Source organism: Salegentibacter haimaensis (genome assembly GCF_054121495.1).
The window spans coordinates 1-57,671 of the sequence record NZ_JBSYGH010000005.1; the positions used below are offsets into that span (position 1 = coordinate 1).

56 protein-coding genes (1 of these 56 running past the window's edge) are annotated in these 57,671 nt (G+C 41.6%); 22 read left to right on the forward strand and 34 right to left on the reverse strand.

From position 1 onward, the window contains the following. The 3 genes from ACW6QP_RS06325 to ACW6QP_RS06335 form a co-directional block, all read left to right on the forward strand. The coding region (locus tag ACW6QP_RS06325) for a SusC/RagA family TonB-linked outer membrane protein (RefSeq protein ID WP_457910014.1) at positions 1-2,836 on the forward strand (2,836 nt) is incomplete at its 5' end. A 12-nt stretch (positions 2,837-2,848) separates the two neighbouring features. Then, positions 2,849-4,252 (forward strand): RagB/SusD family nutrient uptake outer membrane protein, encoded by a 1,404-nt coding sequence (locus ACW6QP_RS06330; protein ID WP_457910015.1) that lies wholly within the window; start codon positions 2,849-2,851, stop codon positions 4,250-4,252. Further along, the gene (locus ACW6QP_RS06335; RefSeq protein WP_457910182.1) at positions 4,252-7,113 is read left to right on the forward strand and encodes a M16 family metallopeptidase; all 2,862 of its coding nucleotides are present in this window, start codon (positions 4,252-4,254) and stop codon (positions 7,111-7,113) included. The genes ACW6QP_RS06330 and ACW6QP_RS06335 overlap by 1 nt, the downstream gene beginning before the upstream one ends. Positions 7,114-7,177: 64 nt before the next feature. On the opposite strand, the gene ACW6QP_RS06340 is transcribed toward ACW6QP_RS06335, so the two are convergent. The 4 genes from ACW6QP_RS06340 to ACW6QP_RS06355 form a co-directional block, all read right to left on the reverse strand. Continuing rightward, positions 7,178-7,465 (reverse strand): DUF6520 family protein, encoded by a 288-nt coding sequence (locus ACW6QP_RS06340; protein WP_457910016.1) that lies wholly within the window; start codon positions 7,463-7,465, stop codon positions 7,178-7,180. A gap of 146 nt (positions 7,466-7,611) precedes the next feature. Beyond that, entirely contained in the window at positions 7,612-8,538 is a 927-nt protein-coding gene (locus ACW6QP_RS06345; protein WP_457910017.1) for a helix-turn-helix transcriptional regulator, read from the reverse strand. Between the two features lie 20 nt (positions 8,539-8,558). Next, positions 8,559-8,930: a DUF7793 family protein gene (locus ACW6QP_RS06350; protein WP_457910018.1), complete on the reverse strand. Its 372-nt coding sequence runs from the start codon at positions 8,928-8,930 to the stop codon at positions 8,559-8,561. Positions 8,931-10,249: 1,319 nt separating this feature from the next. Beyond that, a complete protein-coding gene (locus tag ACW6QP_RS06355) occupies positions 10,250-10,999 on the reverse strand; it encodes a hypothetical protein (RefSeq protein ID WP_457910019.1) in 750 nt (249 codons plus the stop codon). Positions 11,000-11,405: 406 nt separating this feature from the next. Between ACW6QP_RS06355 and ACW6QP_RS06360 the strand changes: the two genes are divergently transcribed. Beyond that, complete coding sequence (locus tag ACW6QP_RS06360; RefSeq protein ID WP_457910020.1) at positions 11,406-11,579, forward strand: hypothetical protein; 174 nt, start codon at positions 11,406-11,408, stop codon at positions 11,577-11,579. Positions 11,580-11,643: 64 nt separating this feature from the next. Beyond that, positions 11,644-11,994 carry a hypothetical protein gene (locus tag ACW6QP_RS06365; RefSeq protein WP_457910021.1) on the forward strand — a complete coding sequence of 117 codons (351 nt, stop codon included), beginning with the start codon at positions 11,644-11,646 and terminating at the stop codon, positions 11,992-11,994. On the opposite strand, the gene ACW6QP_RS06370 is transcribed toward ACW6QP_RS06365, so the two are convergent. Next, positions 11,978-12,838 (reverse strand): ABC transporter permease, encoded by an 861-nt coding sequence (locus tag ACW6QP_RS06370; RefSeq protein WP_457910022.1) that lies wholly within the window; start codon positions 12,836-12,838, stop codon positions 11,978-11,980. The genes ACW6QP_RS06365 and ACW6QP_RS06370 overlap by 17 nt on opposite strands. Before the next feature lie 473 nt (positions 12,839-13,311). Here ACW6QP_RS06370 and ACW6QP_RS06375 point away from each other — a divergent pair, with 473 nt between their 5' ends. Then, positions 13,312-13,650, forward strand: a complete 339-nt coding sequence (locus tag ACW6QP_RS06375; RefSeq protein WP_457910023.1) for a hypothetical protein — start codon at positions 13,312-13,314, stop codon at positions 13,648-13,650. A 17-nt stretch (positions 13,651-13,667) separates the two neighbouring features. Here the strand turns inward: ACW6QP_RS06375 and ACW6QP_RS06380 are convergent, their stop codons facing one another. The 3 genes from ACW6QP_RS06380 to ACW6QP_RS06390 all read right to left on the reverse strand — a co-directional run bounded on the left by ACW6QP_RS06380 (position 13,668) and on the right by ACW6QP_RS06390 (position 17,370). Continuing rightward, complete coding sequence (locus ACW6QP_RS06380) at positions 13,668-14,033, reverse strand: four helix bundle protein (RefSeq protein WP_457910024.1); 366 nt, start codon at positions 14,031-14,033, stop codon at positions 13,668-13,670. A 64-nt stretch (positions 14,034-14,097) separates the two neighbouring features. Continuing rightward, positions 14,098-16,569, reverse strand: a complete 2,472-nt coding sequence (locus ACW6QP_RS06385) for a polysaccharide biosynthesis tyrosine autokinase (RefSeq protein WP_457910025.1) — start codon at positions 16,567-16,569, stop codon at positions 14,098-14,100. Further along, on the reverse strand, positions 16,570-17,370 hold the full coding sequence (locus ACW6QP_RS06390; protein ID WP_457910026.1) for a polysaccharide biosynthesis/export family protein: 801 nt from the start codon (positions 17,368-17,370) through the stop codon (positions 16,570-16,572). 120 nt (positions 17,371-17,490) lie between these two features. On the opposite strand from ACW6QP_RS06390, the gene ACW6QP_RS06395 reads away from it, so the two are divergent. The 4 genes from ACW6QP_RS06395 to ACW6QP_RS06410 all read left to right on the forward strand — a co-directional run bounded on the left by ACW6QP_RS06395 (position 17,491) and on the right by ACW6QP_RS06410 (position 21,674). Then, positions 17,491-19,359: an ABC-F family ATP-binding cassette domain-containing protein gene (locus ACW6QP_RS06395; protein ID WP_457910027.1), complete on the forward strand. Its 1,869-nt coding sequence runs from the start codon at positions 17,491-17,493 to the stop codon at positions 19,357-19,359. 174 nt (positions 19,360-19,533) lie between these two features. Next, positions 19,534-19,896: a four helix bundle protein gene (locus tag ACW6QP_RS06400; protein ID WP_457910028.1), complete on the forward strand. Its 363-nt coding sequence runs from the start codon at positions 19,534-19,536 to the stop codon at positions 19,894-19,896. Between the two features lie 104 nt (positions 19,897-20,000). After that, the gene (locus tag ACW6QP_RS06405) at positions 20,001-20,936 is read left to right on the forward strand and encodes a class I SAM-dependent methyltransferase (protein WP_457910029.1); all 936 of its coding nucleotides are present in this window, start codon (positions 20,001-20,003) and stop codon (positions 20,934-20,936) included. Between the two features lie 42 nt (positions 20,937-20,978). Then, positions 20,979-21,674, forward strand: coding sequence for an ABC transporter ATP-binding protein (locus ACW6QP_RS06410; protein ID WP_457910030.1), 696 nt, complete (start codon positions 20,979-20,981; stop codon positions 21,672-21,674). 68 nt (positions 21,675-21,742) lie between these two features. Here the strand turns inward: ACW6QP_RS06410 and ACW6QP_RS06415 are convergent, their stop codons facing one another. The 6 genes from ACW6QP_RS06415 to dinB form a co-directional block, all read right to left on the reverse strand. After that, positions 21,743-22,156 carry a type II toxin-antitoxin system VapC family toxin gene (locus ACW6QP_RS06415; RefSeq protein WP_457910031.1) on the reverse strand — a complete coding sequence of 138 codons (414 nt, stop codon included), beginning with the start codon at positions 22,154-22,156 and terminating at the stop codon, positions 21,743-21,745. After that, positions 22,153-22,398 carry a DUF6364 family protein gene (locus ACW6QP_RS06420; protein WP_457910032.1) on the reverse strand — a complete coding sequence of 82 codons (246 nt, stop codon included), beginning with the start codon at positions 22,396-22,398 and terminating at the stop codon, positions 22,153-22,155. Before ACW6QP_RS06420 ends, ACW6QP_RS06415 begins: the two co-directional genes overlap by 4 nt. 74 nt (positions 22,399-22,472) lie before the next feature. Then, positions 22,473-22,781 (reverse strand): helix-turn-helix domain-containing protein, encoded by a 309-nt coding sequence (locus ACW6QP_RS06425; protein WP_457910033.1) that lies wholly within the window; start codon positions 22,779-22,781, stop codon positions 22,473-22,475. Next, entirely contained in the window at positions 22,765-23,022 is a 258-nt protein-coding gene (locus tag ACW6QP_RS06430) for a type II toxin-antitoxin system RelE/ParE family toxin (RefSeq protein ID WP_457910183.1), read from the reverse strand. The genes ACW6QP_RS06425 and ACW6QP_RS06430 overlap by 17 nt, the downstream gene beginning before the upstream one ends. Before the next feature lie 268 nt (positions 23,023-23,290). Next, on the reverse strand, positions 23,291-26,260 hold the full coding sequence (locus ACW6QP_RS06435; RefSeq protein ID WP_457910034.1) for a DNA polymerase III subunit alpha: 2,970 nt from the start codon (positions 26,258-26,260) through the stop codon (positions 23,291-23,293). Next, entirely contained in the window at positions 26,260-27,477 is a 1,218-nt protein-coding gene (dinB, locus tag ACW6QP_RS06440; RefSeq protein ID WP_457910035.1) for a DNA polymerase IV, read from the reverse strand. The genes ACW6QP_RS06435 and dinB overlap by 1 nt, the downstream gene beginning before the upstream one ends. A gap of 148 nt (positions 27,478-27,625) precedes the next feature. Between dinB and ACW6QP_RS06445 the strand changes: the two genes are divergently transcribed. The 5 genes from ACW6QP_RS06445 to ACW6QP_RS06465 all read left to right on the forward strand — a co-directional run bounded on the left by ACW6QP_RS06445 (position 27,626) and on the right by ACW6QP_RS06465 (position 32,870). Then, positions 27,626-27,817: a hypothetical protein gene (locus ACW6QP_RS06445; protein ID WP_457910036.1), complete on the forward strand. Its 192-nt coding sequence runs from the start codon at positions 27,626-27,628 to the stop codon at positions 27,815-27,817. 65 nt (positions 27,818-27,882) lie between these two features. After that, the gene (locus ACW6QP_RS06450; protein ID WP_457910037.1) at positions 27,883-28,455 is read left to right on the forward strand and encodes a cob(I)yrinic acid a,c-diamide adenosyltransferase; all 573 of its coding nucleotides are present in this window, start codon (positions 27,883-27,885) and stop codon (positions 28,453-28,455) included. A 141-nt stretch (positions 28,456-28,596) separates the two neighbouring features. Then, a complete protein-coding gene (locus ACW6QP_RS06455) occupies positions 28,597-28,818 on the forward strand; it encodes a DUF2795 domain-containing protein (RefSeq protein WP_008272287.1) in 222 nt (73 codons plus the stop codon). A gap of 87 nt (positions 28,819-28,905) precedes the next feature. Further along, positions 28,906-32,262: a preprotein translocase subunit SecA gene (gene secA, locus ACW6QP_RS06460; RefSeq protein WP_457910038.1), complete on the forward strand. Its 3,357-nt coding sequence runs from the start codon at positions 28,906-28,908 to the stop codon at positions 32,260-32,262. Positions 32,263-32,372: 110 nt separating this feature from the next. Continuing rightward, a complete protein-coding gene (locus ACW6QP_RS06465; protein ID WP_457910039.1) occupies positions 32,373-32,870 on the forward strand; it encodes a DUF4199 domain-containing protein in 498 nt (165 codons plus the stop codon). Here ACW6QP_RS06465 and ACW6QP_RS06470 read toward each other — a convergent pair. Genes ACW6QP_RS06470 through ACW6QP_RS06485 form a run of 4 tightly spaced genes read right to left on the reverse strand, consistent with a single transcriptional unit; the run spans position 32,851 to position 36,107 of the window. Beyond that, positions 32,851-33,546: a peptidoglycan DD-metalloendopeptidase family protein gene (locus tag ACW6QP_RS06470; RefSeq protein ID WP_457910040.1), complete on the reverse strand. Its 696-nt coding sequence runs from the start codon at positions 33,544-33,546 to the stop codon at positions 32,851-32,853. The genes ACW6QP_RS06465 and ACW6QP_RS06470 overlap by 20 nt on opposite strands. Positions 33,547-33,606: 60 nt before the next feature. Beyond that, on the reverse strand, positions 33,607-34,980 hold the full coding sequence (locus tag ACW6QP_RS06475) for a hypothetical protein (protein WP_457910041.1): 1,374 nt from the start codon (positions 34,978-34,980) through the stop codon (positions 33,607-33,609). Further along, positions 34,961-35,578 (reverse strand): hypothetical protein, encoded by a 618-nt coding sequence (locus tag ACW6QP_RS06480; protein WP_457910042.1) that lies wholly within the window; start codon positions 35,576-35,578, stop codon positions 34,961-34,963. Before ACW6QP_RS06480 ends, ACW6QP_RS06475 begins: the two co-directional genes overlap by 20 nt. Further along, positions 35,562-36,107 carry an RNA polymerase sigma factor gene (locus tag ACW6QP_RS06485; RefSeq protein WP_457910043.1) on the reverse strand — a complete coding sequence of 182 codons (546 nt, stop codon included), beginning with the start codon at positions 36,105-36,107 and terminating at the stop codon, positions 35,562-35,564. The genes ACW6QP_RS06480 and ACW6QP_RS06485 overlap by 17 nt, the downstream gene beginning before the upstream one ends. 192 nt (positions 36,108-36,299) lie before the next feature. Here ACW6QP_RS06485 and ACW6QP_RS06490 point away from each other — a divergent pair, with 192 nt between their 5' ends. Continuing rightward, positions 36,300-36,866 carry a DUF2911 domain-containing protein gene (locus ACW6QP_RS06490; protein ID WP_457910044.1) on the forward strand — a complete coding sequence of 189 codons (567 nt, stop codon included), beginning with the start codon at positions 36,300-36,302 and terminating at the stop codon, positions 36,864-36,866. 371 nt (positions 36,867-37,237) lie between these two features. On the opposite strand, the gene ACW6QP_RS06495 is transcribed toward ACW6QP_RS06490, so the two are convergent. Beyond that, positions 37,238-37,669 carry an organic hydroperoxide resistance protein gene (locus tag ACW6QP_RS06495; protein WP_457910045.1) on the reverse strand — a complete coding sequence of 144 codons (432 nt, stop codon included), beginning with the start codon at positions 37,667-37,669 and terminating at the stop codon, positions 37,238-37,240. A gap of 93 nt (positions 37,670-37,762) precedes the next feature. Here ACW6QP_RS06495 and meaB point away from each other — a divergent pair, with 93 nt between their 5' ends. Continuing rightward, positions 37,763-38,848, forward strand: coding sequence for a methylmalonyl Co-A mutase-associated GTPase MeaB (meaB, locus tag ACW6QP_RS06500; RefSeq protein WP_457910046.1), 1,086 nt, complete (start codon positions 37,763-37,765; stop codon positions 38,846-38,848). On the opposite strand, the gene ACW6QP_RS06505 is transcribed toward meaB, so the two are convergent. Then, positions 38,823-39,776 carry an NAD-dependent epimerase/dehydratase family protein gene (locus ACW6QP_RS06505; RefSeq protein WP_457910047.1) on the reverse strand — a complete coding sequence of 318 codons (954 nt, stop codon included), beginning with the start codon at positions 39,774-39,776 and terminating at the stop codon, positions 38,823-38,825. The genes meaB and ACW6QP_RS06505 overlap by 26 nt on opposite strands. Positions 39,777-39,903: 127 nt before the next feature. On the opposite strand from ACW6QP_RS06505, the gene ACW6QP_RS06510 reads away from it, so the two are divergent. From ACW6QP_RS06510 to ACW6QP_RS06520, 3 genes are read left to right on the forward strand one after another with little or no spacing between them, the layout of a single operon-like run. Further along, on the forward strand, positions 39,904-40,617 hold the full coding sequence (locus tag ACW6QP_RS06510) for a glycosyltransferase (protein ID WP_457910048.1): 714 nt from the start codon (positions 39,904-39,906) through the stop codon (positions 40,615-40,617). After that, complete coding sequence (locus ACW6QP_RS06515; RefSeq protein WP_457910049.1) at positions 40,614-41,237, forward strand: lipid-A-disaccharide synthase N-terminal domain-containing protein; 624 nt, start codon at positions 40,614-40,616, stop codon at positions 41,235-41,237. Before ACW6QP_RS06510 ends, ACW6QP_RS06515 begins: the two co-directional genes overlap by 4 nt. After that, the gene (locus ACW6QP_RS06520) at positions 41,230-42,849 is read left to right on the forward strand and encodes an ArnT family glycosyltransferase (protein WP_457910050.1); all 1,620 of its coding nucleotides are present in this window, start codon (positions 41,230-41,232) and stop codon (positions 42,847-42,849) included. Before ACW6QP_RS06515 ends, ACW6QP_RS06520 begins: the two co-directional genes overlap by 8 nt. On the opposite strand, the gene ACW6QP_RS06525 is transcribed toward ACW6QP_RS06520, so the two are convergent. The 4 genes from ACW6QP_RS06525 to ACW6QP_RS06540 all read right to left on the reverse strand — a co-directional run bounded on the left by ACW6QP_RS06525 (position 42,812) and on the right by ACW6QP_RS06540 (position 46,553). Next, the gene (locus tag ACW6QP_RS06525) at positions 42,812-43,402 is read right to left on the reverse strand and encodes a phosphatase PAP2 family protein (RefSeq protein ID WP_457910051.1); all 591 of its coding nucleotides are present in this window, start codon (positions 43,400-43,402) and stop codon (positions 42,812-42,814) included. The two genes, ACW6QP_RS06520 and ACW6QP_RS06525, sit on opposite strands and share 38 nt — an antisense overlap. A 1-nt stretch (position 43,403) precedes the next feature. Further along, positions 43,404-43,634: a hypothetical protein gene (locus ACW6QP_RS06530; protein WP_457910052.1), complete on the reverse strand. Its 231-nt coding sequence runs from the start codon at positions 43,632-43,634 to the stop codon at positions 43,404-43,406. A gap of 15 nt (positions 43,635-43,649) precedes the next feature. Then, positions 43,650-45,011, reverse strand: a complete 1,362-nt coding sequence (locus ACW6QP_RS06535; protein ID WP_457910053.1) for an MATE family efflux transporter — start codon at positions 45,009-45,011, stop codon at positions 43,650-43,652. A 120-nt stretch (positions 45,012-45,131) separates the two neighbouring features. Beyond that, positions 45,132-46,553 carry a M20/M25/M40 family metallo-hydrolase gene (locus ACW6QP_RS06540; RefSeq protein WP_457910054.1) on the reverse strand — a complete coding sequence of 474 codons (1,422 nt, stop codon included), beginning with the start codon at positions 46,551-46,553 and terminating at the stop codon, positions 45,132-45,134. A 176-nt stretch (positions 46,554-46,729) separates the two neighbouring features. Here ACW6QP_RS06540 and ACW6QP_RS06545 point away from each other — a divergent pair, with 176 nt between their 5' ends. After that, positions 46,730-47,326, forward strand: a complete 597-nt coding sequence (locus ACW6QP_RS06545) for a hypothetical protein (RefSeq protein WP_457910055.1) — start codon at positions 46,730-46,732, stop codon at positions 47,324-47,326. A 3-nt stretch (positions 47,327-47,329) separates the two neighbouring features. Here the strand turns inward: ACW6QP_RS06545 and ACW6QP_RS06550 are convergent, their stop codons facing one another. The 10 genes from ACW6QP_RS06550 to ACW6QP_RS06595 all read right to left on the reverse strand — a co-directional run bounded on the left by ACW6QP_RS06550 (position 47,330) and on the right by ACW6QP_RS06595 (position 56,824). Beyond that, positions 47,330-48,496 (reverse strand): sigma-54-dependent transcriptional regulator, encoded by a 1,167-nt coding sequence (locus ACW6QP_RS06550; protein WP_457910056.1) that lies wholly within the window; start codon positions 48,494-48,496, stop codon positions 47,330-47,332. 3 nt (positions 48,497-48,499) lie between these two features. After that, entirely contained in the window at positions 48,500-49,405 is a 906-nt protein-coding gene (locus tag ACW6QP_RS06555; RefSeq protein WP_457910057.1) for a DUF6268 family outer membrane beta-barrel protein, read from the reverse strand. After that, positions 49,402-50,307, reverse strand: coding sequence for a mechanosensitive ion channel family protein (locus tag ACW6QP_RS06560; protein WP_457910058.1), 906 nt, complete (start codon positions 50,305-50,307; stop codon positions 49,402-49,404). The genes ACW6QP_RS06555 and ACW6QP_RS06560 overlap by 4 nt, the downstream gene beginning before the upstream one ends. A gap of 3 nt (positions 50,308-50,310) precedes the next feature. Further along, positions 50,311-51,603, reverse strand: a complete 1,293-nt coding sequence (locus tag ACW6QP_RS06565; protein WP_457910059.1) for an ABC transporter permease — start codon at positions 51,601-51,603, stop codon at positions 50,311-50,313. Beyond that, positions 51,596-52,525, reverse strand: a complete 930-nt coding sequence (locus ACW6QP_RS06570) for an ABC transporter ATP-binding protein (protein ID WP_457910060.1) — start codon at positions 52,523-52,525, stop codon at positions 51,596-51,598. Before ACW6QP_RS06570 ends, ACW6QP_RS06565 begins: the two co-directional genes overlap by 8 nt. A 290-nt stretch (positions 52,526-52,815) precedes the next feature. Beyond that, positions 52,816-53,937: a molecular chaperone DnaJ gene (gene dnaJ, locus ACW6QP_RS06575; protein WP_457910061.1), complete on the reverse strand. Its 1,122-nt coding sequence runs from the start codon at positions 53,935-53,937 to the stop codon at positions 52,816-52,818. Positions 53,938-53,965: 28 nt separating this feature from the next. Continuing rightward, on the reverse strand, positions 53,966-54,544 hold the full coding sequence (locus tag ACW6QP_RS06580) for a nucleotide exchange factor GrpE (protein WP_457910062.1): 579 nt from the start codon (positions 54,542-54,544) through the stop codon (positions 53,966-53,968). A gap of 121 nt (positions 54,545-54,665) precedes the next feature. Then, positions 54,666-55,571 carry a TIGR01777 family oxidoreductase gene (locus ACW6QP_RS06585; RefSeq protein WP_457910063.1) on the reverse strand — a complete coding sequence of 302 codons (906 nt, stop codon included), beginning with the start codon at positions 55,569-55,571 and terminating at the stop codon, positions 54,666-54,668. Between the two features lie 72 nt (positions 55,572-55,643). Next, a complete protein-coding gene (gene mnmD, locus ACW6QP_RS06590; protein WP_457910064.1) occupies positions 55,644-56,318 on the reverse strand; it encodes a tRNA (5-methylaminomethyl-2-thiouridine)(34)-methyltransferase MnmD in 675 nt (224 codons plus the stop codon). 2 nt (positions 56,319-56,320) lie between these two features. After that, entirely contained in the window at positions 56,321-56,824 is a 504-nt protein-coding gene (locus tag ACW6QP_RS06595) for a DUF4920 domain-containing protein (protein WP_457910065.1), read from the reverse strand. A gap of 105 nt (positions 56,825-56,929) precedes the next feature. Between ACW6QP_RS06595 and ACW6QP_RS06600 the strand changes: the two genes are divergently transcribed. Continuing rightward, positions 56,930-57,671, forward strand: partial view of a branched-chain amino acid aminotransferase gene (locus ACW6QP_RS06600; protein WP_457910066.1) — the 5' portion only. 326 nt of this gene lie beyond the right edge of the window; the window shows 742 of its 1,068 coding nt (coding positions 1-742); it begins with the start codon at positions 56,930-56,932; its stop codon lies beyond the right edge, outside the window.

The window sequence follows — 57,671 nt, forward strand, 5'->3', positions numbered from 1 at the left end:
TTTGCCCATTGGCGGCGCCACCGTTGCCATAGAGGCCACAAACCGCGGTACCATCACCGATATGGATGGTAACTTCACCCTTCTTTCCCCACCTAATGCGGTCCTGGTAATTTCTTATTTAGGCTTTACCACTCAAAACATCCCGGTAGAAAACCGTGATGAAATTCACATCATCCTCGAAGAAGATATAGATGCCCTGGGTGCAGTAGAGATTAATGCCGGGTATTACAACACCACCAGGAGAGAAAGCACAGGAAACATCTCCCGCGTAACGGCAGAGGAAATCGAACTCCAGCCTGTGGTAAGTCCCCTACAAGCTTTGCAGGGCAGAATGGCAGGAGTAGAAATTACCAGCGGGGGTATTAACCCCGGTACGGCCTCTACCATAAGAATACGCGGTACTAACAGCCTGCGGGAAGGAGGGAATTTTCCTCTGTATATTATAGATGGTGTTCCTGTAAATTCCACTCCCGTAGAAAGTAGTTCCATAATAAGCACAACAGGAATTGACCCCTTAAATAATATCGATTTAAATAATATTGAAAGTATTGAGGTACTAAAAGATGCAGATGCCACTGCCATCTATGGCTCCAGAGGTGCCAATGGGGTGGTGTTGATTACTACCAAAAATAAACGGGGCGTGGGCTCTCAACTGGAAAGCCGGTTCTATTATGGTGTGGCTACCGTGCCCGAGCGACTGGAATTGCTAAACACACAGCAATATTTAAATGTAAGAAGACGGGCCTTTGAAAATGATGGAGTAGAACCTACAGAGCAAAACGCCTACGATTTGCTTCTGTGGGACCAGGATAGATATACAGACTGGCAGGAATTTCTTATAGGGGGAACTGCAGAAACGACTAATGCAAACCTAACATTTTCCGGAGGCAATGAGACCACTTCCTTTAGATTGGGTGGTTCCTATTTTAAACAGGGCACCATATTTCCGGCAGATTTTGACTATCAAAAAATGACAGGTAACATTAGTTTGAGTCATCGTTCGCAGGATAACAAATTCAATTTAAATTTTACTGGAAATTACGGTATAGATGTTAATAATTTGGTAGGAAACGCAGGCTTTCGTGCGGGCACTTTATTTCTGCCTCCCAACGCCCCTGCAATATTCAATGCCGATGGCACACTGAATTGGGAAGATTGGGTCCCCTCAGGTTTAAGTAATCCACTTCAGGGATATTTCAACCACAGTACGACCAATACCAATAATCTTATTTCTAATCTTGGTTTATCTTATGAATTCCTGCCGGGCTTGCAATTTAAAACCAGTTTGGGTTATACCAACTATGTGACTTCCGAACTTCGTAAACAGCCGCGAAGATCCTATAATCCATCTGAAGCAATTACCAATAGATCTTCCCATAGCAGAACCAACAGAAGCTCCTGGATCATTGAACCACAACTCAATTTTCATAAATCCTGGAATAAACTAAACATTCAATCGCTAATAGGTGCCACCATACAGGAGAATAATAGTTTAAGAGAAAGCTTTCAGGGGCTTGGATACGCATCTGAATCTTTGATAGGAAACATTGGTGCTGCTTCAAGTATTATAGCAGCCAATCGTGAAAATACAGAATATAGATATATAGCCTTATTTTCAAGAATAGGCCTTAACTGGGATAAAAAATATTTCCTGAATCTTACCGGCAGGCGTGATGGCTCCTCGCGCTTTGGACCTAACAACCGCTTCGCAAATTTTGGTGCTATAGGGACTGCCTGGATTTTTAGCGAGGAAAAATTTATTAAAAATAGCCTGCCTTTTTTAAGTTTTGGAAAACTTAGAGGAAGCTACGGTACCACAGGTAATGACCAAATTGGAGACTATGGTTACCTCGATGCCTATGAGGCCACCAGAGGCCCCGGCGGTTTATACCCTACCGCCCTGGCTAATCCAGATTATTCCTGGGAAATTAATAATAAGCTGGAAGGCGCAATCGAACTGGCATTTTTTAAAGATAGGCTTCGGTCTAGTCTCAGCTATTACCAAAACCGCTCTTCTAATCAACTGGTAGGTTACCCCCTGCCCGCTATTACAGGCTTTACTTCAGTCCAGGCAAATTTGCCGGCTACCGTAGAAAATACAGGTTGGGAAGCTGAACTAAGCGCTCAAATTATCACAAACAGGAAGTTTAAGTGGGAAACAGCTTTTAATATAAGTTTTCCAAGAAACGAACTAATAAGTTATCCTGATATTGAGCAATCTTCTTACGCTAACACTTACAGAGTAGGACATCCTTTAAACATTTCATTACTCTATGAATATACCGGATTGGATCCTGAAACCGGCTTTTACACTATTAGAGATGTAAATGAAGATGGATGGTATGATTATAATGATATGATTATAATTCATAATAGAAACAGAGACTTTTTTGGGGGTATAAACAATAATCTGAGTTACGGAAACTTCTCGCTTCAATTTCTGTGGGAATTTGTAAAGCAGAAAGGAGAATTAACTGATATTTCTGGCGGTACAATTATGAATACACTTCAACCGATTTTAAGCTCTCTTAGCGGTGAAGGGGTCTATCAAAGAATTTCTCAAACTTATGATTCTCAATATGCCCATTTTGACGCTTCACTCTCTAATTTTCCTATACGGGATGCATCTTATTTAAGGTTAAAAACATTATCCCTCGCTTATACTATACCTCAAAATCTAACAAAAAAATTAGGAGTTAGCCATACCCGAATATTCGTTCATGGGCAAAATCTTTTCACTATCACGTCCTATGACGGATTTGATGCGGAAAACCCATACTCAGGGGCATTAGGAAATATGAGAACCATGATGGCTGGAATAGAAATTAATTTTTAAAAGCTTTTAAATATGAAACCAAATACTATAAAAAAGATAAAACTGCTAATCATTCCATTCCTGCTTCTCTCCTGTGAAGATTTTGTGGAAATAGAAGCACCAGATAACAAGATGGTGCAGGATGTGGTTTTTAATGATGATGTTACTGCCAAAAGTGCTATGACCGGCATTTATAATCAATTGCATATGGCAGCTTTTTCCAATGGTAACACCAGTAGTGTAACCCTGCTTTCCGGTTTTTCTGGTGATAATATTAGAAATATTAATCCTACCAATGTGGTAAGGATGCAATTTGAACTAAATGAAATATTGCCTGAAAATTCCCATAACCTTTATCTCTGGTCCAGCGCATATAATATGATCTATATGACTAACGCTATGCTGGAAGGCCTTAGTGAATCTACTAATATATCCTTGGAGCTCGCAAAACAATTAGAAGGTGAAACCAGATTTGTAAGAGCCTTCACCTATTTCCATCTGGTAAACCTTTATGGAGATGTTCCGCTTTTACTAACAACCAGTTATCGCGAGAATCAGTTGGCTACAAGAGACCCGCAATCTGAAATTTATGAACAAATAATAGATGATTTAGAAAGCGCTATAGATATATTGGACGCCAATTACATCGATGGAGAGAGGACCCGGGTAAATGAGTTTGCTGCCACTGCTCTATTGGCAAGAGTCTACCTATACCTTCAAGACTGGGAGAAGGCAGAAACCTTAAGCACAAGGGTAATAAATGAAAACTCCACTTATGATTTATTAACCGATCTAAATGAAGTATTTCTAACAAATAGTAAAGAAGCCATCTGGCAAATATCACCTATTGGGGGAGGTGGCATAGTTACGCATACTAATGAAGGCAGCCTCTTTGTTATTGATCCTGTATTATCATTTTTGGCTGCCATACAACTACAGGAGGATTTTGTAGAAAATTTTACCGAAAACGATAAGCGATTTATTGATTGGATTGGATATAACCAGTCGAGAAATGCCCACTTTGTCCATAAATACAAAGTTAGATACAGCAACACTTTCCCTATTACCGAATATTCCATGGTTATGAGACTGGCAGAACAATATTTAATTAGGGCAGAAGCAAGGGCGCAAATGGGAAACCTCCCTGGAAGTATAGAAGATTTAGATGAAATAAGAAAAAGAGCCGGGCTAGATCTTATAGCTGAAACTAACCCTGGTTTAACCCAGCATGAATTGCTGGAACAAATCCTGGAGGAACGAAGATTGGAATTATTTGCAGAATGGGGCCATCGATGGCTGGACCTGAAACGCACCGGCAAGGCAACCGAGGTATTGGGCGAAAATAATTCAAATTGGCAGGATACAGACCTGTTATATCCTATTCCTTCACAGGAACGTATGAAAAATCCTAATCTAAGTCAAAATCCCGGCTATTGATGCTACAAGAAAATCTTATGAAATTCTGGATACTTATTTTTGGGATAATATCTTTTGATGGATTTTGTCAGGAAACAACCGGGATACAAATACAGAAATGGGATTCCATTCCTTTAGACCCTGAGGTACGTTATGGAAAATTAGAAAATGGTTTTACCTATTACCTACGCAAAAATAACGAACCAAATAACACAATAGAGCTAAGGCTTGTACTCAAAGCAGGCCATCTACATGAAGATGAAGACCAGTTAGAATATGCCCATCTTTTGGAACATCTTCTTGCTGCTAAAACCAAGAGTTTTAAAAATATAAATGAATATATAAACCAAATTGGAGGTTATAGTAACGCTAAAACCGGTAGTCGTTATACAATTTATGAAGCCAGAATACCCTCTCATGATCAATTTGTAATAAAAGAAACATTACAGCTTCTTCGTGATTGGGCACAGGCTGTTCATTGGGACTCGGAGGTTATTAATATTCAACGTGGTGCAGTAGAAGGTGAAATGAGAGTATCTGATCCATATCGTAAATGGAAAGGTAATACTCTCATTCAGGAAGCTTTATTTAATTCTGGTTATAAGATTTATAGTGATGAAAAACGTCTTGAAAGTCTTCAAAATTTCAATATTAAGGCATTTAAGCAATATTATAAAGACTGGTATCGACCAGACCTGCAGGCTGCTATTATTGTTGGTGATATTAATATTGACAGTATGGAAAATGAAATTAAACGTAGATTTTCAGATCTTAAAACACCCACTAATCCTAAAAGCTCACTGGAAATATTGGATTCTTATCAAATTGAATTAAACAACTCCAACCGTTTTACAACTGTACCCGACAATACAATTGAAGATTTAGAACTTCAACTTATTCGTCTTAGACCCAATTTCAAAGGTCATCCCAAAACCATGAAAGACTATAAGCAAATGCTCCTACAACAGCTCTATACCATTATGCTGCATGCAAAGGCAAGCCAGGTTAAACGGCAATATAAGCCTCCGTTTTCGGGGTTTTCAAGCGATTATGGAGCAACACATATACCTGACCAACAATTAGATGGCAGCCTTATGAGTATTAATTTTGAAACCGATAGTCTTCAACAATTAAAAAAGCAATTCCAGAGAGGCTTGCTAACCTGGAAACAAATGCACCAGTCGATAGATTCTAAAAGCTTTGAGGAAGCAAAAACATCAATATTGAAAAAATTTAAAGAGGATAATTTAATCCCTTCTAATTTTTTAATTCAAAAATATGTGCAGCACTTCACTTATGGTAAAGCAGCTCCTCATCCGGAGATAGAAAAAAAGTTGGTTTCAAAAATTCTTTCAGAAATTGAAATGAAAGACCTCGAGCTATATATTTCAAAATATGGCAATCTTGATACAAATTCTGTATTTATCTTTTTCAAAGGAACCAGTTTTAATATGCCAAATTATAAGGTATTTAAAGAATGGATGAAGGAAACTGATACCATGGAAGTTGCACCCTTAAAAGAAGAACAGGTAATTAAATCATTAGCAAATGTGGTTCATTATCCCCTCTCAGAAAATAGAGAAAGCTTTGCTGCAAAAGAAAATGAGATTGGAATTACTACCCTGGAACTTCCCAATGGAATTAAGCTAGCCCTTAAACCAACAAGTCCCTCGAATCCTAATTTCTCCCAAAGAGTTTCTTTACTGGCATTTCGTCCTAATTCTGTCCCTTTAGAAGATCGGATGGAATACCTTGCAGCAAAGATGGCACCCGAGGTCGTGCCTTATACTGGGGCTGGACCCTACGATAAATTTGAATTAGACTCTTTCCTCCGGGAAAAAGGGGTTTACCTTAATTTCAAATCTGATAAAGATAATCAGACAATTTACGCAACCTCTAAGGTTAATGAGCTACCTGAGCTTTTTAATTTACTTTATCTGTATCTCAATGAGCCACGATTAGATCCCGAAGCCTTTCTGGAATGGAAAAAATACAAAATGAACCAACTGGAAAGAAAAGTAACGAGTGGCTCAGAGAGTTTTATAATGGATAAAATTTATAGCATATGGTATCCTGAGGTACCTGTACTGGAAAGCCAGGATTTAACAGAATTAAGCTTGGAACAGGTTTTCCAGGCTTGGAAAAAATGGTTTTCAGGGATTGAAGATTTTACGTTTGTAGTTACAGGAGATTTTAATAAAGACACCATAATTCGGTTGCTGGCAAATAATTTCACAGCATTAGCAAATGAAAATCCCAAAAAAATTTCTAAGCCAAATTTTAATTTTCCTCTTAAGAAAATGGAAGAAAAAATGGGATTTAAAAATATAGATCAAGTTTATGCCAGACTTTTTTTTCCGATTAAAGTTCCCAGAAGTATCAAAAACCAGATTGAGCTCCGCCTTTTATCCAAAGCATTGAACCAAAGGATTTATAACAAGTTACGAAATGGCTCATACATTCCCCGGGCCAACGGCGAATGGATAGATATCAAAAATAGCATATTTGCTTTTAGAATTGATTTTGATAGTGCTTTGGGTAATGAAGAAAAAATGCTTTCCTATGCCCTCGAAGAATTTCGAAAACTAAGAGAAGAAGGAGTTGAGAGAGAATGGCTGGAAACCACTATAAAAAATGAACTCCGCACTTATGAAAGCGGTTTTAATAAATTTGGGAATTTTAATTTCTGGCAGGATTTTTTGCAAATTAAACTGGAAGAAAAAGAAGAAGATATGGTTTCTGATATCTTAAATTATGGAACTATGTTAGAACATTTTATAAATCTGGAAGATATAAATTTAGCAGCAAAAAAATATTTGAGTGAAGAGCATCTTCAACAATTCTTAGGATATCCGGAAGAGTATATTAAGCCTATTAAATAAAAAATATCACCTCAGAATCAAGAACTGAGGTGATATTCTACCCTACAACATATGAAAACCAAATTTAGGGATTAATTAAAATAGGCTGAATATTAACACTGGCTGGTTTAGGATTCTCATCATCCATTTCATCATAGAGCTCATAGATTGGCCCTCCTGTTCCTACTTGTACCCGGCAGGCTCCACCGGTTCCTGTACAATTTTGTTCATCTACGGCCACCCAGTTTCCATCAACCAGGTAATAATCAAAAGCCTGCGCTTCCGGTTTTTCTTCGATTCCTGGCGCTGTAAAGGCCACTCCTATGGCAAAAACAATTGCCAGCATTGGTAATAAAAATTTTAAATTTTTCATGACTAAATAATTTACTCATTAAACAAATGCCTGTTTTTCTTACAGGTTAGGCTTCCCCTGCATCATCGCGACAATAATATTTAATGAAGTAAAGTTCAGTAAATAAGCTCAAATAAAATGGTTGCTAAAGCCGTAAAACTATTCTGTTATTGAATTGACCAGCCTTTTTCAATTCTGTATTTCGATGGCGTTTGGCCATATTTAATTCGAAAATTTTTAGAAAAATGTGAATGATCCTTAAACCCGCATTTCTGAGCTATAATGGAAACAGGTAATTCAGTGCTTCTAATTAAAAGAGCTCCTTTTTCGAGTCTCTTCTCCATATGGAACCTGGGTATTGTTGTTCCATACATTTTTTTAAATTCTGCTTTGAGTTTAGTTTTGTTCGTATGATGAATAAGCCCTAATTCTTTAAGAGAAGGCAGTTCGGTATGAAGATTCCGCAAAATATAAAGACGCACTTGTTTTAATAGAATATTAGTTGCGGCACTTCCTCTTTTTTCTGATCTTGAAGTATGGGTAGTATTGCTTTTATTGGCATTCATCTCTTCATCTCTTTTTACAAAATGAAAAGCCGTAATTACATAAGCATATTCCGAATTGATACCCGATAGTTTTTGCATAATACAAGGGGCTCTGTATAATATCTTATTTTCAGCGATAAAGTCTAAAGGAATTAATCGTTGAGAAGCTTTACTCCCATTTAATTCAAGTTCCTCTTTTAAAATGCTTACAGAACTTTTAGATAGTATATCTGAAACAGGTTTATCAAAATTTTCATCATTCCATTTTAGTCTCCTGGATGCTTCAGAAGTACAACTTGTGACACAATAATCTTGATCCAGAAAAATTGAAAATTGAGGTTCCAGATGTTCATTATTTTCCCGGGTTTTGTAACAGAAATCCTGAATTTCTTCCGACATCATATTCAACAATACTGCAATAGTATCCAAATGATCTCTGCGCCCCGAGGGCTCTTGTCGAAACATAAAGTTACCACAGGCAATTTCAATGATTTGTTGGAATATTGAATCGAATCTCATTTTCTCTTCGTTACTAATCGCATTTTCCATAATTCTTCAGTTGTTAATAGTTACTTTTTATAATCTTGCAAAAACAATAATGCCTCTTCCTTATTGGTAAATATGCGAGTTGGATATGAAGGCATATTCGCTTTTACATATAATTGAGTAATAAACCTTGAATGTTCGTCTTCAACAAGAAAGGCAAGAGCGACCGCCATAAATGTCCCTTCTATAGCTAAATAATCTCTGGCTTGTTTTTGAACATTAAAAATTGCTCTTAAATCACAAAATATAGGATATGATCTCTCATTTTGTAGCTGCAATCGCTGACTAACGATCTCTTTAGCCATACACCAATTAATCTCATAAATTTCTTTATAGATGAAATAAAGTATCCCATTAGAAATCCACATTTTCGCATAAGTGCCATCCACAACCATTCCGTAACAATTTGAATATCACTAATATAAAATAAAAATCCAATTCGTCTTTCCAGAACATTCTTCTTGATTTAATATAATACGGCATAAAGTTATTCTCCTGGAGATTAAGGGCATTGGAACGAAAAGCCAAATAACTGTTCTGAAAAGTCCTTTTTATTATAACAGTCAGAATTTTAATCTATAATTGTCTTAGCTTGAAAAGCAAATTTTCAAATCTAGGTCTGCAGACAGACAACAAAGAAACGAGAACCGAGAACCGAGAACCGAGAACAGACAGGCAACCGGCAACAACAAACCCCAAACACTAAATCCTAAACAGAAACCAAGAACAGACAACCGAGAACCGACAACTTAAGTTAAACTTAACCTACAAAATTATGAACCGCCTTTGTATTTACTCGCACGACGTGGCTCTAATCCTGGGAATCAGTCTCAAATCGGCCCAAAAAAAACTACGTGAAATTCGTACTCGCTACTTTAAGAAAAAAGATCAATGCATTAGCATCGACGAATTCTGTGAATTTACCGGCCTCCCTCCTTTCAGGGTTTATCAGGAAATCAATCGATTAGACTCGTATAAATCGGAACCCCAAAACCTAAATCCACATACAAAAACTTTCCTCCCAACCCCCAACTCAAATGATTATCCCTAACTACCTCAATAAATAAAGAAAAGACAACCGGCAACAGAAAAGAGAACAGACAAACGAAAACCGACAACAGAACAGACAACAACAAACCCCAAACCATAAACCACGAACAAACAACCGAAAACCGACAACCCAGAACTGTCAACCAACAACAGGCAACAGGCAACCGGGAACCGGGAACCGGGAACCGTCAACAAACAACAAACAACCACATTTCATCAAACTCACAGCACCTCTACCTTAATCCCCACTCAGATGAGACCCCTCCTGCGTCGGGGTGACAAAATCATTAAAAGTAGCTTCTCGAATATGAGATGAAAAGATCCCCTGCTAAAGACCAAAAACAAGGTCAAAACCAGCAACAAACAACCGACAACAGATAACCGAGAACAGACAACAAACTATAAACAACAAACCACACACAACCGAGAACAGGCAACAGGAAACACGCAACAGGCAACAGGCAACAGGCAACAGGCAACAAACAACAAACAACAGACAACCGAGAACCGACAACCCACAACAAACAACAAACAACAAACAACAAACAATAAACAACCGATAACACGCAAGAGGCAACAGGCAACAGGCAACAGGCAACAAAAAACCCCCACTCCAAAAAAGAAGCAGGGGTTCAAAATAAAGCCCGTTTATATCTTTCGATACCTAAGCAGTAGCCATAATACATAGGGAATTGAATGCACCATTTCTTAAAGAATACTGCACCCCGTTTACTTCCTGGAAAAATTCCACCAGAAGCAGGATAAACACCACTCCCGATCCACCCGGAATCTGGTCTGGCACCAAACTAATATTACTGCTGGCATCATCCAGCGGTAAATTCTCAACATCGCTTAGACTGTTGGAATAGGTTCCTGTTCCAAAATCGGTTTTCACATAAGCACTTTGAAAACTCACGTGTGTAGCTCCCTCGGGACTTATTAAATCCCGATTCGGAATTAAATTCGGAACCCCCACCTCACCGGTTAAAGTATCAACCGAAACCACCGCCTGTAAAATGCTACTCATTTTAGCCTGGATGTTAAAGTTGAAATTATCAAGTAAGGCCAGGGCCAAAGGATCCTGAATACCTACTGCCACACTACGTTTCCCACGGGTGCTGCTGGTATCGTATTTTTGGATCTCACTCATCAGTTTGGTCAATCTGCTGGTAAGCCGGTTATCTTTGGCTCTTTGCATAATATCATTAACCGATTGTCTAAGGAGTTTTCCTGCCTGTGCACTGCTGGCAAACTCACTCATGTTCTCCCGGGTTCTGGCAAAAGCAGGATCTTTCATGATCCGCTTTTTAGAAACTCCGCTCTTGGTCTTTACTAAAGACCCATCCTGTGTTTTGTAGAACGTCATATTATCTAACGTTCCCTGGATCTTTAAGATCCCTTCGTTTTTTCCCATAATTGAAATATTTAGGGGGTTACTAATAAACCAAACCTATAACACTTTGTTTTACAAGTCAATAGAACATATCCCGCTCTTCCCTTTTAAATACCTCCAGGACCATTTTTATCCCTGTAGGTCCTTTAGAGGCCTGTCTTTACCCAAATATATCCTTAAGGAACCTAATTAACCTTCCTTTCCCTTTATACACCCAAACTTCCCTGTTTGTGGCCATTTGGAACCTTTTAGAACCCCATCTTAAATGTTAATCCCTTTAACCACAAGGGCTCATAGGGGGCTTCTCCCTATCTTCTTCCTATCTACTCCCTGTTAGCGCCCTATCTCAAACGCTTTTCATCAAAAAATCCGGGAAACAGCAACTGGGATCCGGCAACAAACATCAAACAACAAACTCCCTATAGGTATGGGGACGAGAACAGAGAACCAGGAACCGGGAACAGTGAACGGGGAACCGCCAACAGAGAACGAAGAACCGGGAACCGGCAACTGGCAACCGAGAACCGAGAACCGGCAACTGGCAACCGAGAACCGAGAACCGAGAACCGGCAACGGAGAACTGGAACCACCTAACACCTAACTCTTAACCTTTAACTTCTACCTACCTGAAATCTCTTCCAGCCCTACAGGCTGGTTACCAGGTGGTGTCAACTTACCAGGGGCCTTGCCCCTGGCTGCATCTTCTAGCCCTTCAGGCTAAACGACCCGGGAACCAGGAACTGGCAACCGAGAACAGAAACCAAACAACAAACAACAGTCAACAGAGAACCAGGAACCGAGAACAGAGAACCGGGAACAGAGAACCGGCAACAGAAAACCGAGAACAGAGAACAGAGAACCGGCAACAGGAAACAGGAAACTGGAAACAGGAAACTGGCAACAGGCAACAGGGAACAGGCTACCGGCAACCGGCAACAGGCAACAGGCAACAGGCAACCGGCAACAGGCAACAGGGAACCGGCAACAGGCATCAGGGAACTAAACCGTATCAATAAAATTCTTTTCAGTTCGGTTAAAAATAATCAATCCGAATAAAAACAGGAAAATCGAGACCCCGAGCGTATAAAGAAATCCGGTCCAACTAAAAACTCCTGTATCAAGAATCATATACCTAAAGCCTTCAATTATTTGGGTAAGCGGATTGTATTTCACCAGCCAGGCCCAGTCGGGCATTTTTTCAGACACCTCACTTAAGGGATAAGGAACAGCTGAAATATACATCAATAAAGTAGTCGCAAAACCTACCAAAACCGTTAAGTCACGATATTTTGTGGTAAGCGCAGAAATTGTCATCCCTGCTCCCAGGCCCAGCAATGCCATCATCAATACATACACCGGAAATAGTAAAATATTAGAATTGGGGCTCACTTCAAAGCCCTGAAACAGGTAATAGAGATAGAAAACGATCAGAATAAGCAACTGAATTCCAAACTTAAACAAATTGGAAATCACCGTTTTTAAAGGCATAATTACCCTGGGAAAATACACCTTTCCGAAAATACCCGCATTTGCTGTAAAGGTATTTGAAGTCCCCGTAAGGCTCTGATTAAAATAATTCCAGGCCGTTATCCCCGTTAGATTGAATAAAAATGACGGCACATTTCCGGTAGGAATACTGGCAATATTATTAAACACCAGAGTAAAAATAACCGAGGTAAACAACGGCTGAATAAAATACCACAACGGCCCCAGGATGGTTTGTTTATATACGGTCACAATATCCCGCTTTACGAACAGGATCAACAAATCCCGGTACCTCCAAATCTCTTTGAAATTAAGATCTATAAGTTTTCGTTTGGGAGTAATTTCGTAAAGCCAGTCCTCGTTGCTTTCGCTCACAGGTATAATTGTTTTTATATTGGAGATAAAAATACAAAGTTCGAAGAATAAGAGCTCCAAAGCCCTGAATATTTTACAAATTAAAACCTCCTCTTTTGTCTACAATCCCCAAAACCCGGCTCAATCTCTCCCAGCCCTTCAGGCTGGCACAAAACGATATTCCCTAACCCGGGGCTCTGCCCCGGGCTGTATCTTTAAGCCCTTCAGGCTTTATGAAAATTAATCCTGAAAGAGTGCTTTATAATACATTTAAAAGCTCCTCCCCTTCTTTTAAGGGGAGGTGGCCAACGGCCGGAGGGGTTTACCGTTTTAAATAAGCCATGCGTCATAGAACCAACCACCCCTTTCTTTAGCTATCGCTAAATTCATTCCCCTCCTTCAAAAGGAGGGGAGCAGATCTAAATGAAAACTAATCCATACAAAGCCAGACCCTGATTTCCATTACAGTCAGACCACGGTTTCAACCGTGGTTGATGAAATCACATCAAAATCGTGCAAATCATAATCATCCGCGTCATCAGCGTTCCATTTTGAAACCCAACACACCGGAAGCCGGCAACAGAGAAAGTGAAAAGGGATCGGAAAACACAAAGCTGGGAACCCGCAACGGGGAACCAGCAACGGGAAACCGGCAACGGGGAACCAGCAACGGGAAACCGGCAACGGGGAACCAGCAACGGGAAACCGGCAACGGGAAACTGGAAACAGGAAACAGGCAACGGGAAACCGGCAACAGGGAACTGAGATCCGAGAACAGGGTTTGTAGACGTAAGCTTTTAGTCGGTAGATTTTTTATAAAGTCTAAGGACTAACATCTAAAAACTAAAGCCTAACTTTTCAAATACTTTTTCAAGCTTGAAATCATTTTAGAAAGTTCAGCTAGCCTCTTCCGATTTTGATAATCTTTTTCCTTACTAATAAAATTCTGTCTCTTTGCAATGCTGGAACATACTACACATTCTTTTACAGATCCGGCAGCAATCTCAAGAAATCTATTAAATTGAGCATTCGTATCACCCGACCCTTCCGCTATATTTAAGGGAATCGAAACAGCTGCTCGTTTAAACTGTGAAGTTAAATTGTATAATTCCGATTTTGGGAAATCGTTGGATACTTCATAAGCGAGATCTACAAAATCTAAAGCTTTTTGATAAACTATTAAATCTTCAAATTTAAAAATAGGGATATCTTCCATGGTGTCTATTTTAAATTCTTCAATTTACTAATGTCTAAAAACTAAAGCCTACCGACTACTAAAACTACTCAAAATTCCGCATCGCCTTGCGCCACCATCTCTTCAGATTTCGCGTGGGGTCGCTTTTTTCCACATAGCCCTTGGAGTAACGATTATACCCGTAACCATAGCCATAACCGTAGCCATAACCATAGCCGTAACCATAACCGTATTTAGCCCGGTGCACAAAATGGTTCAGCACGAAGCTTATATTGCTTATCTCGCCCTTATGGTATTTCTCGTTGATCACCTCCAGCATTCCGCGCTTGGTATAATCCTGCCTGATCAAATACAGGGTCGCATCGGCATATTTCACCAGGTTCAAAGCATCGGCCACCATCCCAATCGGCGGGGTATCCAAAATAATATAGTCATACTTCTGACTCAGCTCCTCCATCAACCTGTCCATCTGTTCGTTCATCAGCAATTCCGACGGGTTCGGCGGTACCGGCCCGGCTGTGATTACATCCAGGTACGGGATCTTACTCTGCTGAATAATCTCTTCGGAAGTAGCCTGGTCTATCAGATAATTCACCACTCCCAAATCGTTGTTCAACTCGAAATCATCGAAAATCTTCGGCTTTCTAAGGTCAACCCCCACCAGGATGGTTTTCTTTTCACTCAGCGCAAAAACCGTTGCCAGGTTCATCGCACAAAACGTCTTTCCTTCCCCTGAAACCGATGAAGTGATCAGCAGGGTTTTAGTGCCCGTCACCCCCTGTTTCTTATACATAAACTGAAGGCTGGACCTGAGCCCTCTGAAGCTTTCAGCAATAGAAGACTTCGGATTCTCATACACCGCAAGGTTACTCTCATTCTTGCTTTTTCCAATGAGCCCCAGTATTGGAATGGGCGATAGCCTGCCCACCTCCTGGGCGTTGTGAATATTGGTATTCAGAAACACCAGCAAAAACACAAAGGTTAGCGGAATCACACCCCCTACCAATACAGCCATCACATAGTTTAACTGGGTATTGGGTCCTATTTGCCCACCGCCGGTATCCTTGGCCGAGTCGATCACCATCACGTCACTCACGTTGGCGGCTTTGATGAGCCCCGCCTCGCTGCGTTTTTCCAAAAAGAGGTTATAACTCTTCTCGTTCAAACTATACCGCCGCTGAATCTTCAATAAATCCTGCTCCTCCTGCGGAAGTTTCCTTATCTCGCCTTCCAGGTTAGCGATTTGCCGATTGATGTCCCGCTGCTCCTCCTGAAGCAATCCCTTTGAAGAGCTGATATTCTCAAGCAAAATAGATTTCACCGAGTTGATCTGCCGGTCTATGTCGGCAAAAACAGGCGAGTTTTCCTTTAAGGTGTATTGATAGTTGCTGCGCTCTTCAGCCAATGTAATTATCCTTGAAACCCCGCTGGCTATGCTTCCCTCACTAATTCCGGCCACCGAAGGCGCCGGTACATTCGAGTAATCGGTACGGGTTTCCAGGTAGTTTTTTAAGGTTTCGTAATAGGAAAGTTGCCTCCTGATATCCTCCTTCCGAAGATCTAAAGTGGCGAGCCTGCCCGAAAGCTCAGAACTTTCCCGCGAAATATCCATAATCGCATTCTCATTTCTGAAAGCATTCAGCTCATCTTCTACCAGTTTCAGAGCCTGGGATTGGGCCGAAAGGCTACTGTCTATAAAGCGAATGGTTTTGGTGGCAAAGAGGTTTTTACGCGCCAGCATATTGTCGCTTAATACCTTTACCGTCCCGTTCAAATAATCTACCAGCCGGGCCTTATTCCCTCCCGTCTGATTCAAATTCAATACTGAAGCTCCCTGCGATTGCGGCTGCACGTTCACCCCGCGGTAGCGACCTACCGCCGAGTCGAAATTCATAAAGCTCACATAGAAGTTCTTGCCTTGCTGCAGCGGCTTTTCAGTTCGCAAAATCACTCCTTTAAAAAAAGGCAGGTTTACCTGCTCCCCAAACCTGAAATTCCTTGAAAATTCACCTCCCTCTATTTGCCTGCTGTCCTTTTCCTTGGTCCCAAAGTTTTGTAATTGCAGACTTCCGGGCACATTGGTGCTAATCCTGTAATTGAGCGAATCTATAACCACCAGGTTCATCGTTACATTCAATGCCTGGTATGCGGCCGTATCAGGGAATACCTCAAAAGGCGTGCTTCCGTAGGCGTCTATACGCTGATACTCCCCTTCCTCAAGATAATTCACATAAAACCGAAGCTTTTCTACCACCTCCTCGTTATGCGAGCGCGACCTCAAAATGGTCATCGCGGTATTCACCTTGTCTGAAGTTCCTCCCCAGTTAAAGGTGAGACTGGTATTGCTGGTAAAAAAAGGGTTTTGATCGTCTTTTATCGAGATCGAGTTGCCCAGGTTATACACCGGCAACTTCCGCACATTATTATAATAGGCGACGGCAAGACTAATCCCCACCGAAAGCAAAATTAGCTTCCAGTAGCTTATCACCTTCAGCACAAAACCTTTAAAATCAAAGGTTGAACCTACGTCTGATATGTGATCGTCTTCGTGCGCCATCTAAAACCGGTTAATAAGTAAAAGCGTTGTGGTTACCAAAGAAAGCAATGCCATTCCTGTTCTAAAGGCCTCCAAACCTGTAGTTCCAAATCCGTAGGATTTCTGTGGTAACGGATTCACCACAATCATATCATTGGGTTGAATATAGTAATACGGGCTGCTTAGTGCATCAATACTCGTAAGGTCTATGCTATAGACCTCTTCCCCGTGCGGGTATTGCCTGATTATCTTCACATCCTGCATATCCCCGTATTCTGAAATTCCGCCGGCATTGGCCACGGCTTCCATAATCGTCACTTTCTCTTTATAAATTACCTGGCTTCCGGTACCAATTTCGCCCAGGGTGGTGTACCTAATCCCGGCAAGTTTTACGGTTACGAATATATTGGCTTCTTCCTTAAAATAATTTTCCAGCAGCAGCTCCTCGATCTTTTCCCGCACCTCTTTTTCGGTATATCCCAATACATTTACCTCACCCAACGTCGGTACTCGGATATTTCCGTGTTCGTCTACGGTAAAACCGTCAAAAAACACGCGTTCTTCTGTAGTGGCGCTAAGGTTGGCCTCATCTATGGGGTTGAACATCCCCACCAGTTCCTGGTCCAGGGCCTTTACCCTTATGCTCAACAGGTCTCCGGTTTGTATGCGGTAAGGTTTTTTTAATTGCTGAATTTCGATAATACTATCCAGGCTTCGCTCGCTTTCCTGAAGGTAAGTGATGCGTTTGGTAGGAACACAGGAAGAAAAACTAAGCACTACCGCAATTAGAAGAAGTACACTACTTATGTATGGTTTCAGCATATATCTGTGGTTAAGCAAACGCCGGTAATCTTTAGATAGCTTTAACAAATATAGTTTTTGTGGGCTAATAATAAAATTAAGTCGTGATTTTCCTTTTATTTTGCAGCAAAACTCAGTTTTGTGAATTACCTCTCAGTAGAAAATATAGCCAAGGCCTATGGCGAAAGGCTTCTGTTTAAAGACATTTCCTTCGGAATCAATGAAGGCCAGAAGGTTGGTTTCATCGCCAAAAACGGCACCGGGAAAACCTCGCTTCTAAACATCCTTGCAGGTTTCGACAGCCCCGACGAAGGCCGCGTGGTCTATCGAAAAGATATTACCACGGCTTTCCTTCCGCAGGAACCCAACCTGGATCCCAATCTTAGCATAGAGGAAACTATTTTTTCTTCGGAAAATGAAAGCCTAAAGATTATTGGTCGCTACGAAAAAGCCCTGAAAAATCCCGAGGATGCTGAAGCTTACCAGAAAGCTTTTGAAGAGATGGAAGCCGCCCAGGCCTGGGATTTTGAAACCCAGTATAAACAAATCCTGTTTAAACTAAATCTGGAAGACCTCACCCAGCAGGTAAAAAATCTCTCTGGCGGACAAAAAAAACGTCTTGCCCTGGCGGTAATGCTGCTCAAAAAACCAGATTTTATCATTCTCGATGAGCCTACCAACCACCTCGACCTGGAAATGATCGAGTGGCTGGAAGCCTATTTTAAAAAGGAAAATTTCACCATTTTTATGGTGACTCACGATCGTTATTTTCTGGAAAGGGTTTGTAACGAGATTGTAGAGCTGGACGAAGGTCAGCTGTATACCTACAAGGGTAATTACACCTATTACCTCGATAAAAAGGACGCGCGAATCGCCCTTGAAGACACCAATACTGAAAAAGCCAAACAACTCTTCAAAAAGGAACTGGACTGGATGCGCCGCCAACCCAAGGCCCGAACCACCAAATCCAAGTCGCGTATCGACGATTTTCACGAGATTAAAGACCGTGCCAGCAAACGCCGCAACGATCATAAGGTGCAACTGGAATTAAATATGGAGCGGCTAGGCAGTAAAATTGTTGAGCTGCATAACATCTCAAAATCCTTTCAGGAAAAAGAATTATTGCAAAATTTCAATTATAATTTCAAACGCGGCGAACGCATTGGGATTATCGGAAAAAACGGAACCGGGAAATCTACCTTTCTCAACATACTCACCGGTGCCATAAAACCCGATTCGGGGAAAGTGGTGATTGGCGACACCATTAAATTTGGGTATTACACCCAACGGGGTATCGAGATAAAACCCGGGCAAAAAGTTATCGAAGTGATTCGGGAGTTTGGAGATTACATCCCGCTTAAAAAAGGCAAACAGATCTCGGCCCAGCAACTGTTGGAACGCTTTCTTTTTGATCGCAAAAAACAATACGATTTTGTAGAAAAACTAAGTGGAGGTGAGAAAAAGCGATTGTATTTGTGCACGGTGCTTATTCAGAATCCCAATTTCCTCATTCTCGATGAGCCCACCAACGATCTCGACATCGTAACCCTAAACGTACTCGAAAACTTTCTGCTGGACTACCCCGGCTGTCTTATAGTGGTTTCCCACGACCGCTATTTTATGGATAAGATCGTAGACCACCTCTTTGTTTTCCGCGGAAATGCAGAAGTAGAAGACTTCCCCGGAAATTACACCGATTTCAGGGCTTATGAAGAAAGCAGCCCGGCTGAAGAAAAACCGGCAGAAGCGAGCGAGTCTTCGAACAATAAAAAAGACTGGAAAAAAACCAGCACGGGCAGTAAACTAAGCTACAACGAGCAAAAGGAATTTCAAAAACTCGAAAAGGAGATCGCAAAACTCGAGAAGACGAAAGAAGAACTGCAGCAAAAATTCCTCGAAGACCTAAACCCCGAAGAAATCGCCAGCACCTCCCAAAAACTCAAAGAAGTAGAAGACAGTATAGAAGAAAAGACGGAAAGGTGGTTTGAGTTGGGGGCGATGATGGAGTAGTTTGTTGTTCATGGTTCAGGTTTGGGAGTTGTTGATGGTTGGCAGTTTTGTGTTGTGTGTTGTCAGTTCTCTGTTATCTGTTATCTGTTATCTGTTATTTGCAATCGGATGATCGCGAAAAATATTTCAAATTTGTTGTACTTTAAATGTTGAAACATCCTAAAAAACAACAAAATGAAAAGTTACCGGGATCTGGACATTTATAATTTGGCTTTCCAATACGCCATTGAGGTTCACCGAATTTCCTTAAAGTTGCCAAAATTCGAATTATATGAACAGGGTAGTCAGGTTAGGCGGTCTTCTAAAAGTATAAAAGATAATATTGTAGAAGGTTATGGCAGGAGAGTTTACAAACAGGAATTTATTAAATATCTGGTTTATGCTCACGCCTCTTTATTAGAATGCATCTCCCAATTAGAAATGATTGACGAATTGTATGAAATAAATGAAGTTGCCGAATTACGCCAGAAATATGATTTACTTGGAGCAAAAATTTATTCCTTCCAACAATATGTAGAAAACAACTGGAAAACCTAACCAGATAACCCTAGAACTGAGACCCCACAACTCACAACAGAGAACCTACAACAGAGAACCCACAACCTAGAACCCACAACTGAGAACTGAGAACCGAGAACCGAATGCTTACTAGATACTTCAACTTCCTAACAACAAGTCAAAACCAACACGGCCTCCACTCCCCTTTCGTTTACGCTTTGGTTACCGAATGTTTTTATGACAAAACTCCCTACCCTGAATATCAGGTTCTGAAGAATTACAGGCAGGAGCTACTGCAGGATAAAAGAACTATTGAGGTTACCGATTTTGGTGCGGGCAGTAAAGTATTTAAGTCGAATACCCGGCAGGTTGCGAAAATTGCAAAAAACGTGGGCATCTTTCATAAACGCGCAAAATTGCTTTTCAGAATCACCAAATATCTCCAAGCTGAAAATATTTTGGAACTCGGCACCTCCCTGGGCCTGGCCACTGCCGCCCTGGCCCTTCCGGAAAACACTAAAGTCATCACCTTCGAAGGCTGCCCCCAAACCGCAGGCATCGCTAAAGAAAAACTACGGCAATTCGGTCTGAACAATGTTCAATTGAGAATAGGAGAATTCAGCCAGGAACTCGAAAAACACCTGCAACAAACCACCCCCAGATACAACAAACAACCGGCAACAGGCAACAGGCAACAGGCAACAAACAACAAACCCCAAACAACAAACAACAGAGAACAGACAACAGACAACAGACAACAGGCAACTGGCAACAGGCAACAGACAACAGGCAACAGGCAACAGACAACAGGCAACAGGCACCAGACCACCGACCTCATCTACTTCGATGGCAACCACACCAAAGCCGCTACCCTGGAGTATTTTGAGAAGTTATTACCCACCGCCCACAATGACACACTGTTCATTTTCGATGATATTCACTGGTCGCGGGAAATGGAGGAAGCCTGGGGGATCATTAAAAGTCATCCAAAAGTAAGGGTGACTATAGATAGTTTTTACCTGGGTTTTGTATTTTTCAGAAAAGAACAGGTAAAACAGCATTTTAAAATTCGCCTGTAACAAATTTGGTACGGCTGCGTCACATAGACACAAAATCAAGTTATGAGCAAGGTAATCGAGATTCGCAATATCACCCGGGATTTTCCCCTGGGTCAGGAAATTGTTAAGGTGCTTAAAGGCATAGACCTGGATATAGACCGCGGAGAATATGTAGCGATTATGGGTCCTTCAGGTTCAGGAAAATCTACCCTGATGAATCTGCTCGGTTGCCTGGACACTCCTACCTCTGGAAGCTATATTCTAAATGGAAAAGACGTAAGCCAGATGAGCGACGACGAGCTGGCCGAAATTCGTAACAAAGAAATCGGTTTTGTATTCCAAACCTTTAACCTGCTCCCGCGTACCACTGCTCTCGATAATGTAGCTTTACCAATGGTTTACGCCGGGTATTCCAAAGCCGATCGTACCAAACGCGCAGAAGAAGTGCTTACCAACGTAGGCCTGGCCGACAGGATGGACCATAAACCCAATCAGCTTTCTGGAGGGCAGCGCCAAAGAGTAGCTGTGGGTCGCGCGCTGGTAAACAAACCTTCCATCATCCTGGCCGATGAACCCACCGGAAACCTGGATTCAAAAACTTCAGTAGAAATTATGAATCTGTTCGATGAAATTCACCGGGCCGGAAATACCGTAATCCTGGTAACTCACGAAGAAGAGATCGCCGAACACGCCCATCGCGTAATACGCCTTCGCGACGGACTCATAGAAAGTGATGTTCGCAAGGAGCTGGTGAGATAGAAGTAGGAGGTTAGAAATACGAGGTTAAAAGTTTTAAGAAAAGTTTTTTTATTAAAATTAACTGTAAATTAATTCGCCGCTAAATATTCCTTGGCAGTTAACACAGGTAATTTTGAACTTTTAAAATCTTTTTTATTTCTGGTAATTATTATATCGACTTCATTTTCAATTGCAGAATAATATTGCAATCCATCCTCATAATCATTAAAACTTTCATCACTCAAAGCCAGTTCGGTTATTTTGTCATCGAGACTTAAAACCTCCACCAATACCTTGAATTTCCTCAAAATTTCCCGGGCTTCTTTTGCAGATTTTAACTTGGAAAGAATGTAATAGGTGTTTGCAAAAGTTAAAGATGAAATTGTTAGTTGAAGTTGTTTTTTATCGGCCTGGGAGAATAAAACAGCTGTATCAGTGTAAAAATCTTTCCTTTTTGAGAGCAAATCAATGACAATGTTGGTATCAATTAATACTCTTCTCATTTATATTTTTCTATTAAATATTGTGAGTATTCTTCTTTTTCATTCAAATCATCATCTATTGAAATTACCCCGCTTAGACTTTTCACTAGTGGTGTAATTTCAACTTCCTTTTCTTCCTTTTTTGTAAGCGAACTCAAATAAGACTCTATCAACTTTGACAGGCTAATATTGTTAGATTTTGCATAACGTTTTGCAGTTTCAATAATAGTACTGTTTAAACTTAAGGTGAGCTTTTTATCCATGACTAAAAGGTTTACGTGTAAATATAAAAATTAATTACGTGAGATTAAAATTCTTATTCTCCGGGCAACTTTTCTTATTTCAATTTTATCGAAATATCCAGATGCCCTCCTAAACCTTCATTGATTATCCTTTGTAATGTAGAAAAGCGTATATCTTTTAAATTTCTTTCCAATTTTGAGATATAGGACTTATTCGTTCCTGCTAATTCGGCTAGTTCTTCCTGAGTTAACCCTTTCTCTTCCCTTGCCTGCTGGATTAATACTCCCAGTTTGAAAGCATCATATTCCGATTCAAACTTTTCACGTTTTTCATTACCTCGTTTGCCAATTTTCTCCTCTACAAACTGATCAAGACTTTTCAGGTTTTTATTCTTTACTTTCATAGTAATCTTGTTTAATCTTTTCAGCCCTTTCAATTTCTTGCCGGGGTGTCTTTTGTGTTTTCTTTTGAAATCCGTGGCCAATAATAATTATGTTCTCCTGGTCAAAAAAGCAGAAAATACGGTAAATATTATTTCCTACCTGTACTCTAATTTCATACAGTCCACTTGTATTTTTTATATGTCTTAAATAAACTTCCGGAACTCTATCTATCTCTTCAATGACTTTAAGAGTCCAAAGGATTTTTTTTTCTTACTCTGTCGGTTTGTTTTTCATAAAAATCATTGAAATAATCTTTAAAAAAATAAAGTTCCCGTTTCTTCCCCATCAACTAAATACACAAAAAGTAATCCAATTAGACTACTCAAGGTTTATTTTGAATAATTAGACGTTAGTCTTAGAAATTAAAAATTCGAATATTTAACTTGAAATAAGTCAATTTTATTCAGGACTCCACACTCCACAAACCCGCAACCCGAAACAGGCAACCGGGAACGGGGAATGGTACCACCTACTTATCCTCCAGCCTGGGATCGGTTGCGGTGGTTTGCCGGCTTAGCCATTGCACATTTATCGAAATATAGCCCAAATCATCTACCACTTTGCCACAACACAAATACACTCCTCTTACCCGCAACGGATACCGCGCCGCTACCGCCGGAAATTGTACCGTATCGAAAATCCCGCCTTCTTTATCATAAAAAGTTCCAAAATACATTAGCTCATTGTTAATGGTTTTGGTAGGTTTTACCGTAATTAGGCTTCCGTAGATTTTCACCTGCTTTCCTACAAAATCTTCAAGTTGGCTGCTAAGTAACGTATCTTCCTGCAGGGGGTCCCTCAACAGCTCAAAATGCGAACATAATGGAAAACCCAGTAACTCCATTTGATCATAAGCTTCTACCAGCCGTGAAAATTCGAACTCAGGCAATTTAAAATCCCTGCTTTGTATACGGAAAAACTTTTCCTGCCGGCTTTTATTCTTTTCTCCATTTAGCCTGAAATAAGCTTTCCAAAGCAACTGATGCTTATCGATCCCGGTAAACCTGAACGCATTGATTTTTAGCAGTAAAGCAAGCTGCTCGATAGAGATTGACACCCGGTCCAGAAAATCATTTAAATCCTGAAACTCCCCAAAAAACTGCCGGTTCTCCAGAATTTTCTGAATGCTTTTTAGCTCCAGTTCCTTGATATATCCCAAGCCCAAATACACGTCTTTTCCATAAATCACATTGGCGTGATCGCTTTTGTTGATCTCGGGGGCGTGTACCCGGCCGCCCAGGCGGCGTATTTCCTGCACATAGGTTTCCAGGTCGTAGAATCCGCCGCCATTGTTGATTGCCGCTACCATAAATTCCAGCGGAAAATAGCACTTCAAATATAAACTCTGGTAGCTCTCTACCGCATAAGAAGCCGAATGTCCCTTGGGAAAAGCATAGCCCGCAAAAGAGGTGATCTGGTGCCACACTTCCTCGCTTAGTTCCCGGCTATAGTTTCGTTCTTTGCAGTTTTGCATAAAAGTTTCTTTGATACGCTCCATCGCCCCGGGCTCTACTTTTTTCCCGCTCATCCCGCGGCGCAACACATCGGCATCGTCAAAGCCCAAGCCGGCGAATTCGTTAGCAACCTTGATCACATCTTCCTGGTAGACCATCACCCCGTAAGTATCGGGCATAATTTCATACATCACCGGGTGAGCCTGCTTTCGCCTTTCGGGATCGCGATGTCTTAGTATAAACTCTTCCTTCATCCCGCCGCTGGAAACCCCGGGCCGAATCACCGAACTGGCCGCGACCAGGTTCAGGTAATTATCGGTTTGCAGCTTGAGCAGCAAACCCCGCATCGCGGGCGACTCTACATAAAACACACCCATACAATCCCCTTTAGCCAAAAGGGCATTGATCTTCGCATCATTTTTAAACACCGAAATATTTTCGATGTCTTCCAAAACCGCTTCCGGCTGATTCTCTTTTACGATCTCGATTGCATCGGTGATCTTCGAAAGGCCTCGCTGCGCCAGGATATCGAATTTATGAATCCCAATCGCCTCGCTTAGGTGCATATCGATTTGAACGGTCTCAAAACCTTTGGGAGGCATGAAACTTCCGCAGAAATGATAAACGGGACGATCCAGGATAAGAATTCCACCCGAATGCACGCTGAGATAATTCGGAAAATTCTGAATGAGTTTGCTGTACCGCAACACCAGTTTTTCCAGCTCGTCCAGCTCGTTGTAGTTAAAAAATCCGGCCGAGAGCTTATCGATCTCGGCTGCAGGAAGACCAAAGACCTTTCCCAGCTCCCGCACCAGCGCCCGGCGCTTAAAGGTCACATACGTACCCATTAGGGCTGTATGTTCAAATCTCCCAAAAATATAAGCCGTCACCTCTTCCCGATCCTTCCAGGAAAAATCGATATCGAAATCAGGAGGAGATTTTCGAGAAGCATTGATAAATCTTTCAAAATACAGGTTGAGCTCAATAGGATCTACATTGGTAATGCCCAGAATATAAGCCACTACCGAATTCGCTCCGCTCCCCCGCCCTACAAAAGAAAAATTGCGGGAGCGCGCAAACTGTATAATATCGTAATTAATCAAAAAATAAGAAACAAAGCCTAAGTCTATAATCGCTTTTAACTCCTTCTGAAGCCGCTGTTCTACCTCCTGCCCGGCATCGGGGTAACGCAAGGGAAGTTTTTCCCGGCACAATTGCTCCAAATAAGCCTGGTCTTCAGCCTTTGAACTGAGATAGACCGAAAGATTTTGGTTCTGTTTTTTGCTGAAATCAAAGACCGGCTCGCAAGCCTCCATCAAAACCTGGCTGTTTTTGAGAAGGAAAGGAAATTCAGTTAAACCCTCCTCAAACTGCTGCGGCGGCACAAAAAACTCCTCCTCTCCCGCTTGTTCGCTTTTTGGTAATTTGCTGAGCAAACAATTGTTATCTATGGCACGCAAAAGTCTATGGGCATTGTAATCTCTTTTGTTTCTGAAGCTAAGCGCTTGCAGCAGCACGAACTTATGCTGAAATTGCTTCAGGCCCGGCCAGAATTTAAGTTTATTAAGCTCGCTGAAATTTATTCCGATGAATTCATCTTCGCTGAGATCATTCGGAAGCTCATCGAAAAATCGGGAAAATGGATAGATGAAAAAGCAGGCTTCCAAAGCCGGTGCTTTTTCAGCAAAATTCAAGTCTTTATGCAGATGTGCTGAAAGGAACCGGTTTAAATGAGCAAAACCCCGGTTATTTTTGGCCAGGCCCACAAACTGCTGCTGTACTCCATTTCTAAAATCTATCCCCGCCAGGCTTTTTAAATTCGATTTTTCAGCCAGCCTTGCAAAGCTGATACAGGCCGAACTGCTGTTGATATCGGTTACCGCCAGGCAGGAGATTTCGTGCTCCAGGGCCAGCTGCAGTAACTCTTCTTCAGAAATACTTCCGTAGCGAAGTGAAAACCGGGTATGGCAATTGAGATACATCATTATTGCTTTCGGTGGGCCAGCACTATGGGCGGTTCGCCGTTAAACGGATTTTCCATTCTGCCAATGGTGCGGGTGCCCAGCGTCGTGGCCCGCATCACGCTGTGTTCTCCAAAAGAATCCCGAATTTTATCCATTGCATTGTATAGCCTTAGTCGCTCCTGGGAATCGTCAAAAAGATTGATCTGGTAATTCCCGTTGGCCAAACCCGCATAGCGCACCCCGATAAGTCTTATAAGCACCCGCCGGCTGTACAGCTGGTCAAACAACTCCATTACGTGGGGAATGAGAATATGGTCGGCGCTGGTATAGGGAATTTTAGCCTGCCTGGTTTGAGTTTGAAAATCGGAATACCGAATCTTTACACTCACCAGCGAGGTGAGCTTGCCCCCGCGGCGCAGCTGGTAAGCGAGGCTCTCGGCCATAGCCGCCAGGCTGGCATTGAGACGAAGCATATCTATAGTATCTTTTCCAAAGGTGCGCTCCATAGAAATCGATTTGCGTTCGTGATAAGGGATAATGGGTGTATCGTCTATCCCATTGGCGCGCTTCCAGATAATTCGGCCGTTTTTTCCCAAAACACTTTCCAGCATCTCTACAGGCATTTCCTGCAGGCTGCTTATTTTCCTAATTCCCAGGTTGCTTAAAGTGGTATAGGTTTTCGGCCCGATAAGGGGTAATTTTTGAATTCCCAAAGGCGCAAGAAAGTTTTTCTCATTGCCTATAGCAATTACTTTTTCGGCATTGGGTTTGGCTTCCCCGGTAGCTACTTTTGAAACAATTTTGTTCTGTGACAAACCAAAAGAAATAGGCAGGCGACTTTCTCTAATAATTTCCTGTCGTAACTCCCGGGCAAATTTTTCAATTCCGAAGAAACGGTCCATCCCGCTTAAGTCGGCATAAAATTCGTCGATGCTGGCTTTCTCAAATTCGGGAACACGCCGGCCAATGATTTCGCTTATCTCCCGGGAACATTGGCTGTAGGTAGCCGCGTTGCCTTTTATCACCACCGCCTGCGGGCATAATTGCCGGGCTACCTTCATCGCCATCCCCGATCGCACCCCAAACTTTCGGGTTTCATAACTACAGGCGGCCACCACCCCGCGATCTCCCAGTCCTCCTACAATTAAAGGGCGATTATTGAGCGTGGAGTCCTCTCTACGCTCTACCGAAACAAAAAAAGTGTCGAGATCGAGATGAAGAATAGACTTGGTTTTCATTTGGATTATTTCCCTTTTATTGGATTTTTTCCAAAATTATAAAATGTGAGCGAGATAATCTGCTTCAGAAATATTAAAATTCTAAACCGCCTGAAGCTGAATATTTTCCGAAGAATTTAATATCTTGTACTCACCAAATTTTGTTTAAATGCTTGATTTTGACCAGGAAACCTGGATCTACATTGCCATAATCGCGGTATTTTTTCTTTACTTCCGCTGGAATTCCCGGCAGGCGAAACAGCAGCGCAAGGCGCGTAAAAACAGGAATTTTAGAAGGCGTTATATGGAGCGCCGAAAAGAAGAGCAGGAGGAAAATTCTGAAATTTCTGAAAAATTCTAAAGCTTCTGTTGCAAAATCTGTAGCATCGCTTTGGGTTTTTTATCTTTGAAGGAAACTTCAGAAAAATGAAAATCTATACCAAAACCGGTGATAAAGGTACCACGGCTCTTTTTGGAGGTACCCGGGTTCCCAAACACCATATTCGCATAGAAAGCTACGGCACGGTAGACGAGTTAAACTCGCATCTGGGCCTGCTGCGCGATCAAAAAACCGATGAGCATAGCCGGGAGATTTTATTAAAAATTCAGGATCGTCTTTTTACCATAGGTTCGATGCTGGCTACCGACCCCGAAAAGGCAAAATTAAAGAGCGGAAAAGAGCGATTAAATATCCCGAAGATTTCCCAGGAAGATATCGATTTGCTGGAGAATGAAATGGATAAGATGAATGAGCAGCTTCCAGAGATGACCCATTTCATTTTACCGGGAGGTCACCAGGCGGTGTCATTCTGTCACATTGCGCGCTGTGTATGCCGCAGGGCCGAGCGTTTGGCCACGGCTTTGAATGAGCTGGAAAGTATCGACGAGAACATTTTAAAATACCTCAACCGACTTTCTGACTACCTCTTTGTGCTGGCACGGAAGTTGACCCATGACCTGCAGGTGGAGGAGATAAAATGGATTCCGCCGAAGAATTAAATTTTCGCGAAATAGGAACTTTTCCGGAAAATGTGAAAATTTTAAGAAAGTTCTTAGTCTTATTGTATAAATAATAGATTTTTTTCTTGGCTGTTACCACAAAAAATTTATTTTTGCAAAAATTATAAACCTGATCAACCCATGTATTGGACTTTAGAATTAGCATCATATTTAAGCGATGCCCCCTGGCCGGCAACCAAAGATGAGTTAATTGATTACGCCATCAGGACCGGAGCTCCTCTCGAAGTTGTAGAGAACCTGCAGGCTATCGAAGATGAAGGAGATTCGTATGATTCAATTGAAGAGATTTGGCCCGACTATCCTACCGACGAAGATTATCTTTGGAATGAGGATGAGTATTAGATAAAACACACGTAAAAATGAAAAAAGTCTCGGGAGCGAGGCTTTTTTTTTGCGTACATTTGAACCGTATTAAACACAAAAACCATTATGAGTTTTTTAGATTCTGTATTAAAAGTATTTGTAGGCGATAAATCTAAAAAAGACGTCAAGGAGATACAACCTATAGTAGATAAAATCAAGGCTTTAGAGAAAGATTTTGAAGCGCTTAGCCTGGATGAACTTAGAGCTAAAACCACCGAATTCAAGGCTAAAATAGCCGATGCCTTAAGCGAGGTAAACACCCAGATAGAAAGCCTTACCAAAGAGGCCGATGAAAGTGAAGATATCACCAGAAAGGAAGATATTTATGCCGAGATAGATGCGCTTAAAGACAAGGCCTATGAGATATCTGAAAAAGTTTTAAACGATATACTTCCCGAAGCTTTTGCCACCGTAAAGGAAACCGCAAAACGTTTTGTAAACAATACCCAACTTAAAGTAAAAGCCAGTAGTTTTGACCGGGAAATCTCGGCCGAAAAAGACTATGTAACCCTGGAAGATGATTATGCGATTTGGAGCAATTGCTGGGATGCTGCCGGGAAACCGGTGACCTGGGATATGATTCACTATGATGTGCAGCTTATTGGAGGGGTGGCGATGCACCAGGGAAAAATTGCCGAAATGCAAACCGGTGAAGGTAAAACCCTTGTGGCTACCCTGCCTATGTATCTTAACGCTTTAACCGGAAACGGGGTTCACCTGGTAACCGTAAACGACTACCTGGCAAAACGGGATAGCGCCTGGATGGCTCCGCTTTTTGAATTCCACGGAATGACCGTAGATTGTGTGGACTACCACCGCCCAAACTCGGCTGCCCGTCGCAAGGCTTATAATGCCGATATCACCTATGGAACCAACAATGAATTTGGTTTCGATTACCTGCGTGATAATATGTCTCACGCCCCCGACGATTTGGTGCAGCGACCACATAACTACGCTATAGTAGATGAGGTCGATTCGGTATTGGTAGATGATGCCCGTACCCCGCTTATCATTTCGGGACCAATCCCCAAGGGAGATGTACATGAATTTGACCAGTTAAAACCGGCCATCGCAAAGGTGGTAGAAATTCAGCGAAATCATCTTACCAAAGTTCTTGCTGAAGCCAAAAAATTAATCCGTGAAGGCAACACCAAAGAAGGTGGCATGCTACTTCTTAGAGTACACCGCGGATTGCCGAAAAACAAGGCGCTTATCAAGTTCCTTAGTGAAGAAGGAATTAAGCAACTGCTTCAAAAAACAGAGAATTATTATATGCAGGACAACAACCGGGAGATGCCCAAGGTTGATGCCGACCTGTATTTTACCATAGAAGAGAAAAACAACCAGATAGACCTAACCGATAAGGGAATTGAATTCCTTTCGGGTAAAGATGATCCCGATTTCTTCGTAATGCCCGAAATGGGGGTTGAGATTGGAAAAATCGAAAACGCCGGTTTATCTAAAGAAGAAGAGGCTGAAAAGAAAGAGGAACTCTTCCGCGAATACAGCATCAAAAGCGAGCGAATTCATACGATGCGCCAGCTTTTAAAAGCCTACACCCTGTTTGAAAAAGATACCGAGTATGTGGTTATCGAAAACAAGGTGAAGATCGTAGATGAGCAAACCGGGCGTATTATGGAGGGGCGTCGCTATAGCGATGGTTTACACCAGGCGATCGAAGCCAAGGAGAACGTGAAGATTGAAGATGCAACCCAAACCTTTGCTACGATTACACTTCAGAATTACTTTAGAATGTACCGCAAACTTTCGGGGATGACCGGTACTGCGGTGACCGAAGCCGGGGAATTCTGGGAAATCTACAAACTCGATGTGGTAGAAATTCCAACCAACAGGCCTATTGCCCGAAAGGACAAAGAAGACCTGGTTTACAAAACCAAGAGAGAAAAATACAACGCCGTAATCGATCACGTAACCGAACTCTCCCGTGCGGGAAGACCGGTGTTAATTGGTACCACTTCGGTAGAAATTTCAGAATTACTAAGCCGAATGTTGAAATTGCGCAACGTACCTCATAATGTACTTAACGCGAAATTGCATAAAAAAGAGGCTGATATCGTGGCTGAAGCCGGGAAATCGGGAATCGTGACCATAGCCACTAATATGGCGGGTCGTGGTACCGATATTAAATTAACCCCCGAGGTTAAAGAAGCCGGCGGTTTGGCTATTGTAGGAACCGAGCGACACGATTCGCGTCGTGTAGACCGGCAGCTAAGAGGTCGTGCCGGTAGACAGGGTGACCCGGGTAGCTCGCAATTCTACGTTTCTCTGGAGGATAACCTAATGCGTTTATTTGGTTCAGAGAGAATTGCCAAGCTTATGGACCGTATGGGTCTTGAAGAAGGCGAAGTGATTCAGCATTCTATGATCTCGAAATCTATTGAACGTGCCCAGAAGAAAGTAGAAGAAAATAACTTTGGGATTCGTAAGCGTTTGCTGGAGTATGATGATGTGATGAACGCCCAGCGTGAGGTGATCTACAAGCGTCGTTACCACGCCTTGTTTGGAGAACGCCTTCGGGTAGACATCGCCAATATGATCTTTGATACTGCTGAAGGTATTACCGAGGCCAATAAAGTAACTCAGGATTATAAGAATTTTGAATTCGAGCTACTGCGTTATTTCTCTATGGAATCGCCCGTAACAGAAGCCGAATTTGAAAAAATGGGTGTTCAGAAGGTGGCCGGTGAGGTTTATAAAGCCGCCTACCAGCACTATCAAAACAAGATGAAGCATAGCGCTGAACGTGCTTTCCCGGTGATTAAACAGGTGTACGAAGCTCAGAACAACTTCGAGAGAATTTCGGTGCCTTTTACCGATGGGCAAAAAACCCTGCAGGTAATCACCAATCTTGAAAAAGCTTACGAAAGTGAAGGCGCACAACTTATCAAAGATTTCGAAAAAAACATCACCCTTGCGATTATCGATGATGCCTGGAAAACGCATTTGCGCAAGATGGATGAATTAAAGCAAAGCGTGCAGTTAGCGGTTCACGAGCAAAAAGACCCATTGCTTATTTATAAGTTTGAAGCTTTTGAGCTTTTCAAGGCTATGCTCGATAATGTTAACCGTGATGTGATTTCTTTCCTTTTCAAAGGAAATATTCCTGAAGGAAATGTATCGAACATTCAGGAGGCACGCCAGCCCCGCAAAAAGGAAAACCTGGAAACCCAGAAGGAAGAAATTCCGAATATGGATGAACGGGCAGCACAGAATCGTGCCGCAGGGCAACAAACCCAACGTCGCCCACAGGTAACCGAAACCATTACCCGCGAACAACCAAAAATTGGGCGTAATGATAAGGTAACCATCAAGCACTTGATGAGCGGTGAGAATAAAACTGTAAAATACAAACAGGCGATCCCGCTTCTTGAAAAAGGAGAATGGGTGATAGTGAACCAATAAAATTCACTTTGTTTTCAATATAAATCCCGGGGGCAGTTTGCCTGCCGGGATTTTTAAGTTTAAGCTGTTTCTTTTTTTGTTAAATTTACCTTCCAACTAATCGGCTTTAAATGAAACAATACTCAATTGAGATTAAATGGGGAATTATTTTCTTCGGCGTTTCCCTGCTCTGGATGTTTTTTGAAAAATTAATGGGCTGGCACGATACCAATATCGCGCAACACGCCATTTACACCAATCTTTTTGGCCTGCTCGCCATCGCTATTTATTTGCTGGCGCTAAGAGATAAACGCAACAATTTTTTCGGCGGAATTATGAGCTGGAAACAGGGCTTTATTTCGGGAGTGATTCTTACGGTGGTGATCGCCATTCTTTCTCCATTGGGGCAATACATTACCTTTAAATTAATCACCCCCGAATATTTCGAAAATATAATCGCCTACAGTACCGAAAATGGAAGAATGAGTCTCGATGAAGCTAAAGCATACTTCAACCTGGGTTCTTATATCACCCAATCTGTAGCTTTTGCTTTAATGTCTGGGGTAGTGACAGCCGCTATTGCCGCATTAATAATGAGACGCAAAAAACCTACTGCAGCCTCAGTTTAAGCAATAGATTGGGATCTGGGCAATTTCTTAAATAAAAATCCAGTTTTTTTCGTGAAGTAACGCCCGGGAAATCCCCGGGTTTTTCTTCCAGCTTTTCGATGATTTGAAAATGCAGGTGCGGCGCGTAATCTCCATTTTCTTCAGCAGTGCCCAGCTCTCCTATTTTCTCGGCCTTTTTGATTGGCATTCCCGGCTTCAGGTTATTTAAGGATGCCCGGCTAAGATGCCCGTAAAGCGAATAAAATTTACGACCTGAATTTTCGTGTTCCAGGATAATGGTAGGTCCATAATCCCCGAAATTTGCATTATCCTGAAAGCTGTGAATTTTGCCATCCAGCACTGCCAGTACTCCGGTGCCGGCCGGTGCCCAAAGGTCGAGACCTATATGGATATTTCGTTCATCTTCTTCTGAAGAACCAAAAAGCTCACTGCGCATATATAGTTTGCGAACTTCGTTATAGCCTCCAAAGGCTACTTTTTTCCCGCTTTTCTTTAGAAAATCATCAATATACCCCTGAAATGCTCCCGAAGAAGACAAATCTATGCTTTTAAGCATATTATTATTTTCAGAAAGATCTATACCTATATAATCTTCTTCCTGCAAATCCATATCCAGTACCCTGGTATAGGAACGCGTAAGCTGTTCTAAAAAAGTTTCAAAATCTGAATTTCCCATAAGATCAAAAAAACCTGCGAGATTTCGCAGGTTTCAAATTTAGGAAAATAAGTTCTGAAATTAATCTAATACTACCTCGCTGAAATTAGCATTTATATTGATACTTCGCTCCTGCCCCTGGGCTTTATGGTAACCGTTCAGGATTTCTTTATCATAAGATTTTGTGGTTTTAAGACTAAGACCGGAAGGCACTTTCACCTTGCTCTGGGAACCACGGTATATGAAATCATAAGCCGAGCCTGGAAGTTTCAGTTTCAAGTCACTATTTTCTAAACTGATTTCCAAAGTTTTAAAATCAGGGTTTAATTTCAGGATATTTAATTCTCCAAAACTTCCGGCTAATATCCCGGTCTCCCCTATCTCTTTTATAGTGACATCGCTAGATTTACAGCTCAGTTTAATACTGCGGGCTTTATCGATACTGAAATTTTTCACATAGCTGGCATTTAAAACTCCATAATCCCAATCTTTTATATTCACGGGGCTATAAGCTACATTCACCCGGGTATCTTTTCCTGCAATACGGTTGGCCGAAAATTTACTATGAGAAAAATCGGCATTGAGATTTTGAGTGGTCCCGCTAAGTTTTACGTCCCCGTGGCGTACATTTAGCTGAAGTTTTGCCTGTTTGGGAACCATAATCTTCAGGCTTTTCATAGCTGCTCCATCACGGTTTTTTAAAGCTTTGACTTTCCTGTCATCAAAATTCCCGTTTTCCATTTGTTTCTCGAAATTGCTGGCCCAGGCTTCCATACTTTTTCCGAAGCTTTCACCCCAGGCTTCCATATCCTTGCCAAAAGATTCGCCCCAGGCTTCCATTTTCATCTCAAAATCTTTCATCTTTTCAGAATCTTTCTCAAAGTTTTTCGCCCAGGCTTCCATAGATTTTTCAAAATCTTTTCCGAAGCGACCTTCCATCTCTTTCTCGAATTTTTCGATGTATTTATCCCCGTCTTTCTGGAAAGCTTCATAGTCGAATTTTATCCCGCTCATGCTTTGATGAAATTCAGGCGGTAACGGATTTCGGGTGATATTTTCGAGCATTGGCCCCAGGTTTTCCATTAATGGGGCTAACATTTCGGGTAATTGGGCCAGGGGAGCTTCTATGGCAGCCATATCCATATTATGTAGCACCACCACCGCGTCTGATGAGATTTTAATTCGATTGGAGCTGGCTTCCACTTTGGGTTTCCATTTTTCTTCGACTTGTTTACGGGCTTCTTTTTCCAAATCCTGGGTATCCACCAGGGCAGTTACCTGAACTTCATTTTTATCCCAGTAATCTACCTGTATGTTGGTGTGACGCGCATTTATCTCTATAACCGCGTTAGGATTCACCTTATAGGTTTTTTCCATTACTTTACTTTGTGCAAAGGCACTTGCACCAAAAAGCACAAACAGCAGCAGAAAGAAATTATGCTTGTAGGTTTTCATAGCTATTGTTTTTTGATTGATTGATTTCTTTAATTTTACTTTTCACTTTATACAGCAAATCCAAACGAAGTTGCAGGTTGTTGATCATAGCCTCGAGCATTATTTCACTGGGGCCGGTTTTGCTTATCTCAGCATTGAGTTCTTCATATTCCTTATCGAGTTCGGCTAACTGCTTCATAAAAGCATTGATCACGGCACGGTTATCATCATTTACCTCGAGTTTGGCAAGTTCCATATTAAGGCTGGCCAGGTAATAATCTTCGACCCGTTTAAACTCTGGAGAAACTTCGCTGAGTTTGAATTGTTTCTCCGGAACCAATTCGGCTTCATTTTGATTTGCTTCTTCCTGCACCGGTGTGTCTGCAACCTGTACTTCAGTATCACCGGCAAACGGATTATTGAACAAAGCGAACCCTACTCCTAAGGCTACCACCAGGACGGCGGCGATCTTTAAAAAGAAGAAATTACTGCTCTGTTTTTTGGTTTCGGGGAAAGCTTCATCCAGCCTTGCCTCAAATCTCGATTTATGTCCTTTTGGGAGGCTCTCCTTTTTTGGAGCGCTTTCATTTTTAAACATCTCCCTAATATCCTGTCCCATTTCTTATAGTTTTTAGTTCTTCCTGTAATTTCTTTTTTCCGCGGTGCACCAGGGTTCTGCTGGCCACCTGGGAGATCTGCAAAATTTCTGAAATCTCCTCGTGATCATATCCTTCAATGAGGTAAAGTATTATCGGATATTTATATTTTTCTGGTAATTGCTCAATCTTACTTTTTATCATTTCCAAACTAACTTCGTCGTCTACCTGCCAGTTTCCGTCTTCCTCGACCGTGGTCATTGTTTGTTCATTTATGGCGACGAGTTCCAGCTTTTTTGCTTTAAGCTTATCAATGCATTTGTTGATCACGATTCGCTTGAGCCAGGCGCCAAAACTTACCTCCCCATTGAATTGATGCAGTTTTTTAAATGCTTTGATAAATGCTTCCTGCATCGCGTCTTCGGCTTCCATTTGATCTTTGAGAAAGCGCAGGGCCACGAAATACATACCTTCACAATATTTATTGTAAAGCTTTAATTGCGCCCTCCTGTCGTTCTCTCTGCAAGCCTCTATTAACTGATGTTGTATCAAGAGTTTAAAATTTGATTGGTTATCTTAAAGACGCATCAATTTTTGCGTCGTTGCAAAATCTTAAATTTTTTTCTGAAAATAATGCCCAGCTATTTCAATATAGCTACTTTTAAACAAAGCAAGACCGCTTGTTTGGTTTCTGCTGAAAGATTTGCACGCTTTTTGAACTTTCCAGGAAAAATATGGTATGAGATGAATTCTACTTTAAAATCTACTCTAAAAATAATAGGGATAATCATTCCGCTTTTGGCCATTATATTATTTCTCTTGAGATATAATACCAAAGCTCATAGTCCTGAAGATACTGTTACCTACTCTAAAGGCGACATGGAGCTTGAGGTTTTCTATAACCGCCCCTATAAAAAAGACCGGAATATTTTTGGGGGTTTGGTTCCCTATGGTGAAGTATGGCGTACCGGCGCAAATGAAGCAACTACCTTTAGCACCAATATAGATTTACTGGTAGATGGCAGTTTGCTGGAAGCGGGAAAATATACATTATGGACTATCCCTATGGAAAATTCCTGGAAAGTAATGTTCAATTCAAAAATGTATCCCTGGGGAATAAATCTTGAAGAACAGGCCTACAGAGACCCTGAGTTCGATGTTTTAGTTCTGGAGGTGCCGGTGCGGAAAACCCAATACCCGCTGGAGCAATTTACCATTTCATTCGATGAGGCCAATCAGCTTAGTTTTATGATTCTGGCCTGGGATGACACCCGAATCCTGGTCCCCCTGCAACCCGCAAAAAATAATTAGAATAAACAGGCCGAAGGCCTGAGATATCTCTAATAAAATTCCTACGCACAGGCTAAAAGCCTGACAAGCCTCAAAGCAAGAAGATTCCAAACAGGCTGAAGGCCTGAAAAATCTCAAAGCCGGGCAATTCCACACAGGCTGAAAGCCTAACATACAGGCTGAAAGCCTGACAAGTCTCAAAGCAAGGAGATTCCACACAGGCTGAAAGCCTGAAAAATCTCACCTTGGGGCAACGCCCCAAGCAGGGCAACGCCTCAAGCAAAGCCACGCCCACGCCCCAGGCAAGCTAAGCCCAAGCCCTCTAAAAAGCTTCAGAAAATAAAAAAAGACTGCTTTTTAAGGCAGCCTTTTCAACTAATTAAAAATTGAATTTACTCTTCATCTAATAATAAATTAAGAGTAACATCAATATTATCTCTGGTAGCTCTTGAGTACGGACAAACTTCATGAGCTTCGTTCACCAGTTTTTCTCCAGTCTCTACATCCAGACCCGGCAGATAACAATCTAAGACCACGGCCAGTTGCAGGTCCTCTTCTTCGGTTTTTCCCAGTTTAACAACAGCGGTTACACTAAATTCTTCACTAAGCTCAACCCCGTGATTTTTGGCAACCACCTCCAGGGCGCTACCAAAGCAAGCCGAATAGCCTGCTGCAAATAATTGCTCAGGATTGGTGAACTTACCTCCTTCTCCTCCAAGGCTTTTAGGCATAGTGAGTTTAAGATCCAGCACCCCATCATCGCTTTTAGCGTGACCGTGTCTGGCTTGTTTTGTAGTAACGCTGGTTTTATACAGTGTTTTCATTATTTTTAAATTAAATATTCTGTTTCAATATACCAATCAATTTATACTGCAGGCAAGAATGAATTCCTAAATTTGTTATAAATAATCCCGATTTTGAATAAAGCTTCCAAAGAATCTGCATTAAGTGAATCGAGCGGCAGCCCGAACCCGGGCAACGTAGACGGCCGGGCAGCAGCCCGTATCAAAGCTTTCAGGAAGAAAAAATCTTCTTCTGAAGATTTACTGACCCTCCTGCTCAAGGGAAATAAAACAGCCCTTGGCCAGGCCATAACACTCATTGAAAGCAATCAAAGCAGCAATCTGGAAAAAGCTGAATCTTTGCTGGAAGGTGCCCTACCTCACAGTCAAAAATCGGTAAGGATAGGCATCACCGGCGTCCCCGGGGTGGGAAAAAGCACCTTTATTGAAGCCTTTGGAAGTTATCTTATCCAACAAGGCAAAAAGGTTGCCGTACTGGCGGTAGACCCTAGCAGCAGCATTTCGCGGGGCAGTATTTTGGGAGATAAAACCAGGATGGAAAACCTGGTTAGGGAAGAAAATGCATTTATAAGACCTTCGGCTTCAGGCGAATCTTTGGGCGGGGTGGCCCGAAAAACCCGTGAAAGTATCATTTTATGCGAAGCGGCGGGATTTGATGTGATCTTGATAGAAACCGTAGGAGTAGGTCAAAGTGAAACCAGTGTACATTCGATGACCGATTTTTTCCTGCTGCTAAAACTGGCGGGAGCCGGAGATGAATTGCAGGGCATTAAACGCGGAATTATGGAAATGGCCGATGCCATCGTAATTAACAAAGCCGACGGCGAAAATCAAAAAGCCGCCCGCGATGCCCGTCTGGATTTTAAAAGAGCGCTTCATTTATATCCGCAAAAGTCAAGCGAATGGAAGCCTGAAGTCTTGCTGGCTTCAGCATTGTATAATGAAGGGATTTCTGAAATCTGGGAGCTATTGGAAAAGTATTTTAGCCTCACCAAGAAAAATGGCTACTTCAGTAAAAACCGGCAGGAACAAAATAAGTTTTGGCTGCTTCAAAGTATAGATGAATATTTAAAGCGCAGGTTTTACGAACATCCTGTCATGAAACAGGAACTTCAGCAAAAACTTGAAGAAATCGACACTAATAAAACCACCGCTTTTTTAGCAGCCAGGGCTCTTATTGCCCGCTATGAACAATTGTAGCTTTGTACCAGTCTACCTGTTTCTTAAGGCCTTCTTCAAGACTGGTTTTTGGATTGTAACCCAGTAAATTTTTCGCCTTATCGATATTAGCTTTTGTAAATAGTTGATCCCCGGCACGGGCAGGCGCAGATTTTATATTGATTTTTTCATTTAAAAGTCGTTCTACGGTATCGATGCCTTCAGCCGTACTATGCTCGGTTTCGCAGCCTAAATTGATGATTTCTGAATCGATTTTCTCATAATTCTGAAGCGCGGCATAAATTCCCTCGCAAATATCACCCACATAGGTAAAGCTCCGCCGGTGCGACTCACTACCTTCAAAAAGCGGAAATTCTTCTCCCGAAAGGGCGCAGGAAATAAGCCGGGTGTATAATTTATCGGGTCTTTCGCGGGGCCCATAAACCGAATACAGGCGCAGTGAACTGGCTTTTAGTTTCCGGTTTCTTGAGGCGGCTAAAACGAGTTGTTCGGCGGCGAGTTTGGTTACGCCATACCAGGAAATTGGCGCCGGAGTATCGCCTTCGTTTAGTGTAGCCTCACGCCCGCACACCGAAGAGGTAGAAATATTGAAAAAATGTTTCAGGTTTTTACAGTTTTGTGCAAAATCCAATAAATGCCTGGTAGCGATGAGGTTATTATCCAAATAATCTTCAAAACTGCTTTTTGCCGAAATACCCGGGCGGGCAGCAAAATGGAAAATAAAATCAAAGTCGGCAGGAAGCGCTTTAAGCTGATCGGGCCGGCATAGATCGATTTTATGAATAGAAACTCCCTGTTTCATAAGTTCTGCAGCATTCAGCATTTTTAACTGGGGGGAATAATAATCTGAAAATTTATCAAGCCCGGTAACCGAAAAACCATTACGCTGAAGCAATTCAGCCATATGAGAACCTATAAACCCGGCCGCACCGGTAACCAATACTTTCATAAAAGAGAATATGCCTGTTCCTATTAAATTTCAGGCTAAAATATAAAAACCTGAAGGCATATTCTAAGGTCTTTCTAATTCAACTAAAACTAATTTGATAAATTTGCGACTAGATTCTAACCTATCAATGCAATATCAGTTTACGATCATCGTCCCTCTTTATAATGAAGAAGAAAATATAGCCCGACTGGAAAACAGTTTAAACACCTATCTTGAAATCTCTTCCAAAAGAACCTGTATACTTTTTGTTAACGACGGTTCTACCGATCGCAGCCTTGAGTTGGTAGAAGAAGTGTGCGAAAGAAATCCCGATTTTAACTTTATCTCCTTTGATAAAAATCACGGGTTAAGTGCCGCGCTCAAGGCAGGTTTTGACAAAGCTGAAACCGAACTGATTGGCTATATAGACAGCGACCTGCAAACCGATCCCGAAGATTTTGAACTCCTGCTTAATGAAATTGGAGAGTTCGATCTGGTTACAGGACATAGAGCCGACCGTAAGGATAAATTTGTAAAAAATCTCTCCTCTTTATTAGCCAATAAAATTCGTAGAAGCTTTACAAACGATGGGATGGATGATACCGGGTGCCCCCTGAAAGTAATTAAAGCCGAAAACGCCAAAGCCATCCCAATGTTCAAGGGCTTGCATAGATTTCTGCCCGCGATGATTTTGTTGCAAAACGGGAAAATTAAACAAATCCCGGTGAGACATTACCCAAGAATTGCCGGCACTGCCAAATTTCACCTATGGAATCGACTTACAGGCCCCTTTATAGATTGTTTTGCCTATTTATGGATGAAGCGAAATTACATTCAATATAAGATCGATAAAAAAGGATGAATACCTGGCAGATCTTCGCTATAGGATTTACGGCTCAGGCACTATTCTCGGCCAGACTACTGCACCAGTGGTTACTTTCTGAAAAACATAAAAAAGTTGTTTCCCCCAATCTTTTCTGGAAATTAAGCCTGTTTGCCTCTTTTTTACTTTTTGTATACGGCTATTTAAGGGATGATTTTGCCATTATGTTAGGCCAGGCGATGACCTACTTTATCTATATTCGAAATCTTCACCTGCAGGGAGAATGGCAGAAAGCTCCCAAATCATTTCGCATTTTGATGTATTTGTTTCCGGTTTTGCTGGTTATTTATGGCTATAACAATACCAGCCTTGATATGCAGGAGTTGTTTTTTAATGAGAATATACCGTATTGGTTACTGGGCCTGGGCATAGCAGCCCAAATACTATTTAACCTGCGCTTTATTTATCAATGGATCTATTCTGAAAAAATCAAAGAATCGGTTTTACCGCTGGGATTCTGGATCCTTAGTTTGCTGGGGGCCATGTTAATTTTGGTCTATGCCATTTTTAGAAAAGATCCCGTGTTGTTTATGGGACATATTATGGGAAGTCTTATATACGTTAGAAATATTGCATTAAGCCTAAAAACCTATGCCTGATTTTACCAAAAATGACTATCTCTGGTTATTTCTGTTTTGCGGAATCATTTTTCTGTCGCATTTGGGGGAGCTGTATGTAAACATCATGGAAGCGCGTAATTTTATTACGGCCCGTGAGATGCTAGCTCAAAACAACTGGCTGCTCACTACATTAAATGATTTGCCGCGCTACCAAAAACCCCCACTCCCCACCTGGCTTACGGCGATGAGCGCTTGTGTTTTTGGGTTGGAGAATTTATTCTTTCTCAGGCTTCCCGCAGCGCTTAGCGCAATTTTTCTCTGCCTAATCTTTTACAGGTTTCAGGTAATTCTGGGAGTTTTAAAGCGACAGGCTTTTAACGCTGCATTGATTTTAACCAGTTCGTTTTATATTGTTTTTGCCGGTCGCAACGGGCAATGGGATATTTTTACCCACGCCTTTATGATGGGCGCTATCTATTTTCTTTGGAAAATATTTCAAAATCATTCTCAGATCTACCAACATGCGCTTTGGGCAGGTTTATTTTTTGCCGCTTCCCTGCTCAGCAAAGGCCCGGTTTCTTTTTATGCCTTATTGCTTCCGTTTGTTATGGCCTATGCACTTTCTTATGGATTCAAAAACTTCGGAAAAACATGGAAGCCTTTTTTTGCTTTCATCTTCACAGGATTGCTCCTGGGCGGATGGTGGTTTTTATATGTACGCCTGGCCGATCCTGAAAGTTTTTTGAAAATTTCAGCTAAAGAAGCTCAAAACTGGGCTAATTATAATGTACGCCCGTTTTACTATTACTGGAGCTTTTTCACTCAAAGCGGTATCTGGACCATCCCGGCCTTCACCGCCTTGCTTTATCCTTATCTGAGAAAAAGGGTATCAGATCCAAAACTCTACAAATTTGCGTTTTGGTGGACTATGATTTCGGTTATTCTCCTATCAATAATTCCTGAAAAAAAATCGAGATACCTGCTGCCAGTACTTATTCCTTTAGCGCTCACCACCGGATTTTACATCGAATTCCTTTTTAAAAATTACAAAAATTTACCGGGAAGGGAGCGAATTGGGGTTTACCTGCAACATAGTATCCTGGCCTTAATTGGATTTGCTTTTCCCTTTGCAGCCATTTTTCTGCTGGACCTCGAAGGCTATTGGTGGTGGTATGGTTTAACATCCCTAAGCCTCATTATAATTGCAGCCGCCAAACTATATTTTCTTCGGAAGCATAATTACCCCGGGCTTTTTTACCTCACTCCGCTCTACATAGCTTTGATCATTTTTTTTGCTTTTCCGTTGAGCAATAGTTTTCTCAACAACCCGAACTTCAAAAATATTTCCCACCTGAAGCAGCTTTCAGAAAAAGAGAATTTTAAAGTTTATGAATATCCAGATTTTACCCCCGAGCTTATTTGGGAATATGGCAGTTCTATTCCACTGGTTGAAAATTTGGAGGAATTAAAATCTAAATCGCGCTTCGGAATTCTTAGCACCGAGCAGGATACGGCCCTTATAAAACAGCAATTTTCAGATTATAAGCTCGAATTGGAACAGCGATATGACCTAAACTATGTAAATCCCGATGCCGGAGGTTACAAAACCAGGCTTATTCGCCACTTTTATCTGTTTGAGAAGCAGGATTAAATCTTTTCAAAACCAGCTTCAGCAAGAATAGGAAAATAAGCGCCAGGAGGCTTCCAATGGCAGCACCAACAATGATGTCGCCGGGATAATGCACCCCAAGATAAATCCGGCTGTGAGCTACAAAGCCCGCCCAAATCAGCAAAAACCAGATCAGGTTTTTATAGTATTTTCTGAATAAGATTCCGAGGAAGATGGCTACGCCAAAACTATTCGAGGCGTGAGCAGAGAAAAATCCGAAGCGCCCGCAGCGAACCGCGACAAATCTCGCATATTCTTTAATTCCCTCCTGCCCACAGGGCCGGGGTCTTTCAAAGCCGTGTTTAAAAACATTGGCCAATTGATCGGTGGCGGTGATGAGCAGTGCGATAAAAACAAGGATTATGGCTGATGACTTCCAGCCAAACTTTTTAAAAATAAGAAAAACCAAAATAGCATAAAGCGGGATTGCGGTCCATTTATCGGTTACAGCCAGCCAAAAAGGATCCCAGCTTTCATTGCCAAGGTTATTTAACCAAAGAAAAAGTTCGTGGTCTTTCTCTATAATTTTTTCCATTCTAACTTTCCTCGTAACGGGCTACCTCCCGGTCATAAAATTCTGAAGCCTGCTGAATAAGGTTTTCGGTTTCGTTTTCGAGTTCTTCCTCATCGGCAGAATCGAATTCTTCCAGCCATTCCACCTCATCATTTTCAAGGTTGATGATAAACCGCGGAAAATCGGTATGAATTACGAAAACTGCGTTGGGAAAATCGGTGTTATCACCCATCAGGAATTTAGGTATTTCCATAGTATATTTTTGATTTTAAACCGCCACAGGGGCTTTATTTTCAATTAGTTTTTTGCTTAAATAATTAAACCGAAGATACAACATTAATGCTGAAGCCGTAAGCCCCGCCAGCAATCCCAACCAAATGCCCATACTGCCTAATTGCTCTTCTTTGCCATAATACCAGGAAACCGGGAACCCGATAATCCAATAGGAAATAAAACAGATAAGCGTTGGAATTTTTACATCCTGCAAACCTCTTAAGGCACCTAAAATCACCACCTGAAGCCCGTCGCTTAGCTGGAAAAGTGCGGCTACGATCAACAACTGCGAGGCAAGAAAAATCACTTCAACATCGTCCAGGTAAAAACCGGGCAAATAATCTTTAAAGGCAATAAACATCACGGCAAAAACCGCTTCGATAAGAAAAACCAACAAAAATGTAGACATCGCTATTCGGCGTAGGTCTTTGAAGTGTCTTAAGCCTTTTTGATTCCCTACCCTAATCGTGGCAGTAACTCCAAGGCCAACGGCGATCATAAAAGTCATCGAGGCCAGGTTAAGAGCAATTTGATTAGCCGCCTGCGGATTGGTACCCAATGTTCCCGCCAGGAATACAGTGGCAGTAAAAATGGCAACTTCAAACAACATTTGTAGCGCAGTGGGAAAGCCCAGGGACAACAGTCGCCTGAAAATTGGAGTTTTCAGGATTTCCTTTCGGCTCCATTCAAAATAGGCTGCAAATTTTTTTCTACGGCGTAAAATTTCCCAAACGAACCAAAGCATAAAAAAGCGGGATAACAAGGTGCCTATTGCCGCTCCCTGAAGCTCAAGTCGGGGGAAGATCCAAATTCCATAGATCAATAAATAATTGAATAAAATATTCACCAGGTTAGCCAGTAAAGTGGCATACATCGCATATTTGGTTTGAGAAAGTCCATCGGCAAATTGTTTGTACGCCTGGAAAGCCATTAGCGGAATCATAGAAAAAGCCACAATCTCCAGGTATGGGATCGCCAAAGCAACCACCTCGGGAGGTTGGTCCATATAATTTAACACCGGTTTGGCCACCAGTAAGGCAATGAACAGCAAAATCCCGTTAATCGTGCACAGAATGAGGCCGTGATGAAAATAGCTTCTGCCTTTTTCCAGATTGCCTTCTCCATCGGCTTCGGCGATTAAGGGAGTTATAGCAAATGAAAAACCTATGCCTAACGAAAGGGCTATAAATACCAGGCTGTTACCAAGGGAAACCGCCGCCAGGGGCGCGGCGCCCAACCTTCCAATCATTAGGTTATCTACCAGGCCTACCATTACATGGCCCAGTTGGCCCAGCATCACCGGAAAGGCGATATGAAGGTTTTTCCCGAATTCTTTGGTGTAGGCCTGTAATTGCACTTGCTTAAATTTGAGCCTGCAAATATAAGAGCTTTTAAAGGCTTTGGGAGTTTAATAGGATTTAATTTCAGTGCATAAAAATAAAAAACCGGAACAAAAAATTCCGGTTTTTAGTTTATACTATAATTTGGTTTGCTGGCTGGTTGAAATTTGTTTGATTCCATATTTATCTACGAGAAAGATGAGGGAGGTCATCGTGGCAGCGCCGAGTTCGAGTTCGCGTTTATTAACCGCATCAAAAGTATCGGTAGCGGCGTGATGATGGTCGAAATACCGCTGGGAATCGGGTCTTAGCCCGGCCAAAACCAGGTCACCACCCCGAAGGGGGCCTATATCGGCACCGCTGCCTCCCAATTCGAAATAATGAATGAGGTAAGGCTTAAACAGCGACTGCCAGGATTGAATTTGGGCAAATTGAGCTTCATCGGCTTCGAAAGAGAATCCGCGGGGAGTGAAGCCTCCCGCATCGCTCTCCAAAGCAAAAATGTGATTTTCGTTTTTCTGCCTGGCTACTTCGGCATATTTGTTCCCGCCGCGAAGTCCGTTTTCTTCATTCATAAAGAGCACCACCCTAATAGTTCTTTTAGGTTTATAGTTCAATTCTTTAAACAGCCTAAGAACTTCCATAGATTGTACAACGCCGGCACCGTCATCGTGAGCACCGTCACCTAAATCCCAGGAATCCAAATGCCCGCCAACCACTATGATCTCACCGGGAAATTCGCTGCCGGTTATCTCTCCAATCACATTATAGGATTCAACTTCACCGTGATTTTTGGAGCTTAGCTTGAAATAGAAATCAAGATCTTTTCTAAGTTTTAGCATTCCGCTAAGAAACTCTGCATCTTTGGTACTTATGGCTGCCGCAGGAATTTTTTTAGAGTCGGGCAAATTCCCATAACTCATCGAACCTGTATGCGGATATTTATCGATTTTATGGCTTAAAGATCTCACGATTACCCCGGCTGCCCCATATTTGGCAGCGGCTTCAGCCCCCGAATAACGCTGGTCTACGCAGCCTCCATAGGCTTCAAAAGTATGAATAAGATCGGGACGCATAGGGCGATTATAGAATACAATTTTTCCTTCAATTTGCTCCCTGCCATATTCTTCGAGCTGTTCCAGACCCTGAACTTCTATCACCTGTGCTTTAAGCCCCCCCTCGGGGGTAGCTACAGAGCCGCCAAGTGCGGCAATATTTACTTCAGTAGTCATTCCCGGCCCAGTTTGTATAAAGGCGTGTTCCCTGGGCCCGCGGGTCCATTTTGGGACCATAACCGGCTGCAACCAAACCTTATCCAGGCCAAGTGTTTCTAGCTCTTTTTTAGTATAGTCTACCGCCTTTTGAGCATTTACTGAACCTGAAAGTCTTCCGCCAATTTTATTCGACAAATGTTCCAGCCAATCATAAGACTTTCCGTTGAGCAAAGACATATCATAAACCTTACGAAGCATAAGGGAGTCTGAAGCAGCTTCAGACATCTGTGCATTTATGGAAATGGAAAAAAGGATAAAAAGTAATACTGAAATGATCTTTTTCATAAGACAGTGAAATTTTTAATAAACCAGCTTGCGGCACGAAAATAATTATTCTTTTGGAAGCAAGGCATTTCCGCAGCAAATTTTGATATTTTGAAGAATTAGTTCTCGACATCCTCTGAACCAAAAGCTATTCCAAAACCTGAAAAATTCCTATCTTGCGCCAAATTCTTAGCAGTTTGAAAGAAGCAGAAAAGCAGGAGATTATTGAGAAGGTAACCACTTTACTAAAGGAAATTCCTTCTTCGTTAGAGGTGGTAAAAAAAGGCAAAAATGAAGATCGCCGGTTTCGATATCTGGCCACTCATATGGTCGAAAAAGCCATTGAGAAAGATGCTTTGATCATTTCTGAAAACCGAAAGGGAATCGCCATCCTGTTTAAAACCAGCCGCCAAGACAACCAGATTTGGAAAGAGCTGTGGACTCAATTAAAACTGGTTTGGAATGTAACCGGGATAAAAAATGCCTTGGGAATTTTAAAAAATCAGAAATATTTAAAAGACCAGCGTCCTAAAGAAGGGGAATATCTCTACTGCTGGTTTTGGGGAATTTTGAAAGATTCACGTGGTGCCGACACTCAGGTGGGCAAGGAGATGAAAGATGAGTTTTACCGCCGTGCAAAATTATATCAGATTCCGCTATATGCTGAAACCCGAATGCGCAAAAATGCCGTGGTATATCAAAGATTTGGTTTTGATCTTTTTCACGAATGGCAACATCCCAGTGGCGACACCATGTATTTTTTAAGATACACGCCGCCGCCTAAGGAAAATTAGCTGCTAGAATTTACTGGCAAATAATTGTACATCTTCTTCTGTTACTTCACTACCGCCCAGGATAATAAGGCGTTCTACCACATTTCGCAGTTCACGAATATTCCCAGGCCAGTCGAGTTCCTGTAATTTCTTAATGGCCGAGTCGGTGAAATTTTTGGTGTTGCTCCCCTGTTCTTCAGAAATTTTTTCAGCGAAATACTCCACTAAAAGTGGGATATCTTCCCGGCGCTCATTTAATGGCGGTACCTCGATTAGAATTACGGCCAGCCTGTGATAAAGGTCTTCCCTGAATTTTTTATCTTCTATTTCCTTTTGAAGATCCTTATTGGTGGCGGCAATTACCCTCACATTAACTTTAATGTCCTTATCGCTTCCTACCCTTGAAATTTTATTCTCCTGAAGCGCCCTTAAAACCTTGGCCTGGGCCGAAAGGCTCATATCTCCAATCTCATCAAGGAAAATGGTTCCGCCGTTGGCGGCTTCAAACTTACCGGCCCTGTCTTTATTAGCCGAAGTAAACGCACCTTTTACGTGACCAAACAGTTCACTTTCAATAAGCTCTGACGGAATTGCTGCACAGTTCACCTCTATCATTGGCCCCTTGGAGCGGTCGCTTTTTTGATGCAGCCAGTGGGCTACGAGTTCTTTCCCGGTTCCGTTGGGGCCGGTAATTAGCACGCGGGCATCGGTAGGAGCTACTTTTTCGATCAAATCTTTAATGCGTTTTATACCTGCACTATCCCCAATCATTTGATAATTCTTGCCTACCTTCTTTTTTAAACGGGTATTTTCGGTTACCAGTTCTTTACGGTCCAGTGCATTTCGCACTGTATTAAGCAGGCGGTTTAAATCTGGCGGTTTTGAGATATAATCGAAGGCTCCGAGTTTCATCGTATTCACGGCCGTATCGAGATCGCCGTGACCCGAGATCATCACCACGGGCACTTCGGGCTTAATTTTTTTGATGGCTTCAAGCACTTCTACGCCATCCATCTTAGGCATTTTAATATCACAAAGTACCAGATCGAAATCTTCGTCTTTTATTTTTTCCACTCCTTCAAGGCCGTCGGCGGCTTCTTCTACCTGATAGTTTTCGCTTTCTTCAGTTAGAATTTTAACCAGCACGCGCCTTATAGAAGCTTCATCTTCTATTAAAAGAATTCTAGGCATAATTTATAGGATTGTAAATTTTAAGCCTCCACGGGCATAAAAAGTATTGGTTTCATTAATTGTATAAACATCATCCAGGTTGCTATCCCGCAGTCTAATATCATTTAAAATCGTCCAGCCCGCATAAGAATAGAACGCGATATGATCGGTAAAACGATATTCATAACCTAATCCACTTAATAAAATAGTCATTGAAATACTCTCGGCCAGATTGTCGCTATTTGGGCGGGTCATCGGATGCGGATTAAAATTCTCCTGAATATTGGCAAAAAATCCATCCAGGGTTACAAAAGCCTGCATAGAGTGTTTATCATTAAAATAGTATTTCAGATTCGATTTGGGGGTTCCCACGGTGTACGACCAGTTTTGATCAAAGCGTTTGTAATAATTAATAATAGGTAATGGAAAGGGAAACCCGGTGGTGGTAGAATAATTTAGTCCTAAAATAAGTCGCCAGGGTTCAATATACCGTTCATCTTCCTTGATTTTTATAAAATAAACAGAGCCGGTATAGATAAGGTCGTCATTAATTAATTCTTCCGAAGAAAAATTGGAAGCTGCCCTCACACCAAATTCGGTTCCAAACCTCCAGTATTCACTCATCTTAAAAGTGTATCCGAGATTGGCAGAAAAAGACTGAAACCTGTCCAGGTTTTGAGTTTGAAAAGGCTCTATGTCGTTGTATTTAAAATTCACATTGCGATATTCGATTCCCGGCACCAAATAGGCGTCCTTATCATTTAGTTTAATGGGGAAATTCACGAAGGTGCGAAATCTTCTAAAGGAATTATCAGAATCGGTTTGCGGGAAATAGGTATATTCTATTCTCGCCAGATCTGCCGATTGGGACTTGGCTTCAAAAGAGATTCCCAGAAGAATCATCAACACCAAACAGAGGTTTTTTTTCATAATCCAGGTTGATTTGTGGTTGGGTAAAAATGTACATCCCGCTGTGGAAATGGGATCGTAATATTATTTTCTCTGAATTTTTGATCTATTTTAAATCTTAAATCACTCTTAATTTTAGGGTCTACAAAACTATCGGTCACATAAAAATGCACTGAAAAAATCAATGCCGAATCGCCAAAGTCTTCAAATAACACGAAAGGCTTTGGACTCTTTAAAATGCTTTTAATTTCAGTTGTACATTCCAGCATAAGCTTTTCAACTTTTTTGGTTTCACTCCCATAAGCTACCCCTACCCTTACAAATTCGCGGGTGGTGGTATGGTTTTGCGTGTAATTAAAGATAACATCGCTAATAAATTTATGGTTGGGAATGATCATCACTTTATCATCCCGGGTGAGTGCCCTCGTAGTTCGCAGTTTGATTTCAAAAACCCTTCCTACCCGGCCATCCATTTCGATAATATCACCAACCAGCAAAGACTTGTCTATAATTATAAAAATACCACCAATGATATCCTGAAATAACTCCTGTAAAGCTAAACCTATACCTACAAATAAAGCTGCAGAAGCTGTTAAAAGTATGGTAATATCTATACCTGCCGAACTAAGGGTTATTAGTATAACAGCAACATAGACTATATACTTGATAAATTTAAAGATTGAAACAAACTTTAATTTATCACTTTCTCCCAGCTTACTGGTGATAAAACCACGAATTAACCTAAGGATGATACTGGTGAAAATAAAGGCAAAAACCACCAGTAAGATCAAGCCAATAGTAATAGACACCGGCTTCCCGCCAATCTCATAACTATGTAGAGAAAAATTCCAGAAATTCTGAATATGCACCCAGATATTTTCCTCTAAAACCTCAACAATTTTTTCACCGGTATCTTCCTGCATAAATTAATATTTAAGCCATTTATAGAGTTCTTTATAGCTGGGTTTTTTACCATACATTAAAATCCCTACCCGGTAAATTTTAGCGGCAATCCACACCACCAGGAAATTAGTTAGAATCAAAAGCGATAATGAAATGGTTAACTCCCACCAGGGCACTCCAAAGGGTATACGCATAAGCATAACTATAGGCGAGGTAAAGGGGATCATTGAAAAAATAGTAGACACACTACCATGCGGATTTTCGATTACCGAGAAAAAACCTACATATATTCCTAACATTAAGGGTAAAATTACCGGAAACATAAATTGTTGGGTATCGGTCTCGCTGTCTACGGCCGCACCAATAGCTGCATAAATGGCTGAATATAGAAAATAGCCCAGCAGGAAATAGATGAGAAAAAAGATGAGCAGACTAAAAATCGGCAAATTAAATATGTCGGTAAAGAGATTGGCAAATTCAGGATTTGAAAATTGCTCAAGATTTTGACTTTGGTTTTGTTCTACCGCAGCTAGGTCTATATTAAAACTCATCGCTCCTACATAAATAAGTAGTAACCCCAGGATTACCCAAATGCTAAACTGAGTAAGCCCGGCCAGCGATGTCCCTAAAACCTTTCCCAGCATTAAATGCAGGGGTTTAACCGACGATACTATAATTTCTATAATACGATTGGTTTTCTCTTCAATCACACTGCGCATCACCATATTGCCATAAATAATGATGAACATCATAAGCAAATAGCCGGCTATACCTCCAAAAAACATCTTTATATAGGTATTGATTTTTGAGGTTTCCTGCCCCGAAAAATTCTGAATTTGTACACTGGCCTTTTGCCTGCTGCTTTCCAATTCGTCTACATCTACGCCACGTTCAATCAGCTCCAAATGGGTAAGCCGCTGGGAGATGGTTTTTTCTATGGCCTGCACCGTACCCAGGCCGGGAGCATCATTTCCGAAGAATTGAATGGTACCAACCCCTTCAGGTTCTCTCTTCGGAATATAAATAAGCCCAAAATACTCCTGATCCCTAACGGTGTTTTTTGCCTTTTCAAGCTCACTCCCCGAAAAATTAAGATACTGCACCTGTTCTGTATCCTTAAATTCCTCCAGAAACAAACCGGTTTCATCATAAATCCCGATGATTTTTTGTTCGCTGCTATTCAGCATACTTAGGTAAGCTATTAAAACGAACATTGCAGCCAGGATTACGGGGCTAAGAAAAGTCATCACGATAAAGGTGCGGTTTCTAACCCTGGCCAAATATTCCCGATGTATAATTAATTTAAGATTACGCATTACGGGTCACGGTTTTAATAAAAATATCGTTTACGCTGGGAATCACTTCTTCAAAATGGTTCACCCTTCCTTTCTGAATCAAATATTGTAACAACTCATTCGAAGAAACATCTTGCTGAAGTTTTACCCGAAATTTCACATCGGGATTAATGCTCTTGAATTTTGCTTTTTTCAGCTCATATTTTTCCTGAAGTTCATTTAAAAAAACAGCTTCATCGGGAACATCGATCCCTATTTCGTAAGTATTGGCTTTATACTGCCTTTTAATATCGGCTACTTTACCATCCAGCAATTTATTGGATTTATGAATGAGCGCCATATAATCGCAAAGCTCCTCAACGCTCTCCATTCTGTGAGTAGAAAAAAGTATGGTGGCTCCTTTTTCTTTAAGCTGAAGGATCTCTTTTTTAATGATCCCGGCATTAACGGGGTCAAATCCGCTAAAAGGTTCATCGAAAATCAACAATTTAGGCTTATGAAGCACAGTTATCACAAACTGAACTTTTTGTGCCATTCCCTTAGATAGCTCCTGGATCTTTTTATTCCACCAGGGCATCATTTCGAGTTTCTCAAACCAGTATTCCAATTCCTTTTTGGCCTCTGCCTTAGATAAGCCTTTTAGCCGGGCGAGATACAGCGCCTGCTCACCTACTTTCATAGATTTGTAAAGACCACGTTCTTCAGGCAAATACCCAATATGGCGAATATCATCAGGATGAAGGGGACGGCCTTCCAGCAAAACCCGGCCTTGGTCGGGCATTGTGATTTGGTTGATGATACGCAGCAGGGTGGTTTTGCCGGCACCATTAGGCCCCAGTAAACCAAAAATACTGCCCCTGGGAATTTTAATCGAAACATTATTGAGTGCAGTAAAATCCCCAAAGCGTTTAGAGACCTGTTCTGCAACCAAAAGATTATCCATAAAAAAGCTGGTTAAGTTTAGCTTAGACTAAGCCGGAAGAATAGCGTTTGGAACACCCGATCATTACCCGGGCTTAATCTCAACTTAATCTTATAAAGTAAATATATCGAAATAGCGGTGGAAAATATTTGAATTAAGAAGATTTTATAACCCAGGGCGGGTTCTAAAAACACAAAACCCACCCTTAATGGGAATTAAGGATGGGAAAAAAATTGCTATGAAAAAGAAAAATTATCACTAATTGACTTAGTGATAATCAAATATATAAATTTTTTCTTAAAAGACAGCTTTTAAGAAAACATATCTTTAACTTTTTCAAAAAATGACTTATCGCTTTTTTCGGGGTTTGGCTGGAAATTCTCGTCATTAGCCATCTTCTCGAAAAATTCGCGTTGTTCTTTATTTAAGGTTTTAGGTGTCCAAACATTCACATGAACCAGGAGATCACCCTTTCCATATCCGTTAAGATTGCTGATTCCTTTACCGCGAAGTCTCAGAATTTTTCCGCTTTGCACACCTTCATCGATCTTGATACGCACCTTGCCGCTAACCGTATCGATTTCACGGGAAGTGCCCAAAACCGCTTCAGAATAACTTATATAGAGGTCGTAATGTAAATTATCGCCTTCCCTTTGCAGGCTGGGATGATTTTTTTCTTCGATGGCGACCAGGAGATCTCCGGGAATACCATCCCCGGGGGCGTCGTTTCCTTTTCCGGCTACCTTAAGCTGCATTCCATCTTCAACTCCCGCCGGAATTTTAATAGAAACGGTTTCCTCCTTCATCACAAGCCCCTGAGCATCGGCTTCAGGTGGACGATTATCTATAATTTTACCGCTTCCGGCACAGGTACCACAGGGAGAAGCCGTTTGCATTCTTCCTAAGATGGTATTGGTAATTCGGGTTACCTGGCCGGTACCATTACAGGCCGAACAGGTTTTATAAGTGGTCCCCGGGGCCTGAATTTTACGCTTTACCTTGATTTTCTTTTCAACTCCGTTGGCAATTTCTTCCAAAGTAAGGCTCACGCGAATGCGCAAATTACTTCCTTTAGCACGACGTCTTCCGCCGCCAAAACCACCACCAAAACCAGAAAATCCGCCGCCGCCAAAGCCACCGCCGAAAATATCTCCAAACTGGCTAAAGATATCATCCATATTCATACCGCCGCCGCCAAAGCCGCCGCCACCTTCAAAGGCCTGGTGACCAAAACGATCATAACGGGCACGTTTGTCTTCATTACTCAGCACCTCATAAGCTTCAGCCGCCTTTTTAAACATCTCTTCAGCCTTAGTGTCACCCGGATTCTTATCGGGGTGATACTCGATAGCTTTCTTTCGGTATGCCTTTTTAATTTCAGCCGTTGAAGCGTTCTTGCTTAATCCCAGTATGTCGTAATAATCTTCTTTCATCTCGTTTTTTTAGAATTCTAAAAGCTTTCTACTTGCCGGTTACTACCTTTGGATAGCGAATAATTCGTTCCCCAAGTTTGTATCCGCGCTCTACCACATCAACTATCTTGCCTTTAAGCTTATCGTTAGGCGCAGGGATTTGAGTGATGGCCTCGTGAATTTCGGCATCGAAATTATCGCCTTCCTTTACCTCTACCACCTCCAGGCCTTTGCTACGCAGGGTTTCTCTAAATTTATTGTGAATTAACTCTACTCCCTTAAGCATATCCTTGTCGCCCGATTTTTTAATCTCATTGAGTGCTCTGTCAAAATCGTCAAGCACCGGCAATAAAGCTGACATTACTTCCTGGTTGGCAGTTTTAAATAACTCAAGTCGTTCTTTGGAAGTACGTTTCTTATAGTTTTCGAATTCGGCGAAGAGCCTTAAAAATTTATCTTTTTCCTTCTGAAGTTCTTCGGAAATTTTTTCTGTCTCAGATTGTCCTTCACCTGAATCTTCTTTAGACTCAGACTCCACATCATTTATCGCTTCATCTATCACCTCTTCAACCTGATCTTTAACAGGAGTATCCTGTTCCTTATCTATATGCTTTTTCTTTTTGCTCATTTTATCGACGTTTAATCTGGCTCATTTTGGGCAAAAGTATTGCCAAGCTGTTCCCGGTGTCAAAATGTCATTTTAAATTCCGGAAGCGCGAAATAAACAAAAAGTTTAAAAACCATAAAATTTAAGCTATAAGCTTGTCTAAGGCTTTGGGCAGGTTTACATATTTGAAGACAAAACCGGTTTTTTCAATTTTATTTGAACTCACCAACTGACTTGACAAAAGCAAATGCGCCATTTCTCCCAGGGCCAGTTTTAAAGCGAAACCCGGTATAGGCGGCAGCCAGACCGGTTTCCCCATTTGCGAGGCAACTTCTCTTACCAGTTCTTTATTGGTCACAGGATTGGGAGCTACCGCGTTATAAGTGCCCTCCAGTTTATTTTGAAGCAGGTGTAAAAATATGCGGGCTAAATCTTCTATATGTATCCAGCTTTGCCATTGATTACCGCTGCCAAGGGGTGCGCCCACATTAAAGGCTACGGGTTCCTTTAATTTTTCCAGCATCCCGCCATCTTCAGCGAGTACAAGACCTATTCTTACTTTTGAAACCTTGAGACCCAGGTCCTCGAATTCATCGGCGGCTTCTTCCCATTTTACTACCACCTCTCCTACAAATGAATCGTCTACTCCATTATCGGCTTCAGAATATAATTTCTCCAACGAGCTGGGGTAAATTCCAATAGCACTGGCCGAGATAAATTGCTTTACCTGGCCCTGGTCTTCCTGCAAATTTTTAAATAGCAATTTGGCCGTTTGAATTCGGCTGTTGAGAATTTCTTTTTTCTTATCGGGGGTCCAGCGCTGTGCTATGCTGGTGCCGGCAAGATGAATTATCGTATCTACCTCATTAAAGGCGGCGGGATCTATCTGGTCTTTATCTGGGTTCCAGTAAAAACCTTTATAATCGGGCTTGTTTTCGATTTTATCTTTACTGGTCGTAAGGTAGTGTACCTCTATGCCTTTGTCCCGGCAAAGCTCTACTATTTTACTACCTACCAAACCGGTGGCTCCTGTAATTAATACTCGCATTTTTTATTTACAAGGTAATTACTGCAGGCCAAGGCAGCTAGCCCTTTATTAGAGGTTTAACAGCCATAGCCGCTAATTTTTTGTAGCTCTTAACATTTCGCGTTTATTCGGAGGCCCGGGAAGCCTTTCAACGAAAAAATTAACCTTCTGCAGAGCTCTTCTCACACTGCCTTTAGCGGCATAGGTTACGAGTATTCCGCCGGGCTTTAAGGCCGCATACATCAAACTAAAGATCTCCTCTGTCCAAAGCTCGGGTTGTACCCGGGCGCCAAAGGCATCGAAATAAATAAGATCGTAAGTTTCAATATCATTTATTGCGTGAAATTTCTTCTGCTGCTTTTTTAATTCGAAAAAGGGAGCAATCGAAGAAAAAGACTCCCAGGCTACACTATGCATTTCGGTCAAAACACCGGCCGAACTTTGAGCATTTAAGGCTTCAGCATAATTAAGGGCAGCAATCTCTTTTGAAGTTACAGGATAAGCCTCTACCCCGGTATAGTGTATTGTAAGATTTTTTTCGGCGGCTTCGAGGTAGGTAATAAAAGCATTAAGCCCGGTGCCAAACCCGATTTCCAGAATTGAAACTTCAGTTTTTCGCGAGGTCTCCAGTACCCGGTTTAAACCCATTTCTATAAAAACGTGCAGGGCTTCCTGAATTGCGCCGTGTTTGGAATGATATTGTTCATTCCACTCAGGTATATGTATGCTTACCGAGCCATCGCCGGTAATAATGATCTTTCTTTCCAATCTTAATCTTTTAGCAGCAGCCCGTGAGCCTCAAAACTTTTTATTAATTGAGCCTGGGTAATAGCCGCGATTTCCTCTTCAGATTTGCCTTCATCTTCAGCAAAATGCTTTTGATCTTCTACTGAAATTTCCTTCAAGAACGCTTTTCCTTCTACGATTACTTCTCTGTCTTCTATATCCTTCGGCACAAAGAAGCCGTAATCCTTAAAAGTCACCCTTACTTCCTCGTCGCCGGGCAGGTCAAGCTTCATCCAGCAACCCTTCATCTTACAAACACTGTTTACCTTTCCGGCAAATTTAAGCTGAAGCGTATCGCCGGGCTGCAGATTCTCGTATTTTTCATTTAAAGCTTCAACAGAAAGTGCATTGGCAGCCTGAATTTCATCGCCAAATTTTTCATACTTCACTTCCTGATTCACGGAAGCGATTTCGGTCTCAGACTTTTCAGAAGAATTTTTACAGGCTATAACAGAACTTAGAAAAAGGAATGCCAGAAGATATTTCATATTGTTAGTATTTTGGGTTAAGTCTTTAAAAAAGTCAAATTTACCAAAACTTTAGATTTTGAATCTCCCATTTAATGGGTAAATTTGTTCAATAAAACTCATACAATGAAATTTGACACTTCCAGCCTTACGATCCAGAAAGCAGAAACTTCAAAAATCAATTCGGTAAACTTCGACAAACTTGTTTTTGGAGAAGTCTTTTCAGATCATATGATGGTGTGTGACTATAAAAACGGGGAATGGCAGGCTCCTAAAATTCAGCCTTACGGCCCGTTGCAATTAATGCCTTCAGCAAAAGTTTTTCATTACGGCCAGGCTGTTTTCGAAGGAATGAAAGCCTACAAAGATGAAGAAGACCGAATTTTTCTTTTTCGACCCGATGAGAACTTCCGAAGAATCAACAAATCGAGTAAAAGACTCGCCATTCCCGAAATTCCTGAAGAATATTTCTTCGCCGGGCTTGAAGAATTGCTTAAACTCGATAAAGACTGGATCAAAGCCGGGTTTGGAAATTCGCTTTACATAAGGCCCTTTGTAATTGCTACTGAAGAATGTGTCTCGGCAAACCCTTCTAAAGAATATAAATTTATGATTATTTGTTCTCCCGCCCAGGCTTATTACAGCGGGGAGGTTAGAGTTCAGTTTTCAGAAAAATACAGCCGCGCTGCCGATGGCGGGGTTGGTTTTGCCAAAGCGGCAGGAAACTATGCCGCGCAGTTCTACCCAACAAATCTGGCCAAAGAAGAAGGTTTCCAGCAAATAATATGGACCGATGCAAAAACCCACGAATACCTGGAAGAAGCCGGTACTATGAATATTTTCTTCAGGATTGGAGACAAATTAATCA

Coding starts and splice junctions, on each gene's coding strand:
- ACW6QP_RS06420 (WP_457910032.1), bottom strand. CDS start 22,398: ATGGATAAAAAGCTCACCTTAAGTTTAAACAGTACTATTATTGAAACT.
- ACW6QP_RS06550 (WP_457910056.1), bottom strand. CDS start 48,496: ATGCCTAGAATTCTTTTAATAGAAGATGAAGCTTCTATAAGGCGCGTG.
- ACW6QP_RS06355 (WP_457910019.1), bottom strand. CDS start 10,999: ATGGGAAAAAACGAAGGGATCTTAAAGATCCAGGGAACGTTAGATAAT.
- ACW6QP_RS06515 (WP_457910049.1), top strand. CDS start 40,614: ATGAATACCTGGCAGATCTTCGCTATAGGATTTACGGCTCAGGCACTA.
- ACW6QP_RS06400 (WP_457910028.1), top strand. CDS start 19,534: ATGAAAAGTTACCGGGATCTGGACATTTATAATTTGGCTTTCCAATAC.
- ACW6QP_RS06495 (WP_457910045.1), bottom strand. CDS start 37,669: ATGAAAACACTGTATAAAACCAGCGTTACTACAAAACAAGCCAGACAC.
- ACW6QP_RS06580 (WP_457910062.1), bottom strand. CDS start 54,544: ATGAGCAAAAAGAAAAAGCATATAGATAAGGAACAGGATACTCCTGTT.
- ACW6QP_RS06425 (WP_457910033.1), bottom strand. CDS start 22,781: ATGAAAGTAAAGAATAAAAACCTGAAAAGTCTTGATCAGTTTGTAGAG.
- ACW6QP_RS06335 (WP_457910182.1), top strand. CDS start 4,252: ATGCTACAAGAAAATCTTATGAAATTCTGGATACTTATTTTTGGGATA.
- ACW6QP_RS06505 (WP_457910047.1), bottom strand. CDS start 39,776: ATGAAAGTATTGGTTACCGGTGCGGCCGGGTTTATAGGTTCTCATATG.
- ACW6QP_RS06450 (WP_457910037.1), top strand. CDS start 27,883: ATGAAAATCTATACCAAAACCGGTGATAAAGGTACCACGGCTCTTTTT.
- ACW6QP_RS06455 (WP_008272287.1), top strand. CDS start 28,597: ATGTATTGGACTTTAGAATTAGCATCATATTTAAGCGATGCCCCCTGG.
- dnaJ (WP_457910061.1), bottom strand. CDS start 53,937: ATGAAAGAAGATTATTACGACATACTGGGATTAAGCAAGAACGCTTCA.
- ACW6QP_RS06350 (WP_457910018.1), bottom strand. CDS start 8,930: ATGGTTGTGGATGGCACTTATGCGAAAATGTGGATTTCTAATGGGATA.
- ACW6QP_RS06520 (WP_457910050.1), top strand. CDS start 41,230: ATGCCTGATTTTACCAAAAATGACTATCTCTGGTTATTTCTGTTTTGC.
- ACW6QP_RS06555 (WP_457910057.1), bottom strand. CDS start 49,405: ATGAAAAAAAACCTCTGTTTGGTGTTGATGATTCTTCTGGGAATCTCT.
- ACW6QP_RS06380 (WP_457910024.1), bottom strand. CDS start 14,033: ATGGAAGATATCCCTATTTTTAAATTTGAAGATTTAATAGTTTATCAA.
- ACW6QP_RS06465 (WP_457910039.1), top strand. CDS start 32,373: ATGAAACAATACTCAATTGAGATTAAATGGGGAATTATTTTCTTCGGC.
- ACW6QP_RS06415 (WP_457910031.1), bottom strand. CDS start 22,156: ATGAGAAGAGTATTAATTGATACCAACATTGTCATTGATTTGCTCTCA.
- ACW6QP_RS06480 (WP_457910042.1), bottom strand. CDS start 35,578: ATGGGACAGGATATTAGGGAGATGTTTAAAAATGAAAGCGCTCCAAAA.
- ACW6QP_RS06375 (WP_457910023.1), top strand. CDS start 13,312: ATGAAATCACATCAAAATCGTGCAAATCATAATCATCCGCGTCATCAG.
- ACW6QP_RS06470 (WP_457910040.1), bottom strand. CDS start 33,546: ATGGGAAATTCAGATTTTGAAACTTTTTTAGAACAGCTTACGCGTTCC.
- ACW6QP_RS06595 (WP_457910065.1), bottom strand. CDS start 56,824: ATGAAATATCTTCTGGCATTCCTTTTTCTAAGTTCTGTTATAGCCTGT.
- ACW6QP_RS06390 (WP_457910026.1), bottom strand. CDS start 17,370: ATGCTGAAACCATACATAAGTAGTGTACTTCTTCTAATTGCGGTAGTG.
- ACW6QP_RS06405 (WP_457910029.1), top strand. CDS start 20,001: ATGCTTACTAGATACTTCAACTTCCTAACAACAAGTCAAAACCAACAC.
- ACW6QP_RS06510 (WP_457910048.1), top strand. CDS start 39,904: ATGCAATATCAGTTTACGATCATCGTCCCTCTTTATAATGAAGAAGAA.
- ACW6QP_RS06410 (WP_457910030.1), top strand. CDS start 20,979: ATGAGCAAGGTAATCGAGATTCGCAATATCACCCGGGATTTTCCCCTG.
- ACW6QP_RS06385 (WP_457910025.1), bottom strand. CDS start 16,569: ATGGCGCACGAAGACGATCACATATCAGACGTAGGTTCAACCTTTGAT.
- dinB (WP_457910035.1), bottom strand. CDS start 27,477: ATGAAAACCAAGTCTATTCTTCATCTCGATCTCGACACTTTTTTTGTT.
- ACW6QP_RS06435 (WP_457910034.1), bottom strand. CDS start 26,260: ATGATGTATCTCAATTGCCATACCCGGTTTTCACTTCGCTACGGAAGT.
- ACW6QP_RS06530 (WP_457910052.1), bottom strand. CDS start 43,634: ATGGAAATACCTAAATTCCTGATGGGTGATAACACCGATTTTCCCAAC.
- secA (WP_457910038.1), top strand. CDS start 28,906: ATGAGTTTTTTAGATTCTGTATTAAAAGTATTTGTAGGCGATAAATCT.
- ACW6QP_RS06445 (WP_457910036.1), top strand. CDS start 27,626: ATGCTTGATTTTGACCAGGAAACCTGGATCTACATTGCCATAATCGCG.
- ACW6QP_RS06570 (WP_457910060.1), bottom strand. CDS start 52,525: ATGGATAATCTTTTGGTTGCAGAACAGGTCTCTAAACGCTTTGGGGAT.
- ACW6QP_RS06540 (WP_457910054.1), bottom strand. CDS start 46,553: ATGAAAAAGATCATTTCAGTATTACTTTTTATCCTTTTTTCCATTTCC.
- ACW6QP_RS06345 (WP_457910017.1), bottom strand. CDS start 8,538: ATGGAAAATGCGATTAGTAACGAAGAGAAAATGAGATTCGATTCAATA.
- ACW6QP_RS06525 (WP_457910051.1), bottom strand. CDS start 43,402: ATGGAAAAAATTATAGAGAAAGACCACGAACTTTTTCTTTGGTTAAAT.
- ACW6QP_RS06360 (WP_457910020.1), top strand. CDS start 11,406: ATGGGGACGAGAACAGAGAACCAGGAACCGGGAACAGTGAACGGGGAA.
- ACW6QP_RS06565 (WP_457910059.1), bottom strand. CDS start 51,603: ATGCGTAATCTTAAATTAATTATACATCGGGAATATTTGGCCAGGGTT.
- ACW6QP_RS06475 (WP_457910041.1), bottom strand. CDS start 34,980: ATGAAAACCTACAAGCATAATTTCTTTCTGCTGCTGTTTGTGCTTTTT.
- ACW6QP_RS06560 (WP_457910058.1), bottom strand. CDS start 50,307: ATGCAGGAAGATACCGGTGAAAAAATTGTTGAGGTTTTAGAGGAAAAT.
- ACW6QP_RS06490 (WP_457910044.1), top strand. CDS start 36,300: ATGAATTCTACTTTAAAATCTACTCTAAAAATAATAGGGATAATCATT.
- ACW6QP_RS06585 (WP_457910063.1), bottom strand. CDS start 55,571: ATGCGAGTATTAATTACAGGAGCCACCGGTTTGGTAGGTAGTAAAATA.
- ACW6QP_RS06330 (WP_457910015.1), top strand. CDS start 2,849: ATGAAACCAAATACTATAAAAAAGATAAAACTGCTAATCATTCCATTC.
- ACW6QP_RS06340 (WP_457910016.1), bottom strand. CDS start 7,465: ATGAAAAATTTAAAATTTTTATTACCAATGCTGGCAATTGTTTTTGCC.